40 protein-coding genes, 3 tRNA genes, 3 rRNA genes and 2 pseudogenes (2 of these 48 only partly in view) are annotated in these 57,671 nt (G+C 42.2%); 16 read left to right on the top strand and 32 right to left on the bottom strand.

Going from position 1 to position 57,671, the window contains the following annotated elements; translation table 11 throughout:
• From PVK79_RS02860 to PVK79_RS02790, 15 genes are all read right to left on the bottom strand, one after another.
• Window positions 1-117, bottom strand: partial view of an alkaline phosphatase gene (locus tag PVK79_RS02860; RefSeq protein ID WP_182778780.1) — the start only. Its footprint begins 1,473 nt before the window's first position; the window shows 117 of its 1,590 coding nt (coding positions 1-117); it begins with the start codon at window positions 115-117; its stop codon lies beyond the left edge, outside the window.
• A gap of 153 nt (window positions 118-270) precedes the next feature.
• Complete coding sequence (locus PVK79_RS02855) at window positions 271-459, bottom strand: hypothetical protein (protein ID WP_274804050.1); 189 nt, start codon at window positions 457-459, stop codon at window positions 271-273.
• A 454-nt stretch (window positions 460-913) separates the two neighbouring features.
• Complete coding sequence (tuf, locus tag PVK79_RS02850) at window positions 914-2,098, bottom strand: elongation factor Tu (protein WP_257325261.1); 1,185 nt, start codon at window positions 2,096-2,098, stop codon at window positions 914-916.
• A 63-nt stretch (window positions 2,099-2,161) separates the two neighbouring features.
• Entirely contained in the window at window positions 2,162-4,276 is a 2,115-nt protein-coding gene (fusA, locus tag PVK79_RS02845) for an elongation factor G (RefSeq protein WP_145238305.1), read from the bottom strand.
• Between the two features lie 27 nt (window positions 4,277-4,303).
• Window positions 4,304-4,774: a 30S ribosomal protein S7 gene (rpsG, locus tag PVK79_RS02840; protein WP_054206871.1), complete on the bottom strand. Its 471-nt coding sequence runs from the start codon at window positions 4,772-4,774 to the stop codon at window positions 4,304-4,306.
• A 97-nt stretch (window positions 4,775-4,871) separates the two neighbouring features.
• Window positions 4,872-5,246 (bottom strand): 30S ribosomal protein S12, encoded by a 375-nt coding sequence (gene rpsL, locus PVK79_RS02835; RefSeq protein WP_002958885.1) that lies wholly within the window; start codon window positions 5,244-5,246, stop codon window positions 4,872-4,874.
• Between the two features lie 194 nt (window positions 5,247-5,440).
• Window positions 5,441-9,616 carry a DNA-directed RNA polymerase subunit beta' gene (gene rpoC / locus PVK79_RS02830; protein ID WP_145238302.1) on the bottom strand — a complete coding sequence of 1,392 codons (4,176 nt, stop codon included), beginning with the start codon at window positions 9,614-9,616 and terminating at the stop codon, window positions 5,441-5,443.
• Between the two features lie 103 nt (window positions 9,617-9,719).
• The gene (rpoB, locus tag PVK79_RS02825; RefSeq protein WP_145238299.1) at window positions 9,720-13,745 is read right to left on the bottom strand and encodes a DNA-directed RNA polymerase subunit beta; all 4,026 of its coding nucleotides are present in this window, start codon (window positions 13,743-13,745) and stop codon (window positions 9,720-9,722) included.
• A gap of 271 nt (window positions 13,746-14,016) precedes the next feature.
• The gene (gene rplL / locus PVK79_RS02820; protein WP_064668694.1) at window positions 14,017-14,379 is read right to left on the bottom strand and encodes a 50S ribosomal protein L7/L12; all 363 of its coding nucleotides are present in this window, start codon (window positions 14,377-14,379) and stop codon (window positions 14,017-14,019) included.
• Window positions 14,380-14,455: 76 nt separating this feature from the next.
• Window positions 14,456-14,950 carry a 50S ribosomal protein L10 gene (rplJ, locus tag PVK79_RS02815; RefSeq protein WP_145238296.1) on the bottom strand — a complete coding sequence of 165 codons (495 nt, stop codon included), beginning with the start codon at window positions 14,948-14,950 and terminating at the stop codon, window positions 14,456-14,458.
• A 322-nt stretch (window positions 14,951-15,272) separates the two neighbouring features.
• Window positions 15,273-15,977 (bottom strand): 50S ribosomal protein L1, encoded by a 705-nt coding sequence (rplA, locus tag PVK79_RS02810; protein WP_145238292.1) that lies wholly within the window; start codon window positions 15,975-15,977, stop codon window positions 15,273-15,275.
• A 4-nt stretch (window positions 15,978-15,981) separates the two neighbouring features.
• The gene (gene rplK, locus PVK79_RS02805; protein WP_008108462.1) at window positions 15,982-16,410 is read right to left on the bottom strand and encodes a 50S ribosomal protein L11; all 429 of its coding nucleotides are present in this window, start codon (window positions 16,408-16,410) and stop codon (window positions 15,982-15,984) included.
• A 216-nt stretch (window positions 16,411-16,626) separates the two neighbouring features.
• Window positions 16,627-17,184, bottom strand: a complete 558-nt coding sequence (gene nusG, locus PVK79_RS02800; RefSeq protein ID WP_145238289.1) for a transcription termination/antitermination protein NusG — start codon at window positions 17,182-17,184, stop codon at window positions 16,627-16,629.
• A 4-nt stretch (window positions 17,185-17,188) separates the two neighbouring features.
• On the bottom strand, window positions 17,189-17,566 hold the full coding sequence (secE, locus tag PVK79_RS02795) for a preprotein translocase subunit SecE (protein ID WP_182732022.1): 378 nt from the start codon (window positions 17,564-17,566) through the stop codon (window positions 17,189-17,191).
• A gap of 132 nt (window positions 17,567-17,698) precedes the next feature.
• Window positions 17,699-17,775: transfer RNA gene (locus PVK79_RS02790), tRNA-Trp, on the bottom strand.
• A 165-nt stretch (window positions 17,776-17,940) separates the two neighbouring features.
• Here PVK79_RS02790 and PVK79_RS02785 point away from each other — a divergent pair.
• Window positions 17,941-21,930: a two-component regulator propeller domain-containing protein gene (locus PVK79_RS02785; RefSeq protein ID WP_257325260.1), complete on the top strand. Its 3,990-nt coding sequence runs from the start codon at window positions 17,941-17,943 to the stop codon at window positions 21,928-21,930.
• 120 nt (window positions 21,931-22,050) lie between these two features.
• Entirely contained in the window at window positions 22,051-23,187 is a 1,137-nt protein-coding gene (locus tag PVK79_RS02780; protein WP_257325259.1) for a CsgG/HfaB family protein, read from the top strand.
• Window positions 23,188-23,245: 58 nt separating this feature from the next.
• Here the strand turns inward: PVK79_RS02780 and PVK79_RS02775 are convergent, their stop codons facing one another.
• Both PVK79_RS02775 and deoC read right to left on the bottom strand, forming a co-directional pair.
• Complete coding sequence (locus PVK79_RS02775; protein ID WP_145238280.1) at window positions 23,246-23,746, bottom strand: hypothetical protein; 501 nt, start codon at window positions 23,744-23,746, stop codon at window positions 23,246-23,248.
• Window positions 23,733-24,482, bottom strand: a complete 750-nt coding sequence (deoC, locus tag PVK79_RS02770; RefSeq protein ID WP_182735508.1) for a deoxyribose-phosphate aldolase — start codon at window positions 24,480-24,482, stop codon at window positions 23,733-23,735. The genes PVK79_RS02775 and deoC overlap by 14 nt, the downstream gene beginning before the upstream one ends.
• A gap of 276 nt (window positions 24,483-24,758) precedes the next feature.
• Between deoC and cysG the strand changes: the two genes are divergently transcribed.
• Genes cysG through cysQ form a run of 6 tightly spaced genes read left to right on the top strand, consistent with a single transcriptional unit; the run spans window position 24,759 to window position 31,730 of the window.
• Window positions 24,759-26,180: a siroheme synthase CysG gene (gene cysG, locus PVK79_RS02765; RefSeq protein ID WP_149983363.1), complete on the top strand. Its 1,422-nt coding sequence runs from the start codon at window positions 24,759-24,761 to the stop codon at window positions 26,178-26,180.
• A 52-nt stretch (window positions 26,181-26,232) separates the two neighbouring features.
• Window positions 26,233-27,132: a sulfate adenylyltransferase subunit CysD gene (gene cysD / locus PVK79_RS02760; protein WP_145238271.1), complete on the top strand. Its 900-nt coding sequence runs from the start codon at window positions 26,233-26,235 to the stop codon at window positions 27,130-27,132.
• On the top strand, window positions 27,132-28,559 hold the full coding sequence (gene cysN / locus PVK79_RS02755; RefSeq protein WP_257325258.1) for a sulfate adenylyltransferase subunit CysN: 1,428 nt from the start codon (window positions 27,132-27,134) through the stop codon (window positions 28,557-28,559). The genes cysD and cysN overlap by 1 nt, the downstream gene beginning before the upstream one ends.
• A 30-nt stretch (window positions 28,560-28,589) precedes the next feature.
• Complete coding sequence (locus tag PVK79_RS02750; RefSeq protein WP_182719264.1) at window positions 28,590-30,314, top strand: SLC13 family permease; 1,725 nt, start codon at window positions 28,590-28,592, stop codon at window positions 30,312-30,314.
• A 30-nt stretch (window positions 30,315-30,344) separates the two neighbouring features.
• On the top strand, window positions 30,345-30,944 hold the full coding sequence (gene cysC, locus PVK79_RS02745) for an adenylyl-sulfate kinase (protein WP_145238262.1): 600 nt from the start codon (window positions 30,345-30,347) through the stop codon (window positions 30,942-30,944).
• A gap of 3 nt (window positions 30,945-30,947) precedes the next feature.
• Entirely contained in the window at window positions 30,948-31,730 is a 783-nt protein-coding gene (cysQ, locus tag PVK79_RS02740) for a 3'(2'),5'-bisphosphate nucleotidase CysQ (protein ID WP_257325257.1), read from the top strand.
• 169 nt (window positions 31,731-31,899) lie between these two features.
• Here cysQ and PVK79_RS02735 read toward each other — a convergent pair whose 3' ends face one another.
• From PVK79_RS02735 to PVK79_RS02710, 5 genes and pseudogenes are all read right to left on the bottom strand, one after another.
• Complete coding sequence (locus PVK79_RS02735) at window positions 31,900-32,538, bottom strand: hypothetical protein (protein WP_257325256.1); 639 nt, start codon at window positions 32,536-32,538, stop codon at window positions 31,900-31,902.
• A gap of 82 nt (window positions 32,539-32,620) precedes the next feature.
• A complete protein-coding gene (locus PVK79_RS02730; RefSeq protein ID WP_257325255.1) occupies window positions 32,621-33,142 on the bottom strand; it encodes a hypothetical protein in 522 nt (173 codons plus the stop codon).
• Window positions 33,143-33,300: 158 nt separating this feature from the next.
• A complete protein-coding gene (locus PVK79_RS02725) occupies window positions 33,301-34,590 on the bottom strand; it encodes a KAP family NTPase (protein WP_257325254.1) in 1,290 nt (429 codons plus the stop codon).
• A 144-nt stretch (window positions 34,591-34,734) separates the two neighbouring features.
• A pseudogene (locus PVK79_RS02715) lies at window positions 34,735-36,301 on the bottom strand (transposase).
• A gap of 119 nt (window positions 36,302-36,420) precedes the next feature.
• Window positions 36,421-37,245 carry a hypothetical protein gene (locus tag PVK79_RS02710; protein WP_257325252.1) on the bottom strand — a complete coding sequence of 275 codons (825 nt, stop codon included), beginning with the start codon at window positions 37,243-37,245 and terminating at the stop codon, window positions 36,421-36,423.
• A 293-nt stretch (window positions 37,246-37,538) separates the two neighbouring features.
• Between PVK79_RS02710 and PVK79_RS02705 the strand changes: the two genes are divergently transcribed.
• Window positions 37,539-37,730, top strand: a complete 192-nt coding sequence (locus PVK79_RS02705; RefSeq protein ID WP_257325251.1) for a hypothetical protein — start codon at window positions 37,539-37,541, stop codon at window positions 37,728-37,730.
• Window positions 37,731-37,796: 66 nt separating this feature from the next.
• On the opposite strand, the gene PVK79_RS02700 is transcribed toward PVK79_RS02705, so the two are convergent.
• Window positions 37,797-39,056: an aromatic amino acid transport family protein gene (locus tag PVK79_RS02700; RefSeq protein ID WP_257325250.1), complete on the bottom strand. Its 1,260-nt coding sequence runs from the start codon at window positions 39,054-39,056 to the stop codon at window positions 37,797-37,799.
• Between the two features lie 455 nt (window positions 39,057-39,511).
• Here PVK79_RS02700 and PVK79_RS02695 point away from each other — a divergent pair, with 455 nt between their 5' ends.
• From PVK79_RS02695 to PVK79_RS02680, 4 genes and pseudogenes are all read left to right on the top strand, one after another.
• Window positions 39,512-40,033, top strand: a complete 522-nt coding sequence (locus PVK79_RS02695; RefSeq protein ID WP_257325249.1) for a helix-turn-helix domain-containing protein — start codon at window positions 39,512-39,514, stop codon at window positions 40,031-40,033.
• A gap of 204 nt (window positions 40,034-40,237) precedes the next feature.
• Window positions 40,238-41,272, top strand: a complete 1,035-nt coding sequence (istA, locus tag PVK79_RS02690) for an IS21 family transposase (RefSeq protein WP_257324812.1) — start codon at window positions 40,238-40,240, stop codon at window positions 41,270-41,272.
• Window positions 41,269-42,042, top strand: a complete 774-nt coding sequence (gene istB / locus PVK79_RS02685; protein ID WP_182762799.1) for an IS21-like element helper ATPase IstB — start codon at window positions 41,269-41,271, stop codon at window positions 42,040-42,042. Before istA ends, istB begins: the two co-directional genes overlap by 4 nt.
• Window positions 42,043-42,095: 53 nt before the next feature.
• Window positions 42,096-42,491: pseudogene (locus PVK79_RS02680) on the top strand (IS630 family transposase); the annotation flags it as partial.
• Between the two features lie 122 nt (window positions 42,492-42,613).
• Here PVK79_RS02680 and rrf read toward each other — a convergent pair.
• The 7 genes from rrf to rhlB form a co-directional block, all read right to left on the bottom strand.
• Window positions 42,614-42,728 (bottom strand): 5S ribosomal RNA (rrf, locus tag PVK79_RS02675).
• A gap of 197 nt (window positions 42,729-42,925) precedes the next feature.
• Window positions 42,926-45,812 (bottom strand): 23S ribosomal RNA (locus tag PVK79_RS02670).
• Window positions 45,813-46,259: 447 nt separating this feature from the next.
• Window positions 46,260-46,335, bottom strand: a tRNA-Ala gene (locus tag PVK79_RS02665).
• Window positions 46,336-46,381: 46 nt separating this feature from the next.
• Window positions 46,382-46,458: transfer RNA gene (locus PVK79_RS02660), tRNA-Ile, on the bottom strand.
• A gap of 76 nt (window positions 46,459-46,534) precedes the next feature.
• Window positions 46,535-48,076 (bottom strand): 16S ribosomal RNA (locus PVK79_RS02655).
• Together the 16S, 23S and 5S rRNA genes with 2 tRNA genes alongside form the textbook arrangement of a ribosomal RNA operon.
• Before the next feature lie 517 nt (window positions 48,077-48,593).
• Window positions 48,594-50,087 carry a guanosine-5'-triphosphate,3'-diphosphate diphosphatase gene (gene gppA, locus PVK79_RS02650; protein WP_145239897.1) on the bottom strand — a complete coding sequence of 498 codons (1,494 nt, stop codon included), beginning with the start codon at window positions 50,085-50,087 and terminating at the stop codon, window positions 48,594-48,596.
• A gap of 47 nt (window positions 50,088-50,134) precedes the next feature.
• Window positions 50,135-51,412, bottom strand: coding sequence for an ATP-dependent RNA helicase RhlB (rhlB, locus tag PVK79_RS02645; RefSeq protein WP_145239899.1), 1,278 nt, complete (start codon window positions 51,410-51,412; stop codon window positions 50,135-50,137).
• Between the two features lie 90 nt (window positions 51,413-51,502).
• Here rhlB and trxA point away from each other — a divergent pair, with 90 nt between their 5' ends.
• Window positions 51,503-51,829 (top strand): thioredoxin TrxA, encoded by a 327-nt coding sequence (gene trxA, locus PVK79_RS02640; RefSeq protein WP_145239901.1) that lies wholly within the window; start codon window positions 51,503-51,505, stop codon window positions 51,827-51,829.
• A gap of 181 nt (window positions 51,830-52,010) precedes the next feature.
• Entirely contained in the window at window positions 52,011-53,270 is a 1,260-nt protein-coding gene (gene rho / locus PVK79_RS02635; protein ID WP_064666866.1) for a transcription termination factor Rho, read from the top strand.
• A gap of 278 nt (window positions 53,271-53,548) precedes the next feature.
• On the opposite strand, the gene PVK79_RS02630 is transcribed toward rho, so the two are convergent.
• Complete coding sequence (locus PVK79_RS02630; protein ID WP_257325248.1) at window positions 53,549-56,365, bottom strand: ATP-binding protein; 2,817 nt, start codon at window positions 56,363-56,365, stop codon at window positions 53,549-53,551.
• A 79-nt stretch (window positions 56,366-56,444) separates the two neighbouring features.
• Here PVK79_RS02630 and PVK79_RS02625 point away from each other — a divergent pair, with 79 nt between their 5' ends.
• Entirely contained in the window at window positions 56,445-57,029 is a 585-nt protein-coding gene (locus PVK79_RS02625; RefSeq protein ID WP_257325247.1) for a DNA-J related domain-containing protein, read from the top strand.
• A 7-nt stretch (window positions 57,030-57,036) separates the two neighbouring features.
• Here PVK79_RS02625 and dbpA read toward each other — a convergent pair whose 3' ends face one another.
• Window positions 57,037-57,671 carry the final stretch of an ATP-dependent RNA helicase DbpA gene (gene dbpA, locus PVK79_RS02620; protein ID WP_145239907.1) on the bottom strand. It continues 754 nt past the right edge of the window, so only the last 635 of its 1,389 coding nucleotides appear in the window; its start codon lies off the right edge, out of view — the gene reads right to left on this strand; the stop codon is at window positions 57,037-57,039.

Raw genomic sequence — 57,671 nt, 5'->3', positions numbered from 1 at the left:
CTGTGCAGCGCTATACCAATCACTTTTCATTTGGTTATCAGGTAACACACCTGCATTAGCACCCGCTGACAACGCCAGTGTTAAACCAATTGCAGTCGCAATTTTATTAATTTTCATTTTTAAGTTCCATTGATACGATTTGGTCAAGAATGTCTGTAGTAATGAGAGCATCATATTAGGTAGGTTTTGTTACTTAAAAAGTGACTTTATGTTACATAAAAATTAAAAGTTACATTATTTTTGTTTGTTATATCATAACGTTACAATGGTTCAGCGGTAAGCGGTAAGCGGTAAGCGGTAAGCGGTAAGCGGTAAGCGGTAAGCGGTAAGCGGTAAGCGGTAAGCGGTAAGCGGTAAGCGGTAAGCGGTAAGCGGTAAGCGGTAAGCGGTAAGCGGTAAGCGGTAAGCGGTAAGCGGTAAGCGGTAAGCGGTAAGCGGTAAAAATCTAGATCTCCTCAACTTAAATAGCAAGAAAATTTAATATATTTACTTTCTGTTATAAACGCGGTGGCAAGCCACTCGCCTACAAGTACATATTAACACCGAGCAGCTTAAAGCTTTCCGCTTAGAGCTTACAGCTCAAATCGCAGGCATTAAAAAAGGCCACCGAAGTGACCTTTTTCTAACAATTAACTTAAAAGTTAATTATTACTCTACGATAGTTGCTACAAAGCACCTACGCCTAAGGTAATAGCGCCACCTTCACATGACGTAAATCCCAGGCATTAAAAAAGGCCACCGAAGTGACCTTTTTCTAACAATTAACTTAAAAGTTAATTATTACTCATTGAACGTTGCTACAAAGCACCTACGCCTATGGGTAACAGCGCCACCTTCACATGACGTAAATCGTAGGCATTAAAAAAGGCCACCGAAGTGACCTTTTTCTAACAATTAACTTAAAAGTTAATTATTACTCAACGATAGTTGCAACAACACCAGCACCTACAGTACGGCCACCTTCGCGGATTGCGAAACGTAGACCTTCATCCATTGCGATTGGAGAGATTAACTTTACAGTCATCTTAACGTTATCGCCAGGCATTACCATTTCTACGCCATCTGGTAACTGTACGTCACCAGTTACGTCAGTTGTACGGAAGTAGAACTGTGGACGGTAACCTTTGAAGAATGGAGTATGACGACCACCTTCATCTTTAGAAAGTACGTATACTTCTGAAGTGAATGTTGTATGTGGGTTGATTGAACCAGGCTTAGCTAGTACTTGACCACGTTCAACGTCTTCACGTTTAGTACCACGTAGAAGTGCACCAATGTTCTCACCAGCACGACCTTCGTCAAGTAGTTTACGGAACATTTCAACACCAGTACAAGTAGATTTAGTTGTATCATGGATACCAACAATTTCTACTTCGTCATTGATGCGGATGATACCAGCTTCAACACGACCAGTTACAACAGTACCACGACCTTGGATTGAGAAAACGTCTTCGATAGGCATGATGAATGGCTTATCGATGTCACGCTCTGGCTCTGGGATGTAAGAATCAAGTGCGTTTGCAAGCTCAATGATCTTGTCTTCCCACTCTTTCTCGCCTTCTAACGCTTTAAGCGCAGAACCAGCGATTAGTGGTAAGTCATCACCTGGGAAATCGTACTCAGAAAGAAGTTCACGAACTTCCATTTCTACTAGTTCAAGTAGCTCTTCGTCATCAACCATGTCACATTTGTTCATGAATACGATGATGTAAGGAACGCCAACTTGACGAGAAAGAAGGATGTGCTCACGCGTTTGTGGCATAGGGCCATCAGTCGCAGCAACAACAAGGATAGCGCCATCCATTTGAGCAGCACCAGTGATCATGTTTTTAACATAATCGGCGTGTCCAGGACAATCTACGTGTGCGTAGTGACGAGTAGGCGTATCGTACTCAACGTGTGAAGTTGAGATTGTGATACCGCGCTCGCGCTCTTCTGGAGCGTTATCGATTGATGCGAAATCTTTAGCAACACCGCCGTATACTTTTGCAAGTACGTTAGTGATTGCTGCAGTTAGGGTAGTTTTACCGTGGTCAACGTGGCCGATTGTACCTACGTTTACATGCGGTTTTACGCGTTCAAACTTTGCTTTTGCCATCTTAAAAAATTCCTATAAAGAAATTAAAGGTTCAGTCCACTGTGGACCAAACCGAGCTAAAAATTACTTAACAGCGCGAGCTGTAATTATTGTGTCCGCAACATGTTTCGAGGCTTCAGCGTACTTCAAAAACTCCATAGAGTATGAGGCACGGCCTTGTGTTGCAGATCGTAGATCAGTAGCATAACCAAACATTTCAGAAAGCGGAACCTGGGCGTTAATTAATTTAAGTCCACCTAGCGCATCTTCCATGCCTTCGATCATGCCGCGGCGACGGTTTAAGTCACCAACTACATCACCCATGTTTGCTTCAGGAGTGAGTACTTCAACCTTCATCATTGGCTCTAATAGTACAGGGTCTGCTTGTAGCGCACCTTGTTTCATTGCCAGTGAACCCGCTATTTTAAATGCCATTTCATTCGAATCTACATCATGGAATGAACCATCATATAAAGTCGCTTTCACACCAAGTAATGGGTAGCCTGCCAGCACACCTTGAGACATTTGCTCTTGGATGCCTTTGTCTACCGCAGGGATGTATTCTTTTGGAACTGAGCCACCTACGGTTTCGTTAACGAACTCGTAAATTGGGGCTTCATCATCCGAAATATCCATCGGTTCAAGTTTAAGCCAGACATGACCATATTGACCACGTCCACCTGATTGACGTATGAATTTACCTTCAACTTTAACAGTTGAACGAATAGCTTCACGGTAAGAAACCTGCGGCTTACCAACGTTACATTCAACACTGAATTCACGTTTCATACGGTCGACAATGATATCAAGGTGAAGTTCACCCATACCAGAAATAATAGTCTGGCCTGATTCTTCGTCAGTTTGTACGCGAAAAGACGGATCTTCTGCCGCTAGTTTACCTAGCGCGATACCCATCTTATCTTGGTCAGCGATTGTGCGAGGCTCAACCGCAACAGAGATGACTGGTTCAGGGAATTCCATACGCTCAAGCGTAATAATAGAATTCGGATCACACAGTGTTTCACCTGTTGTTACGTCTTTGAGACCAATAGCCGCCGCAATATCACCTGCGTAGACTTCTTTGATCTCTTCACGTGAGTTTGAATGCATCTGAACGATACGGCCAAGACGCTCACGCTTACATTTTACTGGGTTGTATACCGCGTCACCCTGTTTAACAGTACCAGAGTAAACACGGAAGAAAGTTAAAGTACCAACGAACGGGTCTGTTGCAATTTTAAAAGCAAGTGCAGCAAACGGTGCGTTGTCATTAGCTGGACGTTCTTCCTCAGTTCCATCTTCAAGGATACCTTGAATTTGTTTCACTTGTGTTGGTGCAGGCATATATTCAATAACGCCATCAAGCACAGCTTGAACGCCTTTATTTTTAAATGCACTACCACATGTGACTGGGACGATTTCGTTAGCCAATGTACGCTGACGCAAAGCATTTTTAATTTCTGCTTCGCTCAGGTCTTCACCTTCCAAATACTTATCCATTAGTTCTTCAGATGCTTCAGCGGCGCTTTCAACTAAGTTTGAGCGCCATTCTTCAGCTAAATCTTGAAGTTCTGCCGGTATTGCCTCATAGGTGAAAGTCATTCCCTGGTCTTCATCATTCCAGTTAATCATTTTCATTTTTATGAGGTCAATAACACCTTTAAAGTCGTCTTCAGCGCCTACCGGTAGCTGAATTGGAACAGGCGTTGCTCCAAGACGAGATTTCACCTGGCCAACAACCGTTAAGAAGTCAGCGCCCGTGCGATCCATTTTATTTACGAAGATCATTCTCGGAACTTCGTATTTGTTCGCTTGACGCCAAACTGTCTCAGTTTGCGGCTGTACACCAGATGAAGCACAAAGCACAACTACCGCACCATCAAGTACACGTAAAGAACGTTCTACTTCAATAGTGAAATCCACGTGCCCTGGAGTATCAATTATATTGATACGATGAGCGTCAAATTGCGCGTCCATCCCTTTCCAGAAACACGTTGTTGCAGCAGAAGTGATTGTGATACCACGCTCTTGTTCCTGCTCCATCCAGTCCATAGTTGCGGCGCCATCATGTACTTCACCGATCTTATGAGAAAGACCTGTGTAGAACAGAACACGTTCTGTTGTGGTGGTTTTGCCTGCATCTACGTGAGCAACAATACCGATATTGCGGTAGCGCTCAAGTGGAGTTGTACGTGCCATAAAATCCTCTTAAAGGTTAAGGACAGATTACCAACGGTAATGTGCGAATGCTTTATTCGCTTCAGCCATACGGTGAACGTCTTCACGTTTCTTAACCGCAGTGCCTTTGTTGTCAGAAGCGTCAACAAGTTCTTGAGCTAAACGTAAGCCCATAGATTTCTCGCCACGCTTACGTGCAGCGTCTACTAACCAACGCATACCTAATGCGTTGCGACGTACTGGACGTACTTCTACTGGTACTTGATACGTTGAACCACCAACACGGCGAGATTTAACCTCAACCTGTGGACGGATGTTTTCAAGTGCAGTTTCAAAGATTTCAAGGTGCGATTTGCCTGATTTCTCAGCAGCCACATCTAGCGCACCGTAAACGATTTTTTCAGCAGTAGATTTCTTGCCGTCTAACATTACGATGTTAACGAATTTTGCAAGAAGTTCCGATCCGAACTTAGGATCTGGAAGAATTTTACGTTGACCTATTACGCGTCTTCTAGGCATTTTGTATCTCCGGTTTATTCAGGTTTGCTCTTTCGAGTCAATCACCCAAAACAATAATTAAAAATATTTAGTGCTTGGCCTTACTAACGGAATACAATTAGCCTTTAGGGCGTTTTGCACCGTATTTAGAACGAGCTTGACGACGGTCGCTAACGCCTGCACAGTCAAGTGCACCACGAACAGTGTGAAAACGCACACCTGGTAAATCTTTAACACGACCACCACGGATTAGGATTACACTATGCTCTTGAAGGTTATGACCTTCACCACCAATGTATGAAGTTACTTCGAAACCGTTAGTTAAACGTACACGAGCTACTTTACGTAACGCCGAGTTTGGTTTCTTAGGTGTAGTTGTATATACGCGAGTACATACACCGCGCTTTTGCGGACACGCTTTAAGCGCAGCTGAGTTACTTTTCGTAACCTTGCTACGACGTGGCTTACGCACTAGCTGGTTAATAGTTGCCATTTAAATAGCTCCTGAAATTAAAATTACTACTGAAAAAATAAAAAAATCCGCCCTTTATTTACAAGCTCGTACCAAACGTGCAGGTAAATGGGTGGCGGAATTTTAATGAGCAAAGATTGAGCTGTCAACCTAAACCGTTAGCAAGGCAGTAGATAACTGCCTTGCAAAAACCTAATCTATTGATTAAGTTAGATTTATTGATTTCCAGATAAATCCGCGTTTAAAGCATCAGTTAGCGCTTGAGTTGCCTCTTCTGCACTTACTGTTTGCTCTTCAACTACAACTTTGCTCTGCTTACGACGAGCCATACGTTCTTGATGATACGCAAAACCGGTACCGGCTGGGATCAAACGACCCACAATTACGTTTTCTTTCAGACCGCGAAGTTCATCGCTCTTACCATTTACAGCGGCTTCAGTTAGGACACGAGTTGTCTCCTGGAACGAGGCTGCCGAGATGAAAGATTCTGTGGCTAGTGATGCTTTAGTGATACCCATTAATTGGATTTCATATTTAGCAGGTAACTTGCCTTGAGCTTCTAAGTCGCGGTTTGCGATATTAACGCGTGCCACTTCTATTTGCTCACCGGCTAAGAATTCACTATGGCCGCCGTCAAGGATCGTACACTTACGGATCATTTGACGGATAATTGTTTCAATGTGCTTGTCATTGATCTTAACGCCTTGCAAACGGTAAACCTCTTGCACTTCGTTAACGATATAGTTAGCAACATGAGTCACACCACGTAGGCGTAAGATGTCATGTGGTGATTCAGGACCATCGGCGATAACTTCACCTTTAGACACTTGCTCACCCTCAAACACGTTAAGTTGACGCCACTTAGGGATCATTTCTTCGTAATGATCGCCTTCAGCTGGAGTAATAACTAAACGCTTCTTACCTTTAGTCTCTTTACCGAAGCTAATCGTACCGGTGATCTCAGCTAAGATAGCTGGCTCTTTCGGTTTACGCGCTTCAAATAAGTCGGCTACGCGTGGTAGACCACCCGTGATATCACGAGTTTTCGAACCTTCCTGCGGAATACGTGCTAACACGTCACCTGGGTTTGCCGTTACACCGTCTGTTACTTCAATCGTAGTGTATGAAGGAAGACGAGTTTCTTGCAGACCGCGCTCTTCACTTTCGATGATAAGCTTCGGCTCTTTCGCATTTATCTTAGCAAGATCTTTAACAACTACACGGGTTAAACCAGTTAGTTCATCAGTCTGTGCTTCAGTGTTTGAGTCATCGATATCGCTGAACGATACTTTTGACTTATGCTCAAGAACGATTGGGTGACTATGCGGGTCCCAAGTAGCAACGATGTCGTTACCTTGAACTTCCGTATTGTCTTGTACTGTTAATACCGCACCGTAAGGTACTTTATAACGCTCTTTCTCACGACCATGGCTATCGATGATAGTGATTTCAGTAGAACGAGAGGTAATAACAATCTTACCGTCAGTGTTTAATACATATTTTGCGTTATGAAGCTTCAATGTACCGTTAGTTTTAACTTGTACATTGTTTTCAGCAGACGCTCTTGATGCTGCACCACCGATGTGGAAAGTACGCATCGTAAGCTGTGTACCCGGCTCACCGATTGATTGTGCCGCGATAACACCTACTGATTCACCCGCGTTGATGATATGACCACGTGCAAGGTCACGACCGTAACACTTAGCACATACACCAAAGTCGTTATCACAGGTGATAACTGAACGTACGCGAACTTCATCTACTGAGTGCTCTTCTAAAAGATCACACAGTTTTTCGTCAAGCATGATATTACGCTCTACTAGTACTGTATTAGTACCAGGGATCACAATATCTTCAGCAACAACACGACCAAGTACACGTTCGCGAAGTGCTTCTACAACGTCACCACCTTCAATAAGCGGTTTCATTGTTAAGCCATCTTCTGTGCCACAATCGTCTTCGTTGATTACCAAATCTTGTGCAACGTCTACTAGACGACGCGTTAGGTAACCCGAGTTCGCTGTTTTCAGTGCTGTATCGGCAAGACCTTTACGCGCACCATGCGTTGAGATGAAGTACTGAAGTACGTTTAGACCTTCACGGAAGTTAGCGGTGATTGGCGTCTCGATGATTGAACCATCTGGACGTGCCATTAGACCACGCATACCTGCTAGCTGACGGATCTGAGCGGCACTACCACGAGCACCAGAGTCGGCCATCATAAACACTGAGTTAAATGACGGTTGCTCTTCTTCTTCACCTTGGGCATTGATAACCGTGTCTTTTGACAAGTTGGCCATCATTTCACGTGATAAGTTTTCATTTACACGTGACCAGATATCGATAACTTTATTGTACTTTTCACCAGCCGTTACAAGACCTGATTGGAATTGTTGGTTGATTTCAGTTACTTCAGCTTCAGCTGCTTCGATAATTGATGCTTTGATCGGTGGGATAACTAAGTCATCGATACCGATTGAAACACCTGACTTCATTGCGTAGTGGAAACCGGTATACATAACTTGGTCAGCAAAGATAACTGTATCTTTAAGACCAAGACGACGGTAACACTCGTTTAATAAGCCAGAAATTTGTTTCTTACCTAGGGCCTGATTGATTGACGAAAACGGCATGCCTTTTGGTAAAATAAGAGACAAAATTGCACGACCAACAGTTGTATCGATAACAGTTACAGTGTCTTCTACTACACCATTTTCGTTTTTAACTGATTCGCTAATACGTACTTTCACGCGAGCGTGAAGGTCTGCATTACCGCTGCGGTATGCTTTTTCTGCTTCTTTTGGATCTTTTAAGATCGCGCCTTCGCCTTTCGCGTTGATGCGGTCACGGGTCATATAATATAGACCCAATACAACGTCCTGTGATGGAACGATGATTGGCTCACCATTCGCAGGAGATAGGATGTTGTTTGTTGACATCATCAATGCACGAGCTTCAAGCTGCGCTTCAATCGTTAGCGGTACGTGTACCGCCATTTGGTCACCATCGAAGTCGGCGTTGTAGGCCGCACATACTAATGGATGCAAATGGATTGCTTTACCTTCGATAAGCACAGGTTCAAACGCTTGGATACCCAAACGGTGAAGTGTTGGTGCACGGTTAAGTAATACTGGATGTTCACGAATTACTTCGTCTAATACATCCCATACTTCTGGAACTTCACGCTCTACCATTTTCTTAGCAGCTTTGATTGTCGTAGCCATGCCGCGACGCTCTAGTTTGCCATAGATAAATGGTTTGAATAGCTCAAGTGCCATCTTCTTAGGAAGACCACATTGGTGAAGCTTAAGTGTAGGACCAACTGTGATTACAGAACGGCCTGAATAATCTACACGCTTACCAAGTAAGTTCTGACGGAAACGACCTTGCTTACCCTTGATCATATCAGCAAGAGATTTAAGCGGACGCTTGTTAGAACCTGTAATTGCACGACCACGACGACCGTTATCAAGTAGCGCATCAACCGCTTCTTGTAACATACGTTTTTCGTTGCGTACGATAATATCCGGTGCAGCTAAATCTAGTAGACGTTTAAGACGGTTATTACGGTTAATAACACGACGGTAAAGGTCATTTAGATCAGAAGTCGCAAAACGGCCACCATCAAGTGGTACTAATGGACGTAGATCAGGTGGCAATACTGGAAGTACTGTCATGATCATCCACTCAGGGTTATTACCTGACTGGTGGAACGATTCCATTAATTTAAGACGTTTAGTGATCTTCTTACGCTTAGTTTCAGAGTTAATTGTTGGTAACTCTTCACGCATTTCAGCAATTAATTGCGCAAGATCGAGTTCACGAAGCAAGTCTAATACTGCTTCAGCACCCATCTTCGCTTCAAACTCATCACCGTGCTCTTCTAGTGCATCTAGGTATTCTTCTTCACCTAATAGCTGACTACGCTCAAGCGTCGTCATGCCAGGCTCAGTTACTACGAATGATTCGAAGTAAAGAACACGTTCAATATCACGAAGCGTCATATCAAGCATTAAGCCAATACGTGACGGTAATGATTTTAAAAACCATATATGTGCAACTGGGCTCGCAAGGTCGATGTGACCCATACGATCGCGACGCACTTTAGTGAGTGTTACTTCAACGCCACACTTTTCACAGATCACACCACGGTGTTTAAGACGCTTATATTTACCACATAAGCATTCATAATCTTTCACTGGACCGAAAATACGGGCACAGAATAAGCCATCGCGCTCAGGCTTGAAAGTACGGTAGTTAATAGTCTCAGGTTTCTTTACTTCACCGTATGACCATGAACGAACCATGTCTGGTGAAGCAAGACCAATGCGAATTGCATCGAATTCTTCGGTCTTATTTTGTTGCTTCAGAAACTTAAGTAAGTCTTTCACCTTAGCTCTCCTGTCGGAGTTAATCTTGAGGACGGATGATTTCGTCCCTACATTCTATTCGGCCGTAACAGATGCTGCAGGCTAGCTGCAGCATCTAATTGGCTTAATTTTCTTCCAACTCGATGTTGATACCCAGTGAGCGGATTTCTTTCAACAATACGTTGAACGATTCTGGCATACCTGGTTCCATTTTATGGTTACCATCAACGATGTTTTTATACATCTTAGTACGACCGTTCACGTCATCCGATTTCACTGTTAACATTTCTTGTAGAGTGTAAGCGGCACCGTATGCTTCTAGTGCCCATACTTCCATCTCACCGAAACGCTGGCCACCGAACTGTGCTTTACCACCCAGCGGCTGCTGAGTAACAAGGCTATAAGAACCAGTAGAACGCGCATGCATTTTGTCATCAACTAAGTGATTCAGTTTCAGCATGTACATGTAACCAACAGTTACTTGACGTTCAAACTGATCGCCAGTACGGCCATCATAAAGTGTAACCTGACCACTACGAGGGTAGCCAGCTAGCTCAAGCATGTCTTTGATTTCGCTTTCTTTCGCGCCATCAAATGCAGGAGTAGCGATTGGTAAACCACCTTTTAAGTTTTCAGCCAAACGACGAATTTCGTCATCTGTGAAGCTAGCAATGTCTACGAACTGGCGAGATTCACCAATTTCGTATGCTTGCTTGATGAAGTCACGTAGCTCATGAAGCTCACGTTGTTCTTTCATCATTTCTTCAATACGCTCACCAATACCACGAGCAGCTAGACCCATATGTGTTTCAAGGATCTGACCGATGTTCATACGTGATGGTACACCCAGCGGGTTAAGTACGATATCAACAGTACGACCTTTATCATCGTATGGCATATCTTCTACTGGTACGATAGTCGAGATAACACCTTTGTTACCGTGACGACCCGCCATTTTATCACCTGGTTGGATACGACGTTTAACAGCTAGGTATACTTTAACAATCTTAAGTACGCCTGGTGCTAAGTCATCACCTTGGGTAATTTTACGACGTTTGTTTTCAAACTTTTTATCGTATTCAGCTTTTAGCTCATCGTACTGGGCTGCTAGTTGCTCAAGTTCAGCTTGCTTATCTTCTTCAGCAAGACTTTGAGTTAGTAGCTTCTCAGCATTCAATGACGCTAATCTATCTTCATCTTGACCGGCTGCGATAAGTAACTTACGAGCACGATCTAACACGCCTGCTTCAAGAATACGGAATTCTTCGTTAAAGTCTTTTTTCGCGTCACGAAGTTGCATTTCTTCAACTTCTAGCGCGCGCTTGTCTTTTTCAACACCATCACGGGTGAAGACTTGCACGTCAATTACAGTACCTGTTACAGAGTTTGGTACACGTAATGAGCTGTCTTTAACGTCAGACGCTTTCTCACCAAAGATAGCTCGTAGTAGCTTCTCTTCAGGAGTTAATTGCGTTTCGCCTTTCGGAGTCACTTTACCTACTAGGATATCGCCGCCTTTAACTTCAGCACCGATATAAACAACACCTGATTCATCAAGCTTGCCTAGTGCAGATTCACCCACATTCGGGATATCTGCAGTGATCTCTTCAGGACCTAACTTAGTATCACGGGCAACACACTGTAGTTCTTGAATATGGATAGTCGTTAGACGATCTTCTTCAACTACGCGCTCTGATAGTAAGATTGAATCCTCGAAGTTATAACCGTTCCATGGCATGAATGCCACGCGCAAGTTTTGACCAAGGGCTAAGTCACCTAAGTCAGTCGAAGGACCATCTGCTAACACGTCACCACGAGTAACCGGTTCGCCAACCATACAAGTTGGTTTTTGGTTAATACATGTGTTTTGGTTAGAACGTGTGTATTTGGTTAAGTTGTAGATGTCGATGCCCGCTTCACCAGGGATGCGTTCTTCTTCATGTACATTAACAACGATGCGACTTGCGTCAGCATACATTACTTCACCACCACGTTTAGCAACAATCGTTACACCAGAATCTTTCGCTAGTGTTAACTCAATACCAGTACCTACTAACGGTTTGTCCGCTTTCAATGTTGGTACTGCTTGACGTTGCATGTTTGAACCCATCAATGCACGGTTAGCATCATCGTGTTCTAGGAACGGGATAAGTGCTGCCGCTACAGAGATCACCTGTTGTGGTGATACATCCATATATTGCTGGTCCATGCGACCCATAAAGGTAGATTCACCTTTGTGACGACATGGGATTAATTCATCAACAAACTCATTGGTTTCAGTTAAGTTTGAGTTCGCCTGTGCGATAACAAACTGACCTTCTTCAATGGCTGATAAGTAATCAACTTCATCAGTTACTACACCGTCTACCACTTTGCGGTAAGGTGTTTCTAAGAAACCATAGTCATTGGTACGTGCGTACGTAGACAATGAGTTAATTAGACCGATGTTTGGACCCTCAGGAGTCTCGATTGGACATACGCGACCATAGTGAGTTACGTGAACGTCACGTACTTCAAAGCCAGCGCGTTCACGTGTAAGACCGCCCGGCCCTAATGCAGAAATACGACGTTTGTGCGTCACTTCTGATAGCGGGTTATTTTGGTCCATGAACTGTGATAACTGAGACGAACCAAAGAACTCTTTAACTGCTGCCGAAATAGGTTTAGCGTTAATAAGATCTTGTGGCATGATCGCATCTAGGTCACCTAAGCTTAAACGCTCACGTACCGCACGCTCTACACGTACTAAACCTACACGGAACTGATTCTCAGCCATTTCGCCAACACTACGAATACGACGGTTGCCTAAGTGGTCGATATCATCAACATCGCCTTGACCGTTACGAATAGAAATTAATACTTTCATAACAGACACGATGTCTTCTTTGCTTAATGTGCCTGGGCCTGTGTCAGTGTCATAACCAACACGGCTATTGAACTTCATACGACCTACAGTAGATAAGTCATAACGTTCTTCAGAGAAGAACAAGTTCTCAAATAAGGCTTCAGCCGCGTCTTTCGTCGGTGGCTCGCCTGGGCGCATCATGCGATAAATTTCTACTAGTGCTTCTAAGCGGTTAGTGCTTGAATCGATACGTAACGTATCAGAAATATATGCACCGCTGTCCACTTCATTGATATATAGAGTATCAATTTTAGTGTGACCTGCTTTAACCAATTCAGCCATTAACTCTAAAGTTAATTCATCATTCGCGTTTGCAATCACTTCACCCGTTGACTCATCAACGTAGTTTCTAGCAATTACACGGCCAATGATATACTCATGGGGTACTTCTAAATGGCTAATGCCTTTTTTCTCAATGCTCTTGATATGACGCGCTGTTACACGACGGCCAGACTCAACGAACACTTCACCGTCTTCACTTTTTATATCAAAGGCAGCGGTTTCACCACGTAAACGTGATGGCACAAGTTCCATAAGAACTTTACCGTCAGTTACTTCAAACGCAGTGGTTTCGAAGAAGATGTTTAAGATCTCTTCTGTCGTGTACTCAAGTGCACGCAACATGATTGACGCCGGTAATTTACGACGACGGTCAATACGTACATATAAGTTATCTTTTGCATCAAACTCAAAATCTAACCATGAACCACGGTATGGGATAACACGTGCGTTATAAAGCACTTTACCTGATGAGTGAGTTTTACCGCGGTCGTTATCAAAGAATACACCAGGGCTACGGTGTAGCTGAGAAACGATAACACGCTCTGTACCATTGATTACAAAAGTACCGGTATCGGTCATGAGCGGAATTTCGCCCATGTAAACTTCTTGCTCTTTAATGTCTTTAACTGTGCCTGGCGCTTCTTTATCCATCACCACAAGGCGTAGTTTTACGCGAAGTGGAGCAGAATAAGTCACACCGCGAATTTGACATTCTTTTACATCGAAAACTGGCTCACCAATACGATAACTTACGTATTGAAGCTCAGAATTTCCCGAGTAGCTTTTGATTGGGAACACAGAACGGAAGGCAGCTTCCAAACCATGATCGCCATCAGCGTCCGGCACTAAGAATTTTTTAAACGATTCTAACTGCGTTGACAGTAAGAAAGGTATATCCAAAACTTGTGGACGTTTACCAAAATCCTTACGGATACGTTTCTTTTCAGAATAAGAGTAAGCCATGGGGTTCCTCAGCTTGCTGATCTTTGACCCGACCTGTTCTTGTAAGAACAGACTTAACTGGCATCTAAGCCAAGATTGTACAACATTTAATTGTTGTTCCAATTAACTCCCACTTTAACACTAGCAAACTATAAAGCGTTGAAAGTAAAGAGAAAATTAGATTTTATTTGAGCTATAGGAATACATCGCTCTATAGCGCAAAAAGGCCGGTGATTAAATAATCACCAGCCCTTGCCTGATTTCTCAGACAGCGAACTTAGCAAAAGCTAAATTACTTAACCTCAACTTCAGCACCAGCTTCAGTAAGGTCTTTAGCAAGAGCTTCAGCTTCTTCTTTAGATACACCTTCTTTAACAGGTGTAGGAGCAGCTTCAACAAGAGCTTTCGCTTCTTTAAGGCCTAGGCCAGTTGCGCTACGAACAGCTTTGATTGCCGCAACTTTATTAGCGCCAGCGCCAGTAAGGATTACGTCAAATTCTGTTTTCTCTTCAGCAGCTTCAGCAGCAGGACCTGCTACCATAGCAGCTGCAGCAGTTACGCCGAATTTTTCTTCCATTGCTTCAACAAGAGCAACAACGTCCATTACTGACATTTCAGCAATTGCGTCAAGGATTTGGTCTTTAGTTACAGACATTACAAATTTCCTAATAATTAACGGACTCTAGGTCCAAAAAAATTTTACACCGAAAGATTGATTAAACAGCTTAAAATTAAGCAGCTTGCTCTTCTTTCTGTACACGTACTGCTTCAATTGTTTTACACAATTTGCCAGCAGACGCTTCTTTCATAGCGCTCATTAAGCGTGCAACAGCTTCGTCGTATGTAGGTAATGTAGCAAGCATTGCTGCATCAACAACATTTCCTTCAAAAGCGGCCGTTTTAAGCTCAAATTTCTCGTTCTTCTTTGCAAAAGCAGAAAAGATACGCGCAGCAGCACCTGGGTGCTCTGATGAGAAAGCGATTAAGCTTGGACCAACAAATGAATCAGAAAGGCACTCAAACTGTGTTCCTTCAAGAGCACGTTTTGCTAAAGTGTTACGGACAACTTTCATCCAAACACCATTTGCACGAGCTTCTTTACGAAGGGCAGTGATTGCGCCAACTGTTACACCACGAGAATCTGCAACAACTGCAGATAGAGCACCATTGGCTGCTTCGTTGACTTCAGCAACAATTGCTTTTTTGCCTTGAAGATTTAAAGCCATGGGTGTTACTCCTGGTTTAATGGGTTACCGTACATCGGCTTCCCTGTTCTACTCTTCCCTACCAAACAAGATAGAGATGCTTTTTACGGCGAGAGCCAGAAGATTAGGAAAAATCTATCTGGGGATTCACACCGTCTACGTAGGTGAATATTAAGGCCGAAGCCACCTACGGTCTTGGACGGAAGCCCAATTTATCGTTTTGCCCGAAGGCGCACCGAAATTATGGACTTCAACCCGAATTCTTTACTTGTTGAGAAAACAAAATTTCTCAACAAAATGGCGCAAAATTATAGTATAAATTTCACGCCATGTAAACACTCAATTAAACAACAGTTGTTGTTAAAGTGCTTTGGTCAACAGAAACACCTGCGCCCATTGTTGTAGAGATGGTTACTTTCTTAACGTAAACACCTTTTGCTTGTGAAGGCTTAGCCTTCTTAAGCGCAACAATTAGCGACTCAAGGTTTTGTTGAAGTTGCTCAACTGTGAAATCAACCTTACCAATAGTAGTATGGATGATACCATTTTTGTCATTGCGGTAACGCACTTGACCAGCTTTAGCATTTTTAACTGCTTCTGCAACGTTAGGTGTTACAGTACCAGTTTTAGGGTTTGGCATTAGACCACGTGGGCCTAAGATTTGACCTAGTTGACCAACAACACGCATAGCGTCTGGTGATGCAACAACAACGTCAAAGTTCATCTCGCCTTTCTTAACTAGCTCAGCAAGATCTTCCATACCTACTAGTTCAGCACCAGCTTCTTTCGCAGCTTCTGCGTTAGCGCCTTGTGTGAACACTGCAACGCGAACGTCACGACCAGTACCGTTAGGTAGTACAGTTGCACCACGAACGTTTTGGTCAGATTTACGAGCATCGATACCAAGGTTAACAGCAACGTCAACACTTTCTACGAATTTAGCTGTCGCTAACTCTTTTAAAAGAGCAACTGCTTCGGTGATTTCGTAATCTTTAGTCGCTTCCACTTTTTCGCGGATAGTACGCATACGTTTAGTTAATTTAGCCATTATCTTAGTCCTCTACGTTCAAGCCCATCGCACGCGCAGAACCTGCGATAGTGCGAACCGCAGCTTCTAAATCAGAAGCTGTAAGGTCAGGTTTCTTTGTCTCAACGATTTCTTCAAGTTGAGCACGAGTTACTGTGCCTACTTTTTCAGTGTTAGGACGGCCTGAACCAGATTTGATACCTGCAGCTTTCTTAAGTAAGTAAGCAGCCGGTGGCGTTTTCATGTCGAACGTAAATGAACGGTCGCCGTAAACAGAGATCACTACAGGAACTGGAGCGCCTTTTTCGATAGATTCTGTACGTGCGTTGAACGCTTTACAGAATTCCATGATGTTTACACCGTGTTGACCTAGTGCTGGACCTACTGGAGGACTAGGGTTAGCCATACCAGCAGCAACTTGTAGCTTGATTAGAGCTTCAACTTTCTTAGCCATTATAAATACCTCATTAGGTGGGTCTTAGCCTTGTGCGCGCGAGGACGCGTACTCTAGCGGCTTCCCAGTTTAAAAATTGGTTTCTCACTTTTCTGTATACAAACCAAGAAATGCTTACTTTGAATACAAAAAGGCCGCTGATTATAAGTTAATCAGCGGCCTTTTTCAAGCTTTATACCAAACAATATATTTTTTGGTATAAATCAGTTAATTTGTTTATCTATCTTGCTCAACTTGACCAAATTCAAGTTCAACAGGAGTAGAACGACCAAAGATAAGTACCGATACTTTTACGCGGCTCTTTTCATAGTCAACAGCTTCAACCACACCACTGAAATCAGCAAATGGGCCGTCAACAACACGTACCACTTCACCTGGTTCAAATAACGTTGCAGGCTTAGGCGCTTCAGCGTTTTCTTGTAAGCGGTTAAGAATACGATCAGCTTCTTTAGCGCTAATTGGTGCTGGACGATCAGACGTACCACCGATAAAGCCCATAACACGCGCGGTGCTATTTACTAAATGCCAGCTTTTATCGTTCATATCCATTTGGATAAGTACATAACCTGGGAAGAATTTGCGCTCAGATTTACGCTTTTGACCAGCGCGCATCTCAACCACTTCTTCAGTAGGTACTAATACTTCACCAAAGCTATCTTCCAAACCTTCGATCTTGATATGCTCAAGAATAGTTTGTGCAACACGCTTCTCATAACCTGAGAAAGCCTGTACTACGTACCAACGTAGTTTCTTTTCGTTGTTCTCATCCGACATGGGATCAGATCTCCAATCCAGTTAAAAAGCCTACTGCGCGGAATAAAATGCCATCTAATCCCCAAAGGATAAGTGCCATAATCGCAGTTGCAACCATTACAATAAATGTCGTATGGGTAGTTTCTTGGCGCGTAGGCCACACTACTTTACGTACTTCGATGCGTGCTTCTTTTGCAAAAGCAAGGAAGGTACGCCCTTTTTCAGTTTGTGATGCAATCCCCAAACCAGCGGCAACAGCAACAACAACACTAATAGCACGTAATAACACAGACTGATCTGCGTACATATAATTACCAACTACTGCGCCTGCAAGTAGCGCAATTGCCACAAGCCACTTTACTGAATCCATCGCACTTGATGGAGTTTCTACATTCGTGCTCATAATATTATTACCTTAACTACAGACACAACAACCCTACACTATGGCAGGGTTAATCCATTAAAATCCAAACTTAAAAACAGACTTATTTAAACCGATTTTTAACCTCAGACTTTACCCACAAACAGGATAAAATGGCAGGGGCGGAGAGACTCGAACTCCCAACCATCGGTTTTGGAGACCGCTGTTCTACCAATTGGAACTACGCCCCTGCAAAGTGGATGCCTATTATACTTACGCAATTCATTAACACAAGTGTAAAAGATGCCCATAAGTCAAAATCTCATCACTAGATTGAAAAATCCATCTTAACATTGATTAAAAAGCAGTTTATGATTGTTTCAATTCAAGGGATATTACTACGCACGAGGAAGCACGTGCTAACAATAAAAACAACTATCTATACGGCCATTATTGGTTTTTTATGGCTATTTCATAACAGCGCGCTGGCACTGTCTTTACATTTAGACTCCTTCTCTAATGAACAGGGTTTAACGCAAAACTCTGTCACTTGCAGCATAACTGATCGCCGTGGTTTTCATTGGTTCGCCACCCAAGGTGGGCTCAACCGTTTTGATGGTTATGAATTTAAACGCTTTAAGTCTCATCCAACCCAGCCAAGCCTATCGAGTAATTGGATCACCGACTGTGTTACCACTGACAATAATCTGCTGTGGTTTTCTACAGCTACACAAGGGCTAAACGCCCTAAATACAGACACCGGTACATTCACTCATTTTAACCGTAGCAGTCCATTAGCGATTAAAGATAACCGCATTTGGTCAATGCTTACTGATCAACACAATAATTTATGGTTAGGCCATGAAGATGGTAACTTAACTCGCCTAAATGTAGCCGAGCATGAAACTGCCTACTTTACCTACTCGCCAAACACCCAAGGTAGTATTATTTTTCAGGATATGGTGATTGATGCTAAGCAAAATTTATGGCTGGCCAGTAATGAAGGATTAATAAAATTTGATACAAAAACAGCTAAATTTAGCCACTTTTCAGCAAGTAAAAAGCAACTATGGCGCCTAAAACTCACGCCACAAGGGCAGCTACTGATTGCCAGTAAAACAGGGCTTAGTGTCTTTGATTTAGAAAGTGAACAGTTTAATGATATAAAACAACTAGATGGTATATGGATAAGCGATATTTTAATCGATAATAACGAGCATCTTTGGCTTAGCAGCTACGGCCAAGGCTTATATTATAATCCCAACTATCAAACAACTCTGACAAGCTTTAGCCAATTTAAACACCTTCCACAGCAACGTCATGGGCTTGTTAATGATTACTTACTGTCTTTGTATCAAGACCTGCAAGGTATTCTGTGGATAGGCACTGATGGTTATGGGTTACAACGCTACGATATGCGCCAAAATCAATTTAATCATCAACAACACAGCGATGACCCTAACAGTATTAGCCATGATTTTATCCGGGCCTTACTTAAAGATTCGCAAGGGCAATTATGGGTCGGTACCCGCAACGGGTTAAATAGACAAACAAAAGACGGCTTTGTGCGCTATCACGTCGATACCAGCAACCTTACCAACAACAATATATTCAGCCTTCATGAAGATAGCCAACAGCGTATTTGGATTGGCACCTATGGTGGCGGTTTATTGCGTTATAACCGCGAAAGCGATGACTTTACATCATTCACAGTGCAAAGCCATCAGCTCAGCAGCAATAACATTTATGCGATCACCAGCGATCGGAACGGCAACTTATGGTTGGGAAGCAATCAAGGTTTAAGTCTGTTTAACCCAGATAACTTGACCATTGAGCATTTTAAGCACTCGGAACAACACAATAGTATATCGAACAACACCGTATTTAGCCTCGTTTACGATAACGTTGCTAATGCAATTTGGGCTGGTACTCGAGTTGGCTTAAATAAACTCACCCTCAACAACAATGAATTTAGCCATTATCAAGCCGATCAAACAAACCCAAATAGCTTAAGTCATAACATGGTTACCGCCCTTCATCTGCAAGATGACAATACACTGTGGGTGGGTACTTTTGGAGGCTTAAATAAACTGAATAAAACAACGGCAGAGATAACCCGAATCACCGAGCATGATGGCCTGCTAAACGATAATATTTTTGCCATTAAACAGGATGCCAAAGGTTACCTGTGGCTGGCAAGCAACCAAGGTTTAACACGTTATCAGCCCAGCTCTGAAAATATGCAGCATTTTTTACCCCGTGATGGCGTGCAACATAATTCATTTATTCTCGGCGCGGCTTATCAAGCGCAGAACGGTGAACTATTTTTTGGCGGGATCAACGGCTTTAATCAATTTGATCCGCTTAAGCTAAAGCTGGCAGCTACAACTCCAGAGCCTGTATTAACCGAATTACTAATTAACAATCAAGCGATAGCCACTGCCCCATACACTAAGCACGAGACTCAAGCTGCGAAATTAATTAGCTATATACAAACACTCTCCTTTAACAAAGGTGTCGGCGTGATCGGCTTTAAGTTCTCAGCATTAAATAGCCCGTCGGCACCTCAACAATATCAATATGCATACAAACTCGCTGGTTTTGATAAGCAATTTCTATATACCAACGCACAACAACGACAAATAAACTACCCGCAACTGCCCGCAGGCGACTATCAGCTGCAACTAAAAGTAAAAGATCAGTATGGCCAGTGGAGTAATGCTAAAGCTATGCTCGATTTCACGGTGGTGCCGCCGTGGTGGCAAAGTCGCCTTGCCTATGCCGGTTATGTTCTTCTCACTGGGGTTATTATTTGGCTTATTGCGGCCTCGCTATACCGCGCTAAGCTGGCCGAACAAACAAGTAATCAAGCCCGTGAACTGAATCGCTTAAAAAGTCAATTTTTAGATAATATTAGCCATGAATTAAAAACGCCTCTGAGTTTAATACTCGCGCCACTTGAAAGCTTGCAGCTAAACCATAAAGATCAAGCTAGCCAAAAACAATTATCGATGATCAAACGCAATAGCCTACGTTTGCTGACCTTAATAAATCAACTATTACAGCTAAGCCAACGCCCCAGCTGCGCTATACATTACGTTTCGCCCTATCCTTTAGCACCATTTATAAAGCAGCTGGTTGCTGACTTCACGGTGCTGTTTGAACAAAAAGGTATTCACGTAACAATGACAGATCTCAGCCAAGGCTCTTGCTGCATAGCCCTTGAGCCAGAACATGCAACGTCAATTATTACCAACTTAGTTAGTAATGCCCTCAAATATACCCACTCAGGCGGTCAAGTTGAGATTAGCTTATCAGTGCATAATAACATGGCTCATATCGCGATTGTTGACACCGGTATTGGCATCGAAAAACACCAACAAGGCATTATTTTTGAACGCTTTACGCGTGTTGCAGCACAAAATCAAAACGGCAGTGGAATTGGCCTTGCTTTAGTTAAACAATTGCTAGAGCAATACGGCGGGCAGATTTCACTAACAAGTGAAGTAGGTAAAGGCAGTTGTTTTACTGTATCTCTGCCTTTGACTGAAGCAGAGCATGGCGCAACTTCGCTAGCAGCACCAGTAAATGAAGCAACCCGCCTCAGCAATTCGCAAAAGCTACTGATTGTTGAAGATAACGACGAAATGCGCGAACTACTGCTGACTTTGTTTGCTACTGAGTACCACTGCTTAAGTGCTATTAACGGCGAACAAGGCTTAGCCATCTGCCAAACAGAAATGCCAGATCTAGTGATCAGCGATGTGATGATGCCTTGCATGGACGGTTATCAATTACTTAATGCGCTACGCACAAATAACATTACCAGCCATATACCAGTGTTATTATTGTCAGCAAAAGCCGATACACAAAGCAGACTAAAAGGCCTTGATTTACTAGCAGATGATTTTTTAAGTAAACCATTTGAGCCGCAATTACTGCTCAGTAGAGTACAAGGGTTACTGAGTATTCGTGCAGTCCTTAATCGGCACTTAGCAAAGCAGCTTGCGGCTCATGCTCCGCCGCTGGTACTCGATCAGCAGCTTACACAAAGTAAAGATTACCAATTTACCGAACGCCTGAAAAACATCATCCGTGATAACTATCACAACGAAGCGTTTAGTATTGAAGAATTCGCTGCAGGATTATATTTAAGCCCACGTGCCTTACAACTGAAAATGAAAGCACTCTACAATTTAACTCCCAGTGATTATATTCGTAATACTCGTTTAGAGTATGCTGAAAAGTTACTTAGCGACAGCGATCTGAGCATAGGTTTAATTGCTGAAAAAGTCGGCTTTAGCTCACAAAGTTACTTTGCTCGCTGCTTTAAGGCAAAGCATAACGTTTCGCCCAAGCAGTTTAGGGAAAATACCAACCTGAATGCAAAAACTTCGTCTGTGTGACCAAAGTGTTCGCCTCAGTACTATTTTTAACCTTATGATTTCTTTAAATTAACTTTAAAACAATTTGTAGAATAAAAACCTTCACTGTTTCTATTTGGCACATTAATTAAGGAAAATCATATGCTCACAACAACTAAAAAAGTACTGTTGGCAACCCTCGTTGCTAGCAGTCTTAGCGCTTGCCAAAGTACCTCGACCAAGGTCACTTCAAACCAAGATTCACCAAACATTAATGAAGTCGCCCAACAACAATATAATGGTCCAAAAGCGCGTATTGCCGTGGCACGCTTTACCGATAAATCGAATGACTCTCATTGGTGGCGAAAAGAAATAGGTGAAGGCATGGCCGACCAACTCACCACAGCTTTGGTAGGCACCAATCGCTTTATCGTACTTGAACGCCAAGCGTTAGATGCAGTGTTATCTGAGCAAGATCTAGCGGCTTCAGGTCGTGTTAGCGCAGCATCAGGGGCAGCTTACGGTGAAATTGAAGGAGCCGAAATAGTTGTGGTAGCAGCAGTAACTGAATTTGATGACGACAGCTCAGGTGCCAGTGTTGGTACTGGCGGTTTTATAGGTGATGTGTTTAGCTCAGTATCGGCAGGTTTTTCAGGCTCGCATATGGCGATTGATTTGCGCCTTATCGATACTCGCACCTCACGTATTTTAGCAGCCACCAGCGTCGAAGGAGGTAGCAAAGATTTTGATTTTACCAGTGCGGCAACTAATTTTGGTGGTGCATTAGTCGGTGGTAATTTAAGTGGCTGGTCAAACACCCCTAAAGAAAAAGCGCTCCGCGAAGTGATAATCAAAGCCGTTGAGTTTTTACAAACTAAAGTCCCAGCTACTTACTATCGCTATAACAGCAATAATACCTTAGCATCAGGATACACAGCACCACCACCGCTTACTACCACGGCAGCCAAGTCAAAAGCCGTTGCTCCAGTAGCAAAAGTAGATGTTCCTACGCATAGAATGCCGCATTATGAAAAGATGGATTTAGCCATGTCTCGCATGAATCTAGTCTGTTTAGGTTATTTAAAAAACCAACCCGATTATGAAGAATTTGAAACTGAAGATGTTAAATACGACCGTCAAACAGTCATTGCACTGCGTGAATACCAACAAGAGAAACAATTAAAAGTGACTGGACTTGCAGACGAAGCAACCAAAAAGTCACTCGATGAAAGTCAATGTATTGCCAAAACCAATAAGTCAGGGCTTGAGAGCTTAGGTAGTATGTTTAAAATTAACTAACCAAAGATCAGGTTATTTAGCAGCCAGTTTATTCTTGGCTGCTATACCATCTATATACTTAGAACAGCTGTAACAGCTCGCCCTGATAAAAATCACAAAGCAACCAAATTTGTTGAAAAGGATGGGTAAGCGGTATCGTTATATTCTGTAACTCAGCGTCAAAATCCGCTTTATGCCAAATGGTGCTGGCGTTACGAATAAGCAGCCATGTTTGCTCTGATTGATAGTGCTTTTTTCCTTTTTGTTCTAATAACCGCTGCAGTGCACAGTGCAGCCGCTGCTCACTTGGTTGCATTGCCATATCAGCAAGATCTCGTTGCATGCTTATAGATAAAGGCCTGCCGAGTACTGCCATGGCTTCGGTTTCGCTGGCATATAAATGTGCTATTTCAATATCAAGCTTCTGTTCATTACGATAACAACTGATATCTGGTTTACTCGGCTGATTATGCCAAATATGGCGCATTGGAATACCAAAGCGATGTTCATAGCAACGCAAGAATAACTTGCCTGCATCATGCTCAAGTTGTAATTTTTCTTGCTCACTATGACGCGTCATTAAGTACCGCATATACATCAGCTAACAGGCTTGATGCACCAAATCTAAATGTTGACGGATTCAAATAACTTTCTCCCATAATATCAGTCGCTAGCTGTAAGTAATTACTTGCATCCATAACCGTTTTCACGCCACCTGCAGCTTTAAAACCGACTACACGCGACGACTTTTTAATCGTACTTAACATCACATCGGTTGCTTCAAGAGTGGCATTTGTAGCTACTTTGCCGGTGCTGGTTTTAACAAAGTCAGCACCACCGGCAATTGCTATTTCTGTCGCCAGTGTTATCAACTGCGCTGTTTTTAGTGCGCCGGATTCTATAATTACTTTTAATTGTACGTGTTCAGGACAACACTCTTTACTGGCACGCACATATTCTAGCGCTGTGGCTTCGTCCCCCGCGATTAAGGCTTGATACGGTAACACCAAATCAATTTCATCTGCGCCACGCTCTATTGCGATTAATGTTTCATTAATTACTTCACTTAGCTCACTGTTGCCTGAGGGAAAGTTAGTTACTGTGGCGACTTTTACATAACTAAGCTCGCGCTCAGCTAAAGCAAGCTTGGCGTCATCAACAAACTCACTATAAACACACACTGCAGCCGGAATACCTAGGTTGGGCTTAATACTAGCCACCAAGGCCTGTATTGTTGCCGCGCTATCATTACTATTTAAACTGGTTAAATCCATTAATTGCACGGCCAATGCCGCATCAGTTAGTTGCGTTGTCATAAATCCACCAAGTAAGTTCATGTATTAGCAATAGTACCAAATTTAACTATTCTCGCTATAGCTAATAACCAAACACTCTAAGCTCGATATATAGTCATTATAGTACTTGTAACTCGGCGCAATCCCCTGTTAACTAAGGCTTAAGCCAAATCGGACAACCCTATATAACTTTTAGTTATATTAACTGGGTTTTAATTATTTTTTACTTAGCTTACGCCACTATATTCTGAGTTTCTGAAAAGCATCTTTGCTGTAATTTTTTCCAAGGGTCTACACATGCAATATTTACCTATCTTTACCAAGCTCGACAATAAACCTGTATTGGTTGTTGGCGGTGGAGAGGTTGCGTTACGTAAGTGCCGTGCATTTTTGAAAGCTCGCGCTGATGTCACTTTAGTAGCACCTTGGTTTTGTGATGAATTAAAAGAGCATGCACAAAATAATGATGTCACTCTAATTGACGCTTTTTTTGATGAATCACATCTTGATGGCAAAATGCTGGTCATTGCCGCAACCGACAATGATGACGTAAATAACAGCGTATTTGAACTCGCAAATGCACGAAATGTATTCGTTAACGTGGTGGATGACCAACCTAAATGCACCTTTATTTTTCCTTCAATTGTTGATCGTGACCCGATCACTATTGCAATTTCAAGTGCTGGCACAGCGCCGGTATTAGCACGGCGCTTACGCGAGAAGTTAGAAACGCTTATTCCACAACACATCGGCCCGCTTGCAAGTTTAGTTGGCAGCTTTCGCGACAAAGTAAAACAGCGCTTCACGAGTTTTGCTGATCGTCGCCAATTTTGGGAAGGCGTATTTGATTCATCTGTCGTCAGCAAAGTACAAACGGGTGATACAGCTGCCGCAAGCGTACAGCTTGAACAATTACTCGATAGCAAACTGGATCCTGAAGGTGAAGTATACGTAATTGGCGCAGGTCCAGGAGATCCAGAGCTATTAACACTGAAAGCACTGCAACTAATGCAACAAGCTGATGTGGTGGTGTATGACTTTCTAGTCTCTGACGAAATTATGGAGCTAGTACGCCGCGATGCTGATTTAATTTGTGTGGGTAAACGCTTAGGCGATCACAGTGTCGTGCAAGAAGATACTAACCAAATGCTAGTTGACCTTGCCAAGCAAGGTAAAAAAGTGTGCCGCATTAAAGGTGGCGACCCGTTTATTTATGGCCGTGGTGGTGAAGAAGTTCAAGTACTGGCAGCCAATAACGTAAATTACCAAATCGTCCCTGGCATAACTGCTGCCGCAGGTTGTAGCGCTTATGCGGGTATTCCGCTAACGCACCGTGACCATGCACAAGCCATACAGTTTGTAACTGGTCACTGTAAAAAAGACGGTCAAGAACTAGATTGGCAATCACTGGCAAAACCAAACCAAACTCTGGCTATTTATATGGGTGTAATTAAGTCTCCCCATATTCAAGCACAATTATTAAAACATGGTCGCGGTGCAGATACACCCGTGGCAATTATTGAAAACGGTACTCGCAAAAATCAACGCGTTGTAACCGGTAAATTAGGTGAGCTGGCCGATTTAATCGAGCGTCACAGCATTATTTCACCGGCATTATTAATTATTGGTGAAGTTGCTTCATTACATGAAGAACTTCATTGGTTTGGCACAAAAGCCCAAACCAGTAGCTTTGCTCAACCGCTTACAGACGTGGCATAGCTTTAAACTATTTAGATTTTAACTTTTAATCATTTTAGTAGGACGACTAACAATGGCTTTAACTCACCTTCAGCAATTAGAAGCTGAAAGTATCAAAATCATGCGCGAAGTTGCTGCTGAGTTTGAGAACCCAGTTATGCTTTACTCTATCGGTAAAGATTCATCGGTACTTTTACATTTAGCGCGTAAAGCGTTTTACCCAGGTAAAATTCCGTTTCCACTGCTTCACGTTGATACCAACTGGAAGTTTAAAGAAATGATCGAATTTCGTGATCGCTTAGCAAAAGAGTACGGTTTTGACTTACTCGTCCACAAAAATCCTGAAGGCTTAGCGATTGATATCAGCCCATTTACTCATGGCTCTGGTAAGCATACCGATATCATGAAAACCCAAGGCTTAAAACAGGCGCTTGATAAATATGGCTTTGATGCCGCGTTTGGTGGTGCACGCCGCGACGAAGAAAAATCTCGCGCTAAAGAGCGTGTTTATTCATTCCGTGATAAACACCACAGATGGGATCCAAAAAACCAACGTCCAGAGCTTTGGAATACCTATAACAGTCAAGTTAACCCTGGCGAAAGCATCCGTGTATTTCCACTTTCTAACTGGACTGAACTTGATATTTGGCAATATATCTATCAAGAAAACATCGATATGGTTCCGCTTTACTTAGCCAAAGAGCGCCCTGTTGTAGAGCGTGATGGTACTTTGATCATGGTTGATGATGAGCGTATGCCGCTTAAAGAAGGCGAAGTACCCATGATGAAATCTGTTCGTTTTCGTACTTTAGGTTGTTACCCACTTACAGGTGCAGTGGAATCAACAGCCAGTACACTGACTGAGATTATCGAAGAAATGCTGCTATCTACGTCATCTGAACGTGAAGGTCGGGTAATTGACCACGATTCAGCAGGTTCAATGGAGAAGAAAAAACGTGAGGGCTATTTCTAATGTCTATTAATACTAGCGATACAATTAACGAAGTAAAAGCAATTGGCATCGACGCCTATCTTGCTCGCCAACAAGACAAAAGCCTATTGCGTATGCTGACCTGTGGTAGTGTGGATGACGGTAAATCAACCCTAATTGGCCGCCTACTGCACGACAGCCACCAAATTTATGAAGATCAGTTAGCAGCACTGCATAAAGATAACGAAAAAGTCGGTAATGCCGGTGAAGAGCTCGATTTAGCACTACTGGTTGACGGCTTACAAGCTGAGCGTGAGCAAGGCATAACTATTGATGTAGCGTACCGTTATTTTTCAACGGCTAAACGTAAATTCATTATTGCTGATACTCCAGGGCATGAGCAATACACCCGCAACATGGTAACCGGTGCATCAACCAGTGATGTAGCGATTATTCTTGTTGATGCGCGCTACGGTGTGCAAGTACAAACTAAGCGTCACAGCTTTATCTGTGATTCATTGGGTATTAAACAGTTTGTTGTTGCCGTGAATAAAATGGATATTGTTGATTTTGACGAAACCGTTTATGAGCGCATTAAAGCCGATTATTTAAAATTTGCCGAGCAACTTAACGTATCTAACATCAAGTTTGTGCCTATGTCGGCACTTAAAGGCGATAACGTAGTAACACGCTCAGAGCACACACCATATTACACAGACAAACCACTGCTTGAGTTATTAGAAGACTCACCAGCAGCTGAAACAGACACTGGCTTTGAAGCGCGTTTCCCTGTGCAGTATGTAGTACGCCCTAACCTAAACTTCCGTGGTTTCCAAGGTACTTTGACCTCAGGAAAATTACGCGTTGGTGATGCTATTAAAGTATTGCCATCAGGTAAAACCTCAAGCATTAAAGAGATTGTCACCTTTGACGGCAACTTAGACACAGCCGAAGCTGGTCAAGCAATTACTTTAACGCTTAACACTGAAATTGATATTAGCCGAGGGGACGTGATCGTTCCTGCTGATTCAACAGCGACTGTAACTAACCAAGTACAAGCAAAGCTTGTGTGGATGCACGAAGCGCCGCTGGTACTGGGTAAAAGCTATAACTTTAAGCTAGGCAGTAAAAATACTTCGGCTATCGTGAAAAAGATTGATCACACCACTGATGTGAACACCCTTGAACACGGCAGCGCAGACAGCCTGCAGTTAAACGAAATCGCGATTGTTACCCTAGAATTGACCGAAACCATTTTGGCCGATGCTTATCACAACAATCACGAAACCGGTGCGTTTATTTTAATCGATCGTTTATCTAACTTAACTGTTGCGGCGGGTATGATTGAAAACGTGCTTGCTAAGCAAGAACAAACGGGTAACTTTAGTGAGTTTGAAGTTGAATTTAATGCGTTAGTACGCAAGCACTTCCCACATTGGCAAGCGCTTGATATCTCAAAGCTTAAATAACCAACTTTGCCTGTTAAGGACATATAAAGCATGTATCAACAGCTAGTATTAACAGGCATTATGCTAACTTTAGTCGGGTGCCTGTTTGGCACGCGGCTAAAGCCAGCATGGCTTTTTGTTGGCGCCATTGGCACCGCATATCTAGGCGGGTTAATCGACCTTGAAGATATGCTGATCAACTACGCCAATCCATCACTGATCACCTTAGTGTTATTAGTACTGGTTTCGATTGCGGTTGAAAAAACTACACTCGTACAAAAGCTTGCCCAGTCATTATCAAAAGGAAGTTTAACCAGCTCAGTCACTAAGCTCGGACTTTCTACAGCGTTTTTATCCTCATTTACCAATAATACAGCGGTTGTCGCATCGCTCATTACTGCCATAAAAGACAATCCAAACCATTCACCTTCAAAGCTACTATTACCGCTGTCGTATACTGCTATTTTAGGTGGCACAATTACCTTAATTGGTACTTCAACAAATTTAATCGTCAATGGTTTTGCCGTTGATGCAGGCATGGCACCGCTAGGCTTTTTCGACTTTACCATAGTCGGGTTAGGCGCATTAAGTGTGGGCCTGATCACTATTTTAGTGATGCTAAAATATTTGCCAGACAACGGCAAAAACGATCAAGAAGTGGTGCCTTTTTATCTCGAAGGTAAAATAGAAGAAGGCTCAAAACTAATTGGTAAAAGCGTAGAAGAAAATGGCCTGCGCGAACTTAAAGACTTATTCCTAGCAGAAATTATTCGCGGCGATAAACGCATTTGTGCAGTGACCCCGCAACAAGTGATTAAAGCGGGCGATGTATTGCTGTTTGTCGGTGACATCAAATCAGTGCCATTGCTAACACGCTTTGACGGGCTAAAAATAGTTCACGATAAACATCAAAAAGATGTTGAGCACCTCGTTGAAGTTGTTGTCAGCCAATCATCTAAATTTATAGGAAAAACAGTTAAGGAAGCACGTTTTCGTGAACAGTTTCATGCCGCTGTTATCGCTATTCGTCGCGGCCATGACCGCTTACAAGGTGGCCTTGGTAAGGTGCAGCTGCAAGCGGGAGACTCACTGATCCTCGCACCAGGTAAAGACTTTTATAGTCTGCCTAATTTAAAACGCGAATTTGTGTATATTTCCGGGCTTGATTTACAAACTCACTTAGCGCCCAAGCAATCTAACTTAGTATTAGCGAGCTTTGCAACGGTACTTGGGCTGAGCATTATTGGCTATGTACCACTGGTAAAAGGCTTATTAGTATTGCTGATTGGCTTAATGCTCACGGGAACGATAAAGCTGAGCGAAGTAAAACGCCGTTTTCCTATTGAATTACTCGCTGTAGTTGGTAGCGCCATTGGCCTTGCTAAACTGATGATAGGCACCGGCCTAGCTGGACAAATATCTGCAGCATTGTTTTATGTACTCGGTGATTTTGGCCCCTATGGCGCGTTTATCGCGATTTTTGTAATGACAGTAATGTTCACCGAACTTATCACCAATAACGCCGCAGCGGCACTATCATTCCCTGTCGCTTATGCATTAGCAATGGGCTTTAATGTTGACCCGCTGCCGTTTATTATGGCGGTCGCCTTTGGTGCATCTGCAAGCTTTATATCACCATTTGGTTATCAAACTAACCTGATGGTTTATAGCGCCGGCAATTATCGTTTAAAAGACTATGTATTAATGGGCTTACCGCTTTCTATTATTTATTCAATAACGGTATTAACCCTGATCCCGCTGGTATTTCCATTTTAAGCCAGCGCTTACTCATAAGAGAGTTTTATAATGGATGAGAACATTGTTTGGCATAACTATGCCATTACTAAAGCACAACGTAGCGAACACAAAAGCCATAAACCGGCTATTTTATGGTTCACTGGTTTTTCCGGCTCAGGTAAAAGCACCGTAGCAAACGCCCTTGAAAGCGCACTCAATCAACAAGGTATTCACACCTACCTGCTTGATGGCGACAACGTACGCCACGGCTTGTGTAAAGATTTAGGCTTTAGCGACGAAGACCGTATCGAAAATATTCGCCGCGTTGGTGAAACCGCTAAACTAATGGTCGATGCTGGATTATTGGTACTCACCGCATTTATTTCCCCATTTCGCGCGGAACGCGATATGGTAAGAAACTTAGTCGATGACGGTGAATTTATCGAAGTGTTTTTAGACACACCTCTGGACGTATGCGAGAGCCGCGATCCAAAAGGCTTATACAAAAAAGCCCGCGCAGGTGAAATAAAACACTTCACAGGTATAGATTCAGACTACCAAATACCCCATTCACCGGAAATAATTTTAGATACCAGTAAAAACACCCTAGACCAATCGGTGCAAGAGCTGATAGCGTATCTAAAACAACAGCAAATTATTAAAGGTTAAGTCATGAACCAAACGGAACTGCTCGAAGAAATACTGATCCTTGCCCGCCAAGCTGGCAGCGCTATTATGGGGATTTATGAAAAGGATTTTAACGTTGAGTACAAAGCTGATGAAAGCCCTGTAACCGACGCCGATCTTGCAGCTCACAAAGTGATTGCCAATGGCCTAGCCCACTTAACCCCAGAGATCCCAGTATTAAGTGAAGAAAGTGCCGATATCAGCTGGGATATCCGTCAAACGTGGACCCGCTATTGGCTGGTTGACCCAATCGACGGCACTAAAGAGTTTATTAAAAAGAACGGTGAGTTTACCGTTAACATCGCCTTGATTGAAAACGGCAAGCCTATCTTAGCGGTAGTAGATGCGCCTGCGCTAGGCGTGTCTTATCTGGCAGCAGAGGCAATCGGCGCATTTAAGGACCGCGGTGATGAGCGCATTGAGCTGAAAGTCACCACCAAAGCAAACCAAGGCCTAATTCGCGTAGTCGGCAGCCGCTCGCATCCATCACCGGATTTAGCCGAGTTTGTAAAACGCTTTGATGAGGTTGAAATGGTCTCAAAAGGCAGTTCACTAAAACTGTGCTTAGTCGCCGAAGGCAGCGCCGATATTTACCCACGCCTAGGCCCAACCTGCGAATGGGACACCGGCGCAGGTCACGCTATAGCCGAAATCGCCGGCGCAAAAGTCACTAAGCTTGATGGCAGCCCGCTTGTTTATAACACCAAAGATGAATACTTAAATCCGTATTTTATTGTAAGTGCGATAGAAGAAGAAACCAAGCTGTAAGTTTTAAGTGGTAAGTTTAAGGCCGACTCTTCACTCGTAGGAGTTGGCTTCAGCCACGAAAAATCCTGCTCTGCATTCTATTTGAAAAAACAATTTCACCACAGAGAACACCGAGTCGCTTCGCTACACAGAGAAAGTTACAGACACAGCTTCGAATTTCTGTAAAGGTTCATCGAACATCGTCTATTCTAAATTGTTTCAAAATACTTTTATAATCTCTAAAACTGGTTCCATCTATTTTATGACCCATCGAGATTGCTTTTGACTGTTGCGCCAATGAATACTTAGCTCCTTTTGAACAAGGCAGAGTGGAGCTATAGTAGCTATATAACCTTTCACTTAGCTCTAACTTTTGCACTGTATTTTTAATAATACAATAAACTTTATCACCAAAATCTATAGCTTCTGCTTCTGTAGGTATATACCCTTTATGAATCACCTTATTTCTAAAACCAACAGCATTACTATCAAGTGTTTGGGCCTTCTCATTATATTTTGCTAAAAATAAAAAAGTGAAAGCACCTAGTTGTCTTTCTGATTGATTAGAAACTTCCTTCCATGTATTGAGTAAAATACTTTCATCAATTCCTAATGAATGAATATGATATTTAATAAAGAATTCATAGAAGCGCTCGAGTGATGCTGCAAATGAAGCAACTGCTTCTCTCATATATCCATCACCAATTGCATTAACAGCTATATCAAAAAGCATTTCAAACTTTTGAGCTCTTAATTCAACTGTATATTTATGCCCTCTATCGCAAACAACTTTATGAATACCATCATCAATTAACTGCTGTGACTGCATTATAAAAGCCGTATAAGTACCAGCTTCACTTATACACTGCGGGCAAGTAGTTTGTATCCTCATATATCCCCATATCAACCAACTAAAAATCTCGCCCTGAAAGCTGTTTGGTTTCCAAATTTAAATGGCTTACATTCTTAAACTCTGTCAGGTTGGTAGTATCAATAGTTGGCAGTTTATCTAATGGCCTGATTAAAATTTTATCCAGTGTTTGACTTCCAAATTTAATTTTATTTAACTTTTCTAGAATTTCATCATTTGTAAGCTCGTCAGACATTGACACCCTATGTGATAACAACAATAAATAAAACAAACAATAGGCCGACTTGTTTGAAGGGTTAGCCAAAAACCTAACTGCTCCTTTTATTGAACTTGGGCTAAAGACGCCTGTTTTCCCTGAAGTAACTCCTAGAAAGGTTAAAAAGTCATATAGAAACTCTACTCGCTTCGAGCTTTCATTATTAGCACCTAATGACCCTTTATCCAAAAGGCTACTAAATAAATATTGTAAATTATGTATTGTTAAACTTTCTGCCAGCAATTTTTTAAGTACCTCTTCTACACCACAATTAACTCCATAATCAGCCAAAGGAGGCCGTTTCATAATACTTTTACCAATACTTTCTATAGCGCTAAACTTATCATCGACTACACCAAAGAACCGTTCAAAATTTATAACTTCTTTATCGCTAAAGCCAAGATAACGGTTTATAAATAAAAGTATGCCTTTTGTATCATTTAGCTTTAATTCATAAAGTTCAATTACATTTGCAATGGCATTTTGATCTGATACTGCTCTTGCGGTATGCGCTCAGCTAAAACTCTTACTAAATAATCCGTGTAACCATTATTAAATCCAACACCTTGATTTTTGAAACTTCCATCTTGCTGCCACTTAGCATCTGGGTTATCTAGTACATGATTTTTCGCTGAATTAAGAACTCTATCGGCTGTTATATCAAGCATTTCGATATAAAAACGAGTTAGATAGTCATCTTCTTTTCCTACACTTGCACACTCTAAAATAAATGGCTTTAGATCATACTCATGATGTGATCTCAGAGCTTTAATATTGTAAGGTTCTAACTTTGTGTATAACTCAAATGATTTGAGATTAACTTCTCGTAAAGTAATAACCATCAATAAGTTAATAAAATTAATTTCTCCCATTAACCTATCTTTTTGCCAAATCTGATTAACTCTGCGAAGAATCTTTTTAAATTGTCGAATTGAATAGATTTGGTTTTCCACTTCAATTAATTTTTGCTCTAAAAAGTACCAATCACGTCCCCCACGCAAAATGCGCATTAATTTGTCAGCGGTTAAAATTTCCCCCTCAAAAATAACAAAGCAGCCTTCTGCAATCGCATAATTGATACTTAATTCAATGAATTTACGTAATACCACTAGAACATTCTGTTTATGAATATCCTCCCTATAATCAGTCGCTTTTGATATTACTTCTGCCGCAACTTCATTTTCATTACCCATAGCGATGATAAAGTTGATGTTACTTAAATCTCTATTCTTTAATCTATCTAAAAGCGCAGCTATATCATTTAAGCGCTTTTCATTTTCATCGCCTGTACCGCGATCTACATCTTGCAGGGTGATCAGTAATTTATAGTTGGTTACTTTAAGAACATTGTTAAGCTTTTGAAAGCTTTGCTCGATATCAACTGGGCCTGCGAGTAGTGTAGATGCAAACTGAAATATGCTGCCGCCTGATTTTAGGGCTTCGGTATAATGTTTTGGTAACGCGCGAAAGGCGCACATATCTAAGTGCTGGCTGATATCATCGATAATATTACTGAGTATCACATGTGCGACACTGCCGCTTGCTGCCCCCCACGTTGATATATCGCTGTGAATCCAATTAATACTGTTTTGTTGTTCTACTTTTAGTTTTTCTTCATCTGGTAATTCTACTTCTATCTTTTTAGGCCTTTTAAGCTCATTTGCTATCGCTGCAACAATGCTACTTTTACCGCAGCCATAAGGAGCCTGTAGATTAACTCGTTTTTTATTTCTTTTTATTGATGCATTAACCATAGCTGAGTTCCTATTTTGATTCAATCGGTTACTTCGATTTTACGTAAAATATAAAAAGAGGATTTACTGTTGCTTTAATGGGCGTTTTGGAAGGTATGACAGGTGTTTAAGTGGCTTATTTGGAGAGGTAGCAGCTTACCTTTATTAATGCATCGTGTTTTGCAGCTTTTCTATATTATGAACTAAGCAATACAGTTGCCATTGGGCATTCACTTTCGTTTGACCGCGTAAGGTCAATTTATTCATGCCTTTGTTAACTGTAATATTCCGCTGTTTATTTAAAGGAAAGCAGGTTCTATACAGCCAAGTCGTTTGCCATTCCGTCAATAAAAAGCTGCCGTCGCCCCATTGGGCTGTCTATTTTGACCTTCATTTTGTCGATATAGCTTAGCTTTTTACGCGATTCATCATTTTTAAACTGAACTTGCCGTCCTGTTTTTATAGGTGGCTTTCGCATACATTGCTGTTGCAGTGGGCATACCTTGCAATCTTTTAAGTAACCGCAGAATCGGGTATATTTTTGGTTGTGGCTGTTTACATTTATACCGCTTCGCCACATTTCATTGCCTGCGGGACAGCGGCAGGTTTGTGTCGTCTCATCATAATGGAAGTCGTCTGAGGTAAATAACCGTGGCTTGCCTTTACTGCGTTTTAGTCGGCGCTTTTCTTGCTCTGTCTCATAGGTTTCACTTTCTTTAAACAGCGGATTTCGTTTTCTAAATTGGTTATCCGCAATGTAAGTATCAAAGCCACTTTTCGCCATAAACTCAAGATTCACTTCGCTGTTAAACCCACTGTCTGCGGTAAACTTTATGGTGTGATTATCTGCTTCTTTTTTTGTATTGAGCTTAGTGAGCTGTTGTTTTAATTGCTTAACCGCTGGCTGTAAGGTTTGTTGCTCACCCACCGAGCCCCATGTCTGTGCTTGCAGTATAATTTGATGTTTATCGTCATTTATCGCTATCCCGTTGTAGCCTTGGATTGTACCTTTTGACGTGGTCATTTTCGCGCTATCGGGGTCGGTAATATTACTTTTAATGGGCTTGCCTTTGCTGCCCGTTTTTTCCTCGTGGGTCGCTAAGAACGCCGTGATTTTATCTGCACTTTTATCCAGCTTTTCTTTTTGCTTTAAATCCTGTGTTATCAACTCTTCGCTCAGGCTATCTTGTGATTGGTGACGTTCGATAATACGTTTACTCGCGCGTTCTAGTTTTGCTTTTTTACGCCCTAGCTCATCGAATGTGCCGCTCCATTCTTTACTCGCATTCGATTTCAATTTGCATCCATCAATGGCAAACATGTTGCGACCTATCAAGCCTTCTTCGTCGCATATCATCAGTACTTGCGTAAACAACGATTCAATCTGTTCGTGCATTTTGGCCACGAATCCCGCTACCGATGTGTAATGAGGTTGAATATCACCCGACACACTCATGAACAAAATATTCGTCTCACACGCCTTAGCAATACGGCGGCTGCTGATCAAACCATGTGCATAGCCGAGTAAAATAATTTTTAGCATCACTGAAGGCGGATACGCAGCTGCGCCCGTTTTATCATTGTTATACCACGCATCAAAGCCCGACAAATCGAGTTTATTTTCGACAATATAACAAAGCGCATACTCAAATGTACCTGGCAATATTTGCTCAGCAAAATTGATTGGAATGAATTTATTTTGGCAGGATAAGTCAGGCTTGTAGTTGGCCATAACGGTTTACCGTGGGTGAATAATATCTATTAGATCACAGTAACCCTGTGGGTTAAAGGTTAAAAAACAATCAAGTGAAATGTGTAGAACCAGTTCCTAAAAAGAGTAATTCTACAACCTCAAGGCCCGCATAATGCCATGTGCTGCGCTATATCTTCTTCATATTTATCACCACCGTTACGAAGCCGTTCAGTAATGCGCTTTGCGTAAACCTGCAAGTCAGGCTCTAGCTGCCCTGTTTCTTTAATAATTGAGTCGTCTTTAAACCATTTTCGAAAATCTTCTAAGCTCTCAAGCGTTAATTCCGCTTCTTGTTTTGATTCGACTCTCGACTCTGCGCTAGATGCTTTTAGCCGCTCCCATAACAAATATACCGACATACCCAAATAGGCAGCTGCTATAAATAAAAACACCCAGAATGCTTGTTCTACCTCAACTAGGTTTATTGCTGAAAATAAATAAAATACTGATACCGCGCACAGTACCGCTGAAAATACAGGCTTTTCTGTGTACAGTTTTGTTTGATAGATAGTAGTCGCTGCAATAGCTAAAAAGCTCAGTACTATAAATTTAAGAGCACCAAAGGTTTGGGCAATTAGTTGCTCTATTGCTTTATCTGAATACGTTGAATACACATAACTGACAATGAAAAGTAATCCAAACAATACACTTAGAGTCACCGGTGGATATCGCCAGTTAAACCCAATACTGCGCTTGGCGTGGGAGATATAAAACTTATCCAGCATTAACTTGATGCCAATGCCTGTTAGAAAAGCAAAGCTATAATGCAGCACAGGGCTCGCGTGTAAAATACTGCCCCACTTCATATAGGCTTGTTGTACAAAACTGACGTTACTTAAAAATACCGTAATCGCGACCGCGGTAATTGCGCACAATAAAAGTGATAACCAACGCTGGGCTGGAATAGGAAGAAACTGCGACAATTTAATATCCTTATAAGTAAACAAGTTAAAGTGATACAACCAGCCCAGTCTATACTTAATCACTTAAAATTAGAAACAACGAGTAACTACATACATTAAATAAAGATTTAACCCTCAGTGTTTTGTAGATCGGGATTTATTCCGTCACATTGTCAGGCTAAAGCCTGACCTACAAAATGTGAAACCGTAAGCTTTAGCCATGAAACATTCCTCTATCTAAAAAGCCACTCGTAAAACCAGCTATTGTGCTTTAACATTCGTGGTTCAATTAATTGATTCTACGGGAAGAAGTAATGACAACGACTGAAAGTGCGATTGATTCAGCCTATCAAGCGCAAATTAAAAATATCTATAATGCGTTAAGCCAAGCTGTACTGGCAGCGAATGGTGATGCAGATGCGATTAGCGCTGCTGAAACAAGCTTTAAAAAAGGCCTAGCCTTTGCCGCTGATATTAGAGGTCGTGCCCTAGCTGCAATAGCATAAAATAAAAAGCCCTGTAAGTTTGCACCTACAGGCTTTTTACATGAGCCTTTCAACTGGCAAACTGCTTCAAGCAACAAAGCCATAAATCAAAGCAGCTACCGCTAATAAGCCTACCGCTAACACGAACAAGGTGCTAAAACGGCCACGGTATTTTTGTAATGCTGGAACTTTATAAACAGCAATCATTGGCATGATGAATAATATCATCGCAATAATCGGCCCTGATAGTTGGTCCATCATATCTAAGATACTTGGGTTTTTAACAGCACAAAACCAAATAGCAAAGAACATGATAGCAACACCAATTTTGTCAGCGTTTTTCAGCGACAAACTTGTTTGTTTAGTAACAAGCCCATTAAAGCTTTCTCTTGCTCCTAAAAAATGACCTAAGAAAGATGAAGTGATAGCAATAAACGCGACTAGCGGGCCAAAGGTGGCAATAAATGAATTGTCTGTCACATTCGCTAGGTAAGATAACACTGAAACGTTCTGTGCTTTAGCTTGCAGCATTTGCTCTGGCGTTAAAGAGAGTACACAGGAGAATACAAATAACAACACAAATACAATTAGTAGTAAGCTAGTTCGCTTTAAAATCGCTTCAGACTTAGCTGTTGCTTGCTTACCATAATGACCTCGTTGTACGTTTACAAAGCTTGAGATCGCCGCTGCGTGGCTAAATGAGAACACTATTATAGGAATTGACAGCCATAGTGTTTTACTAAAGCCTACAAACTCAGGAAAGGCCATATCGGGTACTTGCCAACTAGGGATTAGATACAAAGATAGAAACAATAAAATCCCGACTAACGGATACACTAAAATAGCAAAAGCACGCAACATTAGCCTTTCACCACCGAGCATCAAGCTGATCATACTGGCAACTAAAACTCCTGAAAGCAATACTCTAGAAGGTGCTTCCATACCTAATTGGTTTACCATAAAACTATCAACCGTATTGGTTAGGCCAACACCATAGATCAGTAAAATTGGAAATATTGATAAAAAATACAATAATGAAATTAATCTACCAGCATTCACACCAAAATGCTCTTCAACCACATCGGTAAAATCTGCATCTTTGCTCTTTGATGACAATACAAAACGCGCTAAGCCGCGGTGGGCTAAAAATGTCATCGGCAACGCTAAGCACGCTAAAATGATCAGCGGCCAAAAGCCACCAATACCAATATTAATTGGTAAAAATAAAATACCGGCACCGACTGCAGTACCAAAAAGACTCAACACCCATTGGGTATCATGAAAGTTCCATTTCGATTTACTTGTTGTCACTGCGTCAAACTGCACAGCATCAGTGGAAGAGTTCATGCACTTCACCTATTAGTATAATAATTTGGCAAGAGCATATAGAAATCAACACATTATTTCAGTTTTTGGCGACATAATTAACTAAATATTACAGCCTATTTTGTAATTACTGAGTTACTTACTGTCATGAATTTGAAACAGTCATAAAATCAAAATTCATTAGCTGATAGAGGAAATAAATTTTCGAGTTTTCAAGCTTAGAAAATGGCAGTACACACATGTCAAAGGTTAACACTGCGCTGCTGACGGCTCAAAGCCATTAGCTTTCCTACAGACGTAAAAAAGCCCGACTATTGCTAGTCGGGCTTTCTCAATTTAGATCCTGGCAATGTCGTGGTGCCTACAGCGGTAGAGAGCCACATAGCAAATGTATAGAGTAGGCTTTAGGCTCTTATACCAATCTGCCAAATTATGTGATCTAATTAGCACACTGATACTTATCTACTTTTACTAAATTGAACTTAGAAAAATCCAAGCAACTTTTAGCTTTATCACGTAAAGAGCCTAATGCAAGAAAGCGCATACGCCTGCTTGCTGTTTCATTATTCTTTGAGGGTGAAAACAAAACGAATATTGCTAAGCGCCTAAATACAGCGCGCGGCAGTCTCAATAAATGGGTTTCAAACTACCTTAACAATGGCGTTGCTGGCTTGAACAACAAACCGATTAAAGGTCGTCCAGCTAAATTAACCTCACAACAACTAAATACACTGTCAGATTATGTAAAACAGTCAGCAAGTTCTTCAGAAGGAGGCAGACTAATGGGGGAAGATATTGCTCAGTATATTTATGACCAGTTCAACATAAGATATCACACCGATCATATTTACAAACTGCTCAAGAAGCGTGGGTTTAGCTGGATCACAAGCCGTTCTAAGCACCCAAAGCAGTCAAAAGAAAGCCAAGAGGCTTTTAAAAAAGTTCCAAGTGGAAACGATCCTTCACACCCCAGGACATCTCCCTTTAGAGCGCATTGATGTTTGGTTTCAAGATGAAGCACGGTTTGGACAACAGAATCAAACAACACGCTTATGGGCTGAAACAGGCTCGAGGCCTCGCGCAACAAAACAACAGCAGTTTGAGTATGGATACTTATTGTTACCAGCAATGCAAAAATGATCCACTTCAACAATTGAAATCTGATCCAGTTAACTTAACACTGGTGCTTTTGGATAAGCACCATGATTTCAAAAGAAGAGTTCATGAAAATAAAAGTCTTAGCCATGCAAGGCATGTCTCAACGAGCCATCGCTAAACAATTGGCCATATCGCGCAACACCGTTAAAAAATACCTTCAAGGTGACTTTGACGAGCCGCATTATGCTACTCGTAAAACGGGTATTTCAAAATTAGAGGCATTTAAACCGTATTTACATTCTCGATTAGCTAAAGCCGCTCCAATACATTTATCAGCCGTTGTTTTACTCAGAGAAATTAAAGAGCAAGGCTATACCGGAGAAATATCGTTACTACGCCAGTACTTGTATCAATATCGAGGTAGCGTTGAACCCCAACCCATTATTCGCTTTGAAACAGAAGCGGGCAAACAAATGCAAGTTGATTGGGGCCAAATGCGAGGTGGGAAATCACCACTGCACGCCTTTGTCGCTGTTTTAGGCTTCAGCCGTGCATTGTTTGTCGCAATCACTGATAACATGCGCTATGAAACACTCGAAGCGTGTCATCGCCAAGCCTTTGAGTATTTCCAAGGCATTCCACAGCAAGTGTGGTATGACAATATGAAAACAGTGGTAATAGAGCGTGATGCTTACGGTGAAGGCAAACATCGCTTTAATCAATGCTTTTATCAATTTAGTAAAGAAATGGGGTTCATTCCAAAGCTCTGTAAACCCTACCGCCCACAAACAAAAGGGAAAGTAGAGCGAATGGTGCGCTATGTGCGCGATAACTTTTATCAGCCATTAGCCACTAAATTATTTGCCCTTGAACTTACTTTGGACGTTGAAACAGCCAATGTTGAAGTCATTAACTGGTTGAACACAGTGGCTAACCAGCGCATTCACGACACAATAAAAGTAAAGCCCGCAGATAGATTAAAAGAAGAGCAAGCGTACCTACAACCTTTACCCCCGCTCCAACCTGTTGCACCACCACAGCCGGCAGAAGTGGCTATACCTGTATTTGATATGTCCTTCGAGACTCACCCGTTACATCATGACTTAAACATTTACGCGCAATTCTCGGAGGCACTATGAACTTGCAACTCGCACGCTTACATGAACTAACGGAGGAGCTGCAACTCGCCGGTGTTGAAACAAATGCAACAGCGCTAGCGCAGCAAGCAGCAAAAGAGGAATGGGATTATTTACAGTTCTTAGAGCGCGTACTGCAAGGTGAGCAGGCGTACCGGCACCAACGTAAACAGGTTATGTTTACGCGTATGGCTGGATTTGCGTCATTAAAATCGCTTGAGGAGTTTGACTTTACGTTTGCCACCGGTGTGCCCAAAAAACAAGTTAACGAGCTTGCCACACTCTCGTTTATTGAACGAAAAGAAAACGTCGTTCTGCTCGGGCCATCAGGTGTAGGCAAAACACATATTGCCAGTGCGCTAGGTTACAAGGCAGTGCAAGCAGGCTTAAAAACCCGCTTTATTAGCGCGTCTGATTTAATATTGCAATTAACCACAGCGCAACGTCAAGATAAGTATAAACAAGTGATGCAGCGCTCAGTTCTGGCACCCAGGCTACTAATAATTGATGAAATAGGCTATTTACCGTTTAGTGCTCAGGAATCTAAATTATTGTTTGATGTCATTGCAAAGCGTTATGAAAAAGGAGCGGTCATACTCACCAGTAACCTCCCATTTGGACAATGGGGGAGCATTTTTGCGAATGACACAGCGTTAACATCAGCGATGTTAGATAGAATTTTACACCACTCACATATTGTTCAAATTAAGGGGGAAAGTTATAGGATCAAAGAAAAGAAACAAGCCGGATTAATGGAAAACCTTAATAAATAGTGGATCATTATTCAAATGGTGGAGTGGATCACTTTTCGGTTGTTGTTGACAACTTATTTGGTGCAGTCTGCCCAAGTAATGGTAAAACAGAAGCGCTGATCAGCCCTATCGTCAATAAAGAGGTCATGACGCAACACATGGAATTAATATCAAAAGCCACGGAGGCAGGACGTCATGCGGTCGTGATCGTTGATGGCGCTGGTTGGCATACTATTGATACGGTACAACCATTCAATAATGTCACGCTAATAAAACTTCCGGCTTACTCCCCGGAGTTAAATCCAATAGAGCAAGTATGGAGTTGGATACGGCAACACTGTCTATCTAATCGTGTGTTTAGTGGTTATGAAGAAATAGTCGAACAGGTTTCGCAAGCGTGGAATAAATTCATTTCCGTTCCTGATACGGTTAAAAGCATATGCTCTAGAGACTGGATAAAATTGACTTAATCTTTATGCAGATTGGTATTATTCTTTTCCTTTAACCTATTTTTCACCTTGAACCTTCTTTTTACTTTATGCCAGACAACAAAAAACCCGTCACATCGCTGTAACGGGTTTCTCAATTTGGAGCCTGGCAATGTCCTACTTTCACATAGCAAATGCTACACTATCATCGGCGCTGTTTCGTTTCACTACTGAGTTCGGCATGGGGTCAGGTGGGTCCAAAACGCTATTGTTACCAAGCAAATAGGGTGCAAAGGAGTAATGACAAAGCACGTAGTGCCTACATTTCCTTTGCGCAAGGTGCCTCAACTTTAACGCTACGCGCTAAGAGTCACCTCATAAATTTGGAATTCTGATAATAAAGTTTTCAGTAAATCTACTTTAGTCTATTAACTTCTTGCGCTATCAACTATCACATAAAACGCGTTTGGCGTTGTATGGTTAAGCCTCACGGGTAATTAGTACAAGTTAGCTTAACATATCACTATGCTTCCACATCTTGCCTATCAACGTTGTAGTCTTCAACGGCCCTTCAGAGACTTTAAAAGTCTAGTGAGAACTCATCTCGAGGCCTGCTTCGCGCTTAGATGCTTTCAGCGCTTATCAGTTCCGAACGTAGCTACCGGGCAATGCCATTGGCATGACAACCCGAACACCAGCGGTTCGTTCACTCCGGTCCTCTCGTACTAGGAGCAACCCCTCTCAATTCTCAAACGCCCACGGCAGATAGGGACCGAACTGTCTCACGACGTTCTAAACCCAGCTCGCGTACCACTTTAAATGGCGAACAGCCATACCCTTGGGACCGACTTCAGCCCCAGGATGTGATGAGCCGACATCGAGGTGCCAAACACCGCCGTCGATATGAACTCTTGGGCGGTATCAGCCTGTTATCCCCGGAGTACCTTTTATCCGTTGAGCGATGGCCCTTCCATTCAGAACCACCGGATCACTATGACCTACTTTCGTACCTGCTCGACGTGTCTGTCTCGCAGTTAAGCTGGCTTCTACCATTACACTAACCGTACGATGTCCGACCGTACTTAGCCAACCTTCGTGCTCCTCCGTTACTCTTTGGGAGGAGACCGCCCCAGTCAAACTACCCACCAGGCACTGTCCGTAACCCCGATTCAGGGGCCAACGTTAGAACATCAAAACTACAAGGGTGGTATTTCAAGGACGACTCCAACAAAACTAGCGTCTCATCTTCTAAGTCTCCCACCTATCCTACACATGTAGGTTCAATGTTCAGTGCCAAGCTGTAGTAAAGGTTCACGGGGTCTTTCCGTCTAGCCGCGGGTACACAGCATCTTCACTGCGATTTCAATTTCACTGAGTCTCGGGTGGAGACAGCGTGGCCATGGTTACACCATTCGTGCAGGTCGGAACTTACCCGACAAGGAATTTCGCTACCTTAGGACCGTTATAGTTACGGCCGCCGTTTACCGGGGCTTCGATCAAGAGCTTCTCCGAAGATAACCCCATCAATTAACCTTCCGGCACCGGGCAGGTGTCACACCGTATACGTCATCTTGCGATTTTGCACAGTGCTGTGTTTTTAATAAACAGTCCCAGCCACCTGGTCACTGCGGCTCCAATCAGCTTAGGGAGTAAATCCCATCACCAATCGGAGCGTACCTTCTCCCGAAGTTACGGTACGATTTTGCCTAGTTCCTTCACCCGAGTTCTCTCAAGCGCCTTAGTATTCTCTACCTGACCACCTGTGTCGGTTTGGGGTACGATTCGGTATAATCTGAAGCTTAGAGGCTTTTCCTGGAAGTATGGCATCAGCAACTTCATCACCTTAGTGACTCGTCTCGTGTCTCAGCCTAACAGCAACCCGGATTTACCTAAGTCACTAGCCTACTCATTTTCACATGGACTACCAACGCCATGCTTGCTTAGCCTGCTCCGTCCCCCCATCGCAATTATACCAAGTACGGAAATATTAATCCGTTTCCCATCGACTACGCCTTTCGGCCTCGCCTTAGGGGTCGACTTACCCTACCCTGATTAACATGGGATAGGAACCCTTGGTCTTCCGGCGTGCGGGTTTTTCACCCGCATTATCGTTACTCATGTCAGCATTCGCACTTCTGATACGTCCAGCATACCTCCCGGTACACCTTCAACCGCTTACAGAACGCTCCCCTACCACTCAGAATAAATTCTGAATCCGCAGCTTCGGTGCATAGTTTAGCCCCGTTACATCTTCCGCGCAGACCGACTCGACCAGTGAGCTATTACGCTTTCTTTAAAGGATGGCTGCTTCTAAGCCAACCTCCTGGCTGTCTGGGCCTTTCCACATCGTTTCCCACTTAACTATGACTTTGGGACCTTAGCTGGCGGTCTGGGTTGTTTCCCTCTTCACGACGGACGTTAGCACCCGCCGTGTGTCTCCCGGATATTACTTTACGGTATTCGGAGTTTGCAAAGGGTTGGTAAGTCGGGATGACCCCCTAGCCTTAACAGTGCTCTACCCCCGTAAGTATTCGTCCGAGGCTCTACCTAAATAGATTTCGGGGAGAACCAGCTATCTCCCGGTTTGATTAGCCTTTCACTCCTAGCCACAGGTCATCCCCTAACTTTTCAACGTTAGTGGGTTCGGTCCTCCAGTTGATGTTACTCAACCTTCAACCTGCCCATGGCTAGATCACCGGGTTTCGGGTCTATACCTTGCAACTAATCGCCCAGTTAAGACTCGGTTTCCCTACGGCTACCCTATTCGGTTAACCTCGCTACAAAATATAAGTCGCTGACCCATTATACAAAAGGTACGCAGTCACCCAACAAGTGGGCTCCTACTGCTTGTACGTACACGGTTTCAGGTTCTATTTCACTCCCCTCACAGGGGTTCTTTTCGCCTTTCCCTCACGGTACTGGTTCACTATCGGTCAGTTGGGAGTATTTAGCCTTAGATGATGGTCCACCTATATTCAGTCAAAGTTTCACGTGCTCCGACCTACTCGATTTCACTTAAAAGGGATTTTCATGTACGGGACTATCACCCTGTATCGTGGCACTTTCCAGAGCCTTCCATTAACACCAATTAAGCTTAAGGGCTGTTCCGATTTCGCTCGCCGCTACTTTCGGAATCTCGGTTGATTTCTTTTCCTACGGGTACTTAGATGTTTCAGTTCTCCGCGTTCGCCTCGTTAACCTATGTATTCAGTTAACGATACCTGCAAGCAGGTGGGTTTCCCCATTCGGAAATCCTAGTCTCAAGTGCTTTTTACTAGCTTGACTAGGCTTATCGCAAGTTAATACGTCCTTCATCGCCTCCAACTGCCAAGGCATCCACCGTGTACGCTTAGTCACTTAACCATACAACCCAAACGGGTCTTGCTTGGTCTTTGTTACTTATGCTGCCTTGCTTTCTATTTTTGCTTGGTTACATAACACGTTATGCGCCCAGCGACAAAAATATCAGCGGCGTTGCCTAAGTATCAAATCCACGTCGCAATACTAAACAGTAAAGTTTAGTCATACGTTAGTGACAGTTTAACTTCGCCAGAAGTTAATATTGAATACTAAAGTAGATACCAATCAACAAACGTAAAACGTTCATTAAATGGCACTGAATGATACTGCTATCATTCTTTTTTACTTTTGAAAACTCTGTACAAATACACTGTATTTATACGAATTTTATTATCAGCTTTTCCAAATTTTTAAAGAGCAAGAGATACAAAAACCTCTCAAAATTAAACACACTCTATTCTCAGGCGATTATGCTGCCCGATAAAAGAATATTTATTTTTAAGAAGTAAGTGGTGGAGCTAAGCAGGATCGAACTGCTGACCTCCTGCGTGCAAGGCAGGCGCTCTCCCAGCTGAGCTATAGCCCCACATATGCTGGTACTTATTGTTTGATTACCGACTTCGTTGAAGAAGTGGTGGGTCTGAGTAGATTTGAACTACCGACCTCACCCTTATCAGGGGTGCGCTCTAACCAACTGAGCTACAGACCCAAACAATAAGTGTTTGTTCTCTTTACAATAACAATCATCTGTGTGGACACTACGAACAAATAAGTTCTAAATCGTATAAGGAGGTGATCCAGCCCCAGGTTCCCCTAGGGCTACCTTGTTACGACTTCACCCCAGTCATGAATCACTCCGTGGTAAACGTCCTCCCGAGGGTTAGACTATCTACTTCTGGAGCAACCCACTCCCATGGTGTGACGGGCGGTGTGTACAAGGCCCGGGAACGTATTCACCGCGTCATTCTGATACGCGATTACTAGCGATTCCGACTTCATGGAGTCGAGTTGCAGACTCCAATCCGGACTACGACGCACTTTAAGTGATTCGCTTACTCTCGCGAGTTCGCAGCACTCTGTATGCGCCATTGTAGCACGTGTGTAGCCCTACACGTAAGGGCCATGATGACTTGACGTCGTCCCCACCTTCCTCCGGTTTATCACCGGCAGTCTCCTTAGAGTTCTCAGCATTACCTGCTAGCAACTAAGGATAGGGGTTGCGCTCGTTGCGGGACTTAACCCAACATCTCACAACACGAGCTGACGACAGCCATGCAGCACCTGTATCAGAGTTCCCGAAGGCACCAAACTATCTCTAGTAAGTTCTCTGTATGTCAAGTGTAGGTAAGGTTCTTCGCGTTGCATCGAATTAAACCACATGCTCCACCGCTTGTGCGGGCCCCCGTCAATTCATTTGAGTTTTAACCTTGCGGCCGTACTCCCCAGGCGGTCTACTTAATGCGTTAGCTTTGAAAAACAGAACCGAGGCTCCGAGCTTCTAGTAGACATCGTTTACGGCGTGGACTACCAGGGTATCTAATCCTGTTTGCTCCCCACGCTTTCGTACATGAGCGTCAGTGTTGACCCAGGTGGCTGCCTTCGCCATCGGTATTCCTTCAGATCTCTACGCATTTCACCGCTACACCTGAAATTCTACCACCCTCTATCACACTCTAGTTTGCCAGTTCGAAATGCAGTTCCCAGGTTGAGCCCGGGGCTTTCACATCTCGCTTAACAAACCGCCTGCGTACGCTTTACGCCCAGTAATTCCGATTAACGCTCGCACCCTCCGTATTACCGCGGCTGCTGGCACGGAGTTAGCCGGTGCTTCTTCTGTAAGTAACGTCACAGATAGCCTCTATTAAAGACTACCCTTTCCTCCTTACTGAAAGTGCTTTACAACCCGAAGGCCTTCTTCACACACGCGGCATGGCTGCATCAGGCTTGCGCCCATTGTGCAATATTCCCCACTGCTGCCTCCCGTAGGAGTCTGGGCCGTGTCTCAGTCCCAGTGTGGCTGATCATCCTCTCAAACCAGCTAGGGATCGTTGCCTTGGTAAGCCATTACCTTACCAACTAGCTAATCCCACTTGGGCTAATCTTTTGGCGTGAGGCCCGAAGGTCCCCCACTTTGGTCCGTAGACATTATGCGGTATTAGCAGTCGTTTCCAACTGTTGTCCCCCACCAAAAGGCATATTCCCAAGCATTACTCACCCGTCCGCCGCTCGTCAGCAAAGTAGCAAGCTACTTTCTGTTACCGCTCGACTTGCATGTGTTAGGCCTGCCGCCAGCGTTCAATCTGAGCCATGATCAAACTCTTCAATTAAAAGTTTTTTGTCTTTCGACAGCTCAATGAATTCTGAATTTATTTAATATCTTTCGATATTGAATTGACTGTGCCGAAGCAACTTATAAATAAGTTACTTCTGTTGGTCACTCAGTTTCAATTGAGACTCTAAATTTTTTGCCTTGCTTAGCGAACTAAGCTCGGCTGTTAGAACTCAATCTGTACGAGTGCCCACACAGATGATTGCTTTATATTGTTAAAGAACGTTGCGACATTGTCGCTAGGGATGCGTATAATACATCCTTTATTTTTCGAGTCAACACTTAGTTTTAAACTTTCTTGCGAATATTTAAAACCGAAGTTTTATTTAACTCTCTGAGTTGTTCGTGCCTCGCTATGCGTTGGCGTTTCCCGTCTCAGTGGGGTCGCATTATAGGGAGATCCAAAAACAGATCAACACTTTTTTTGATCTTTTTTGATTTAATTGACTGTTCGAACAAATTTAGTGCATAAAGGTGGTTTTTAATACAATAAAAGGGCTTTTACAGCCCTTTTGTTACTTAACAATAAACTTCCAACCAGCTTTTGCTTGCTGTTTAGACTCTTGTTGGAGCTCACTTGCCATTAGCGGGTGCGCTTTTAGCCAATCATTTTCAAATATTAGTGTTAGAGCGTCATTATTAACAGTTAATACTAATTTTGGTAATACATCATCTTGGCGACGCATTGATAAGATCACTGCGATCCTAAGCAACCGTGTTACATACTGAGTAAGCTGAGCATGGCAGCCTAAATACTCAAAAACATTCTTTTGCAGATCTGAACGATGTGCATTCGCTACAGCCGCAATAATTTTATGCTCCGATTGTGAAAAGCCTGGCATATCGGTGTTTTCTAAAATATAAGCGGTGTGCTTTTGATATTGCTTATACTCAATTAACAAACCAATCTCATGCAATTGCGCAATCGCTTTTAGTAAAGGCAGGCCACTATTGTTGAATAGTGGCCACTGCTCGCTGACTTGAGCTGCGAGGTGACTGGCGAGTTCTGCAACTCGGTTCGCTTGTTTTTGATCGACATGATAACGGCTCATCAGGCCATCAACAGTGCGCTTTCGAATATCATGATTATGAAACTCAGGGATCATGCTATAAAGCACACCTTCACGAAGTGCGCCTCCTGCTAATCCCATTTTATCAATTTCAAGCGCTTCGAATAAAGCAATTAAAATAGCGAGCCCTGACACAAAAACTAAACGTCTTTCTTCACTAAGCCCAGGTAAATCTAGCTCAGCGATGGTCTCATAGGCGATCGATTGCTTTTTAATTTTATTGAGTTTATCTAAACTCAGTGTTTCATCGAGTGATTGTGCCACCATAATTTCTTGGATAGCTTGTACAGTACCCGATGCACCTGATGCAATCTCCCAACCCGCCACTTTATAACTTGGCGCTATATCATCAATAACTACTCGTGCGGCTTTAATAGCAGCATTGAAATTAGCGTCATTGAGTTTACAGTCTTTAAAGTAACGTTCTAGGTAGGTAACACAGCCCATGTTTAGGCTTTTATAATGTAGTGCGTCGAATCCCTTACCTATAACTACCTCAGTACTGGCACCGCCAATATCTATTACTAGTTGGCGACCACTACATGAAGATGTATGCGCAACGCCTTTATAAATAGTGCGCGCTTCTAGCTCACCACTAATGACATTAATTTTATGCGCAAGGATTTGCTCGGCTTTGATTTTAAATTCATCAGCATTCGTTGCTAAGCGCAAAGTAGCGGTGGCAACAATAGTAATGTTGTTTTTAGGGATATCTTGAAGACGCTCTGCAAATAGTGCGAGACATTCCCAGCCTCGTTGCATTGCTTCTGTGCTCAGTAAATTATCATCATTTAGCCCTGCGGCTAATCTGACTTTGCGTTTAACTCGGCCTATTGTTTGTAAGCCGCCAGCAATTGACTTAGCGATCAACATGTGAAAACTGTTAGATCCTAAATCAATTACTGCATAAACATTTTTTTGCGGTTTAAGTTGCCCCACCGTTCAAAAACCTCTAGTTACTACTACGACTATAACGACGGTCGCAATTACGACCGTGCTTTTTGGTAACTATTGTTTGGTCTACGTCCGCTGTTGTTACTACGACTACGTGGGCCTGTTGAATAATTACGCTTTCTTTGAATAGTAGGCTTAGTTAAATCATCAAGCAATGCACTTTTATCATAATGTGATAAAGGAATGCTGTGCTCTATGTATTCTTCAATTTCATGAAGATTATATGCGTACTGCTCACATGCAAAACTAATTGCCTTACCTGATGCCCCAGCGCGTGCTGTACGGCCAATACGATGAACATAATCTTCACAATCATCTGGTAAGTCGAAGTTAAATACATGACTCACTTCAGGGATATGTAAGCCACGAGCAGCAACATCTGTTGCCACAAGGAAGTCTAAATCACCTTTAGAGAATTGCGCTAAAATTGATTGGCGTTTTTTCTGATTTACGTCACCAGTGAGCATTCCCACCCGGTGTCCATCAGACTTTAACCATGCATAAACCGTTTCACAGCTATGTTTAGTATTTGCAAACACAATGGCTTTCTCAGGCCATTCTTCTTCAATCAAAGTTAATAACAGCTTAACTTTATCTTCTTGAGAAGGATGAAATAACTCTTCAACAATGCGCTTGCCAGTTTTCACATCAGGTTCAATTTGTACATGCTCTGGGTTTGTCATGTGCTCAAACGCCAGTTCTTGAACGCGATACGATAACGTTGCTGAAAATAATAAATTAAGGCGTTGTGATGTATCCGGCATACGGCGGAACATATAGCGAATGTCTTTTATGAAACCCAAATCAAACATACGATCGGCTTCATCAAGTACCACTACTTCGATTTCATTGAGGGTGTAACACCCTTGTTTATATAAATCGATTAAGCGCCCTGTGGTGCCAATTAAAATATCAACGCCTTTTTCTAATTGTGCACGTTGTTTTTCGTAATCTTCGCCACCATATACTAAACCTAAGTTAAGATTACAGTGTGGCGCTAAAATTTTTGCATCTTTGTGGATCTGAATCGCAAGCTCCCGAGTAGGGGCCATGATCAGGGCTCTTGGATGTTTACTAGGTGCTTTGCTAGATTGTAATAACCGATGGCACGTGGCAGTTAAAAACGCCAACGTTTTGCCTGTACCTGTTTGTGCTTGACCCGCAATGTCGCGGCCATCACAAATAAAAGGTAGGCATTTAGCTTGTATGGGTGTGCAATATTCAAACCCACTTTCGGTTAACCCGGCAACCACTTCCGGTGCAATAGCAAAGTCTGAAAACTTTTTATCGGTCAAATGTGTCTTAGTCATAGCGTTTAAGCATAACGTTTAAACTTGCAATAAGAAACAAGAGTGTTTAAATACGCATTAAATAATTCGCCTAACTTATCGGAGAGCGCAATGAGCGAGAAAATTATTCAATTAACTGACGATGGCTTTGAAGCTGACGTTTTACAATCAGACAAGCCTGTATTAGTTGATTTTTGGGCAGAATGGTGTGGACCGTGTAAAATGATCGCGCCAATTCTTAATGAAGTGGCAGAAGAGTTTGATGGCCGTGTTGTAATCGGTAAATTAAACATTGACCAAAATGCGGGCACACCACCTAAATTTGGTATTCGTGGTATCCCTACGTTACTTCTTTTCAAAGAAGGCCAAGTTGCGGCAACTAAAGTGGGTGCACTTTCTAAAACTCAACTTGTTGAGTTTTTAGAAAACAACATCTAAAAATATGCCTAAAAAAAGGGCAACTGCCCTTTTTTTTAATTTTTTTTGTATAAAGACTGGACGCCTAGCGAATGACCTGCTAGTTTATAAAGCCAACTAATCCTTAGTTTACCAACAAACCTCTCTCACTAATCAATATCGATTATATGAGCATGATAACTGTAATAAAGAACCCACCAATATGCATTTACGCGAATTAAAAGACAAGTCGATCAAAGAACTTGTAGACTTAGCTGAGTCCATGGGGCTCGAAAACGTAGCCCGCTTAAGAAAGCAAGATATTATCTTTGCTATCCTTAAAGCCCACGCCAAAAGTGGAGAGAACATTTTTGGCGGTGGTGTATTAGAAATCTTACAGGATGGTTTTGGTTTCTTAAGATCATCAGAAGCCTCTTACCTTGCTGGTCCTGATGACATTTATATATCACCTAGCCAAATTCGTCGTTTTAGTATGCGTACTGGTGATTCTATAATGGGTCTCATACGTCCACCTAAAGACGGTGAACGTTACTTTGCATTACTAAAAGTAAACGAAGTAAATTTTGATAAACCTGAAAACTCTCGCACGAAAATTCTTTTTGAAAACCTTACCCCGCTACATGCAAACGAACGTTTACGTATGGAACGCGGTAATGGTAGCACCGAAGATATTACTGCTCGAGTACTTGATTTAGCCTCACCAATTGGCCGTGGTCAACGTGGTTTATTAGTAGCACCGCCTAAAGCGGGTAAAACAATGCTACTACAAAATATTGCGCAATCGATTACCCATAACCACCCAGATGCAACCTTGATGGTACTACTTATCGATGAGCGTCCAGAAGAAGTTACTGAGATGCAACGCCTAGTAAAAGGTGAAGTTATTGCATCAACGTTTGATGAACCAGCAAGCCGTCACGTACAAGTTGCTGAAATGGTAATTGAAAAAGCAAAACGTTTAGTTGAGCACAAAAAAGATGTAATCATCTTACTGGATTCAATCACACGTTTAGCACGTGCTTATAACACGGTAATTCCTTCATCAGGTAAAGTACTTACTGGTGGTGTTGATGCTAACGCCCTGCATAAACCAAAGCGTTTCTTTGGTGCTGCGCGTAACGTTGAAGAAGGCGGTAGTTTAACTATTATCGCAACTGCGCTTATCGATACCGGCTCTAAGATGGATGAAGTTATCTACGAAGAGTTTAAAGGTACTGGTAATATGGAATTACACTTAAATCGTAAGATTGCTGAAAAACGTGTATTCCCTGCAATCGACTTTAACCGCTCAGGTACCCGTCGCGAAGAGCTACTGACTAAACCTGATGAACTACAAAAAATGTGGATTTTACGCAAAATAGTTCATGAAATGTCTGAAATTGATGCCATGGAGTTTTTAATTGATAAACTCTCTATGAGCAAAACCAATGATGAATTTTTTGATTCGATGAAGCGTCAATAATTCTCTTTACTAGATTCTAAAATGCCTGTTAATACAGGCATTTTTTTTGCCTATCCCTAAATCTCACTCCTATTATAAATTTGTTTTATTAATCTCTTTGCTCTGTTTCCTATAGACGAAAATCATCAGACTGCGCAGTATTGAGTAAATATTAAAACTGCGATTATTTAAATCTAGCACGCAGTAATGCCACTCAATAAAACGCTCAACTCGCCTTATTGGTTAGTAGTAACTTATAGCCTTAATGTAACGACCCATTAAGCTTATATATCGCTCTTTTAAGTCAGCTGTTGTGATAGCTGCTTAATCAAATCATCTACTAATTCTTTTACGTCTGCATCACTACTGGGGTTATGTTTTTGTGATAAGAGTGATTTATCTAAGCACATCGCTGCATTAGCTACATCAGTTAATGAAAATATCTGTGCGGCACCAAGGATACGATGGCTATCTTGCTGTAATGCAATATAGTCCTTTGCTGCAAGATGCTGTGTAAGTGACGCTATTTCATCATCAAAGCTGGCAATAAAACTCGTCACTAAATCGCTAATATCAGGATTAGCTAAAGGTAGCGTGCTGGTACTATTTAAATGCGCTGCGAGTGCCTGATAAAACGCTTCTTTTTCTATTGGCTTACTTAAATAGCCAGTAAATCCCATCGCTAAGTAATTATCTATTTCATGACTCATTGCATTAGCTGTTAACGCAAAAATAGGTTTATTAAAACCACACTTATGTAACAGTTCAAATGCACTAAGGCCATCCATTACTGGCATCTGTATATCTAATAAAACAACATCTGGAAATTCACTGAGGCACTGTTCAACTGCTTGCTCACCATTACTTACTGAGATCACTTCAAGGCCAATCGACTTTAAAAAGCGCGTTATTAGTCTACGATTGTCGGGATGATCTTCTGCTAATAATACTCGCCCAACTAGACCTTTAGTTGCAGCTGGTTTTGAGTTGTCGGTAGCAATAAGGGTTGGCGCATACTCTTTACATGGCACATTAAAAATAAACTCACTGCCTTTACCATGCTCACTTTCAACACTAATATAACCCCCCATCATAATTGCTAATTGCTGGGAAAGACTCAAACCAAGTCCTGAACCACCGAACCTGCGGGTGATGGTATTATCGCCTTGTTGAAAACATTCAAAAATGTTTTTTATTTGCTCTGTATTCATACCAATCCCCGTATCAATCACTTTAAAGCATACGCCTTGTTCGGTGTGATTAATATCCAGAGTAACACTGCCGTGCTCGGTAAATTTGATCGCATTAGTCATTAGGTTTATTAGTATTTGCTTAACGCGGATCATATCTAACTTAGTCCAATAACTCGAGCCTAAGTGATTTTCTAATAGCAGCGTTAAACCTTTGCTTTTAGCCTGCATACTTGACATAGCATAAACATCATTAACAAGCTCCACGAGGTCAAACTCGCTAACATGTAAATCTAAACGGTTTGCTTCTATCTTACTAATATCGAGCACATCATTAATCAAATCTTTTAAATGATCGCTATGTTTTTTAATAACTAACAATTCTGTTTGTAATTGCTGGGGCTGATATAAACCATGCAATAAGTCGTCTGTTTGCCCTAAAATAGCGGTAAGTGGTGTGCGTATTTCATGGCTGATATTAGCCAAAAACTGGCTCTTAACTTGATTCGCGGCACGTAGCTCTTGTGCCACATATTGTAATTCTTGAGTACGTTGCTCAACTTTTTGCTCTAATTGGGCTTTAGCCTTTTTTTCGATTGCACGGCGATATAATACAACTGCACAGATCAATACCAACATCAGCACAATAGACAGTAAAATAGTTAACTGTGAACGTTTTTCAATCTTTAATTCTTGTAGGCTACGCTCTTGTTTAAGCTGTTTAATTTCTTGGTTTAACTGGTTCGACTGAAACTGAGACTGAAATACATTTAACGCTTTCATAACCTCTTCACTGGTTATGCTACGTTGATAATCGACAAACTGTTGGTGCAGATGAATAGCCCGCTTATAATCACCGGCACCAGCACTTAACAACGCCTCGATACCTAAGCCGTCTTTAATGCGCAATTCATCTTTATATTCTTTGGCTAGTGATATTGATTGTTGTAAATTTTGCTCCGCAATATCAATATCCCCCATCACTAATTGCACTTTAGCTAAAACATGTAAAGAAGCTAACCGTAAGGATTGATTATCTATCTGCTGAGCGTATTTTTGAGCTGCTTGTGCGTGATACAAAGCAGCATCCAACTCATCGATTTTTAAATTTATGTTAGCTAAGTTGGTATGCTGTACAGATAACTGATAGGCATCATTTACACTTTGATAATAGCGTAAAGCGAGCTGGTAATAGTGCAACGCTAATTGATTTTGACCCGACTCAGTATAAGCAACACCCATATTGCCATAGGAACGAGCAATCCCCTCTTCATCACCCAATTGCTGAAATACATCGAGCACTTCGCGATAAATTTCGAGTGCCGAATCATAGCTAGATAAACGAATATAGATGCCCGCAATATTATGAAGAATATCAGCTTTGTCTTGCGCGCTACCATCTATTTCATAAAGTGCTTTTGCCTGCTGGTAATGATCTAAAGCAAGCTCCATGTTGTGCATATTAAAATATGCAAGGCCAATATTACTTAGCAAGTTGGCTTGTTTTAATGGACTCTTTAAACGTACCGCTAAGTTTAACGCACGGCTGTAATCAATAATGGCTTGTTGTAATAAACCTTGAAAATATTGCACCACGCCCTGCATTTTTATTGCTCGAAAATGTAACTCAGGCAGATTTTCAAATGTACTATGCTGCTCAAGCAACTGATAATAATGCAATGCTTGGGGATAATTACTCAACTCAAACGCACGCTCAGCTAAACCAGAATAAATAGCAACTTGTTGCTGATTTGATAATTGTGTAGACAGTAACTGGGTTGCTAACAGCTGCTTTTCAGACCATTCATCCGTAACTTTAAATTGTTCAAAAAGTGCTACTTGTTGTTGAGCATTACCTGATTGAGAAAAAACGCCAAGCATACTAATAGAGCAAATAAATAATAGGCGCTTAAACTGACCCAGCATAATTTTTTCCTTGGAATTTTGTTAGCAGTAGAAGCTATGATAGTTTAGTCAAGATACACCAATAACTAGACTGTAAACAATGCTTAACCCACTGATTGATGAGATTTTCGAGTTAATTTTAACGAAGCACATTTGGAAGGTTCACACTTTAGCGTTGGAATTATCTAAGCGAGGTGTAGTTAATAACTTAGATACAGATCCATACTGTGATCTGTTTAAGCGTAACTTTTTAATTATGAATGCACTTTATCAACTGCAACAACAACTGTTGCCAAATCAATATTTATTGGTAGCCTGTTTACATATAGAGCTCACCGATAATCCAGATAAGATAACTATTGCAGCGCATGACTCATTACAAACGTACTATCTAGATTGGCAAAATTACGATGCTTCGATAACAGAAGTTAAATCACTGTTAGATGACTTTTGGCGTACTTTTCGTGCATCACCAACAATAAATACGCTTGATCAACAACAACGCCAGACATTATTAAAGCGCTGGGAATTACCTGACGATTTTTCTATGCAGGCATTGCAAAAGCGCTGGCGGCAGTTGGCAACACAATATCATCCAGATAAACAACATGGTAATGCAGAGCAGTTTAAACAGTTAAAAAATGAATATGAGCAGCTTAGAGCAAGCTGCTCAAAAACATCATAAGCAATAATTAACGAGTTAAACGACGGGCACGAATTTTACGCCCTTTAATATTACCTTCCGTTAATTTTCGTAGCGCGGGCTTTGAGCTATTACGTTCGACAGCCACAAAAGCCACATTATCAAGCACATTAATTTTACCGACTTGACGTCCGGCAACACCATCTTTACCGGTTAATGCACCTAAAATATCACCTGCGCGTACCTTTTGCTTTTTACCTGAATCGATCATTAGTGTCACCATTTGTGGTTTGTATGGTGGCTTTTCAAGTAGGCTAAACGGCGGTAATTGTTCTGGTAAAAAATCACATTCATAATGGTCACCAATTTGTGCCACTTTGAATTGTTCTGCATCGCCATAAATAGAGCATGCAATGCCTTTTTTACCAGCACGACCAGTTCGACCAATACGGTGTACGTGGGTTTGTGGGTCATGGGCAAGGTGGTAGTTAATCACCATATCCATATCATCGATGTCTAAACCGCGAGCGGCTACATCAGTGGCCACTAAAATCGAGGCGCTTTTATTAGCAAAGTGGATCAAGGTGCGCTCACGATCTCGCTGCTCTAAATCACCATGCAATGACACGGCACTGAAGCCTTCATCAGCTAAATCATCACACACCTGTTGAGTTTCGACCTTGG

Source organism: Pseudoalteromonas rhizosphaerae (assembly GCF_028885455.1).
In the GTDB taxonomy this organism is placed as follows: Bacteria; Pseudomonadota; Gammaproteobacteria; order Enterobacterales; family Alteromonadaceae; genus Pseudoalteromonas; species Pseudoalteromonas rhizosphaerae.
This window is presented reverse-complemented; position numbering and strand designations above follow the sequence as displayed.

Coding starts and splice junctions, on each gene's coding strand:
- trxA (WP_145239901.1), top strand. CDS start 51,503: ATGAGCGAGAAAATTATTCAATTAACTGACGATGGCTTTGAAGCTGAC.
- secE (WP_182732022.1), bottom strand. CDS start 17,566: ATGAGCACGAATGTAGAAACTCCATCAAGTGCGATGGATTCAGTAAAG.
- PVK79_RS02725 (WP_257325254.1), bottom strand. CDS start 34,590: ATGGTTAATGCATCAATAAAAAGAAATAAAAAACGAGTTAATCTACAG.
- fusA (WP_145238305.1), bottom strand. CDS start 4,276: ATGGCACGTACAACTCCACTTGAGCGCTACCGCAATATCGGTATTGTT.
- deoC (WP_182735508.1), bottom strand. CDS start 24,482: ATGACAACGCAACTAACTGATGCGGCATTGGCCGTGCAATTAATGGAT.
- rplL (WP_064668694.1), bottom strand. CDS start 14,379: ATGTCTGTAACTAAAGACCAAATCCTTGACGCAATTGCTGAAATGTCA.
- PVK79_RS02630 (WP_257325248.1), bottom strand. CDS start 56,365: ATGCTGGGTCAGTTTAAGCGCCTATTATTTATTTGCTCTATTAGTATG.
- rho (WP_064666866.1), top strand. CDS start 52,011: ATGCATTTACGCGAATTAAAAGACAAGTCGATCAAAGAACTTGTAGAC.
- cysC (WP_145238262.1), top strand. CDS start 30,345: ATGGATGAGAACATTGTTTGGCATAACTATGCCATTACTAAAGCACAA.
- rplJ (WP_145238296.1), bottom strand. CDS start 14,950: ATGGCTTTAAATCTTCAAGGCAAAAAAGCAATTGTTGCTGAAGTCAAC.
- cysG (WP_149983363.1), top strand. CDS start 24,759: ATGCAATATTTACCTATCTTTACCAAGCTCGACAATAAACCTGTATTG.
- PVK79_RS02780 (WP_257325259.1), top strand. CDS start 22,051: ATGCTCACAACAACTAAAAAAGTACTGTTGGCAACCCTCGTTGCTAGC.
- istA (WP_257324812.1), top strand. CDS start 40,238: ATGATTTCAAAAGAAGAGTTCATGAAAATAAAAGTCTTAGCCATGCAA.
- rpoB (WP_145238299.1), bottom strand. CDS start 13,745: ATGGCTTACTCTTATTCTGAAAAGAAACGTATCCGTAAGGATTTTGGT.
- rpsL (WP_002958885.1), bottom strand. CDS start 5,246: ATGGCAACTATTAACCAGCTAGTGCGTAAGCCACGTCGTAGCAAGGTT.
- cysD (WP_145238271.1), top strand. CDS start 26,233: ATGGCTTTAACTCACCTTCAGCAATTAGAAGCTGAAAGTATCAAAATC.
- rplK (WP_008108462.1), bottom strand. CDS start 16,410: ATGGCTAAGAAAGTTGAAGCTCTAATCAAGCTACAAGTTGCTGCTGGT.
- nusG (WP_145238289.1), bottom strand. CDS start 17,184: ATGTCGGATGAGAACAACGAAAAGAAACTACGTTGGTACGTAGTACAG.
- rhlB (WP_145239899.1), bottom strand. CDS start 51,412: ATGACTAAGACACATTTGACCGATAAAAAGTTTTCAGACTTTGCTATT.
- PVK79_RS02775 (WP_145238280.1), bottom strand. CDS start 23,746: ATGACGCGTCATAGTGAGCAAGAAAAATTACAACTTGAGCATGATGCA.
- tuf (WP_257325261.1), bottom strand. CDS start 2,098: ATGGCAAAAGCAAAGTTTGAACGCGTAAAACCGCATGTAAACGTAGGT.
- rplA (WP_145238292.1), bottom strand. CDS start 15,977: ATGGCTAAATTAACTAAACGTATGCGTACTATCCGCGAAAAAGTGGAA.
- PVK79_RS02705 (WP_257325251.1), top strand. CDS start 37,539: ATGACAACGACTGAAAGTGCGATTGATTCAGCCTATCAAGCGCAAATT.
- istB (WP_182762799.1), top strand. CDS start 41,269: ATGAACTTGCAACTCGCACGCTTACATGAACTAACGGAGGAGCTGCAA.
- cysN (WP_257325258.1), top strand. CDS start 27,132: ATGTCTATTAATACTAGCGATACAATTAACGAAGTAAAAGCAATTGGC.
- PVK79_RS02625 (WP_257325247.1), top strand. CDS start 56,445: ATGCTTAACCCACTGATTGATGAGATTTTCGAGTTAATTTTAACGAAG.
- PVK79_RS02730 (WP_257325255.1), bottom strand. CDS start 33,142: ATGAAACGGCCTCCTTTGGCTGATTATGGAGTTAATTGTGGTGTAGAA.
- PVK79_RS02700 (WP_257325250.1), bottom strand. CDS start 39,056: ATGAACTCTTCCACTGATGCTGTGCAGTTTGACGCAGTGACAACAAGT.
- PVK79_RS02735 (WP_257325256.1), bottom strand. CDS start 32,538: ATGCAGTCACAGCAGTTAATTGATGATGGTATTCATAAAGTTGTTTGC.
- PVK79_RS02750 (WP_182719264.1), top strand. CDS start 28,590: ATGTATCAACAGCTAGTATTAACAGGCATTATGCTAACTTTAGTCGGG.
- cysQ (WP_257325257.1), top strand. CDS start 30,948: ATGAACCAAACGGAACTGCTCGAAGAAATACTGATCCTTGCCCGCCAA.
- rpsG (WP_054206871.1), bottom strand. CDS start 4,774: ATGCCTAGAAGACGCGTAATAGGTCAACGTAAAATTCTTCCAGATCCT.